At 69.2% G+C, this 57671-nt stretch carries 44 protein-coding genes, 1 tRNA gene and 1 pseudogene (1 of these 46 only partly in view); 22 read left to right on the top strand and 24 right to left on the bottom strand.

Annotated features, from left to right (window positions below; translation table 11 throughout):
* Positions 1-144: the end of an EAL domain-containing protein gene (locus tag AAD027_RS13965; RefSeq protein ID WP_341726628.1), read on the top strand. The gene continues 1758 nt to the left of window position 1, outside the view; 144 of the gene's 1902 nt are visible here — the last part of the coding sequence; the start codon falls outside the window, past its left edge; the stop codon is at positions 142-144.
* Positions 145-153: 9 nt separating this feature from the next.
* Positions 154-2643, top strand: a complete 2490-nt coding sequence (locus AAD027_RS13960; protein ID WP_341726627.1) for an ATP-binding protein — start codon at positions 154-156, stop codon at positions 2641-2643.
* Here AAD027_RS13960 and bfr read toward each other — a convergent pair.
* From bfr to AAD027_RS13945, 3 genes and pseudogenes are all read right to left on the bottom strand, one after another.
* Positions 2610-3086, bottom strand: a complete 477-nt coding sequence (gene bfr, locus AAD027_RS13955; protein WP_341726626.1) for a bacterioferritin — start codon at positions 3084-3086, stop codon at positions 2610-2612. The genes AAD027_RS13960 and bfr overlap by 34 nt on opposite strands.
* A 113-nt stretch (positions 3087-3199) precedes the next feature.
* On the bottom strand, positions 3200-3409 hold the full coding sequence (locus AAD027_RS13950) for a (2Fe-2S)-binding protein (RefSeq protein ID WP_341726625.1): 210 nt from the start codon (positions 3407-3409) through the stop codon (positions 3200-3202).
* 183 nt (positions 3410-3592) lie between these two features.
* A pseudogene (locus AAD027_RS13945) lies at positions 3593-4072 on the bottom strand (RNA pyrophosphohydrolase); the annotation flags it as partial.
* 116 nt (positions 4073-4188) lie between these two features.
* Between AAD027_RS13945 and AAD027_RS13940 the strand changes: the two are divergent.
* Positions 4189-4265, top strand: a tRNA-Met gene (locus AAD027_RS13940).
* 221 nt (positions 4266-4486) lie between these two features.
* On the opposite strand, the gene AAD027_RS13935 is transcribed toward AAD027_RS13940, so the two are convergent.
* The 4 genes from AAD027_RS13935 to AAD027_RS13920 form a co-directional block, all read right to left on the bottom strand.
* Positions 4487-5674, bottom strand: coding sequence for an acetyl-CoA C-acyltransferase (locus AAD027_RS13935; RefSeq protein WP_341726624.1), 1188 nt, complete (start codon positions 5672-5674; stop codon positions 4487-4489).
* A 31-nt stretch (positions 5675-5705) separates the two neighbouring features.
* Complete coding sequence (locus AAD027_RS13930; RefSeq protein WP_341726623.1) at positions 5706-6968, bottom strand: multidrug effflux MFS transporter; 1263 nt, start codon at positions 6966-6968, stop codon at positions 5706-5708.
* Between the two features lie 11 nt (positions 6969-6979).
* Entirely contained in the window at positions 6980-7684 is a 705-nt protein-coding gene (locus tag AAD027_RS13925; RefSeq protein WP_341726622.1) for an SDR family oxidoreductase, read from the bottom strand.
* 100 nt (positions 7685-7784) lie between these two features.
* Entirely contained in the window at positions 7785-8369 is a 585-nt protein-coding gene (locus AAD027_RS13920; protein WP_341726621.1) for a TetR/AcrR family transcriptional regulator, read from the bottom strand.
* 366 nt (positions 8370-8735) lie between these two features.
* Here AAD027_RS13920 and AAD027_RS13915 point away from each other — a divergent pair, with 366 nt between their 5' ends.
* Entirely contained in the window at positions 8736-9359 is a 624-nt protein-coding gene (locus AAD027_RS13915) for a glutathione S-transferase family protein (RefSeq protein WP_341726620.1), read from the top strand.
* A gap of 72 nt (positions 9360-9431) precedes the next feature.
* Here the strand turns inward: AAD027_RS13915 and AAD027_RS13910 are convergent, their stop codons facing one another.
* From AAD027_RS13910 to AAD027_RS13895, 4 genes are all read right to left on the bottom strand, one after another.
* Positions 9432-10220 carry an aldose epimerase family protein gene (locus AAD027_RS13910; protein ID WP_341726619.1) on the bottom strand — a complete coding sequence of 263 codons (789 nt, stop codon included), beginning with the start codon at positions 10218-10220 and terminating at the stop codon, positions 9432-9434.
* 40 nt (positions 10221-10260) lie between these two features.
* Positions 10261-11277: a glycoside hydrolase family 43 protein gene (locus tag AAD027_RS13905; protein ID WP_341726618.1), complete on the bottom strand. Its 1017-nt coding sequence runs from the start codon at positions 11275-11277 to the stop codon at positions 10261-10263.
* Positions 11278-11309: 32 nt separating this feature from the next.
* The gene (locus AAD027_RS13900; protein ID WP_341726617.1) at positions 11310-12794 is read right to left on the bottom strand and encodes an MFS transporter; all 1485 of its coding nucleotides are present in this window, start codon (positions 12792-12794) and stop codon (positions 11310-11312) included.
* Between the two features lie 189 nt (positions 12795-12983).
* Complete coding sequence (locus AAD027_RS13895; protein WP_341726616.1) at positions 12984-15887, bottom strand: TonB-dependent receptor; 2904 nt, start codon at positions 15885-15887, stop codon at positions 12984-12986.
* A gap of 422 nt (positions 15888-16309) precedes the next feature.
* On the opposite strand from AAD027_RS13895, the gene AAD027_RS13890 reads away from it, so the two are divergent.
* The 4 genes from AAD027_RS13890 to AAD027_RS13875 all read left to right on the top strand — a co-directional run bounded on the left by AAD027_RS13890 (position 16310) and on the right by AAD027_RS13875 (position 21553).
* Complete coding sequence (locus AAD027_RS13890; RefSeq protein WP_341726615.1) at positions 16310-17602, top strand: MFS transporter; 1293 nt, start codon at positions 16310-16312, stop codon at positions 17600-17602.
* Positions 17603-17753: 151 nt separating this feature from the next.
* Positions 17754-18728, top strand: a complete 975-nt coding sequence (locus AAD027_RS13885) for an endo-1,4-beta-xylanase (RefSeq protein ID WP_425605467.1) — start codon at positions 17754-17756, stop codon at positions 18726-18728.
* 41 nt (positions 18729-18769) lie between these two features.
* On the top strand, positions 18770-20194 hold the full coding sequence (gene uxaC / locus AAD027_RS13880) for a glucuronate isomerase (RefSeq protein WP_341726613.1): 1425 nt from the start codon (positions 18770-18772) through the stop codon (positions 20192-20194).
* 222 nt (positions 20195-20416) lie between these two features.
* Positions 20417-21553, top strand: coding sequence for an endo-1,4-beta-xylanase (locus AAD027_RS13875; RefSeq protein ID WP_341726692.1), 1137 nt, complete (start codon positions 20417-20419; stop codon positions 21551-21553).
* Between the two features lie 102 nt (positions 21554-21655).
* On the opposite strand, the gene AAD027_RS13870 is transcribed toward AAD027_RS13875, so the two are convergent.
* The 6 genes from AAD027_RS13870 to AAD027_RS13845 form a co-directional block, all read right to left on the bottom strand.
* Positions 21656-23164 carry a mannitol dehydrogenase family protein gene (locus AAD027_RS13870; protein ID WP_341726612.1) on the bottom strand — a complete coding sequence of 503 codons (1509 nt, stop codon included), beginning with the start codon at positions 23162-23164 and terminating at the stop codon, positions 21656-21658.
* 164 nt (positions 23165-23328) lie between these two features.
* Positions 23329-25968: a glycoside hydrolase family 3 protein gene (locus AAD027_RS13865; protein ID WP_341726691.1), complete on the bottom strand. Its 2640-nt coding sequence runs from the start codon at positions 25966-25968 to the stop codon at positions 23329-23331.
* 214 nt (positions 25969-26182) lie between these two features.
* Positions 26183-27850, bottom strand: coding sequence for a glycoside hydrolase family 43 protein (locus AAD027_RS13860; protein WP_341726611.1), 1668 nt, complete (start codon positions 27848-27850; stop codon positions 26183-26185).
* Positions 27851-27934: 84 nt separating this feature from the next.
* Entirely contained in the window at positions 27935-29194 is a 1260-nt protein-coding gene (manD, locus tag AAD027_RS13855; protein WP_341726610.1) for a D-mannonate dehydratase ManD, read from the bottom strand.
* Positions 29191-31167 (bottom strand): sialate O-acetylesterase, encoded by a 1977-nt coding sequence (locus tag AAD027_RS13850; protein ID WP_341726690.1) that lies wholly within the window; start codon positions 31165-31167, stop codon positions 29191-29193. The genes manD and AAD027_RS13850 overlap by 4 nt, the downstream gene beginning before the upstream one ends.
* A 32-nt stretch (positions 31168-31199) precedes the next feature.
* Positions 31200-33338, bottom strand: coding sequence for an alpha-glucuronidase family glycosyl hydrolase (locus AAD027_RS13845; RefSeq protein ID WP_341726609.1), 2139 nt, complete (start codon positions 33336-33338; stop codon positions 31200-31202).
* A 200-nt stretch (positions 33339-33538) separates the two neighbouring features.
* On the opposite strand from AAD027_RS13845, the gene AAD027_RS13840 reads away from it, so the two are divergent.
* Positions 33539-34600, top strand: a complete 1062-nt coding sequence (locus AAD027_RS13840) for a LacI family DNA-binding transcriptional regulator (RefSeq protein ID WP_341726608.1) — start codon at positions 33539-33541, stop codon at positions 34598-34600.
* Positions 34601-34680: 80 nt separating this feature from the next.
* On the opposite strand, the gene AAD027_RS13835 is transcribed toward AAD027_RS13840, so the two are convergent.
* From AAD027_RS13835 to AAD027_RS13810, 6 genes are all read right to left on the bottom strand, one after another.
* Positions 34681-36114: a sugar porter family MFS transporter gene (locus AAD027_RS13835; protein WP_341726607.1), complete on the bottom strand. Its 1434-nt coding sequence runs from the start codon at positions 36112-36114 to the stop codon at positions 34681-34683.
* Positions 36115-36209: 95 nt separating this feature from the next.
* Entirely contained in the window at positions 36210-37544 is a 1335-nt protein-coding gene (xylA, locus tag AAD027_RS13830) for a xylose isomerase (RefSeq protein WP_341726606.1), read from the bottom strand.
* A gap of 48 nt (positions 37545-37592) precedes the next feature.
* Positions 37593-39086, bottom strand: coding sequence for a xylulokinase (gene xylB, locus AAD027_RS13825; RefSeq protein ID WP_341726605.1), 1494 nt, complete (start codon positions 39084-39086; stop codon positions 37593-37595).
* A gap of 269 nt (positions 39087-39355) precedes the next feature.
* A complete protein-coding gene (gene cydX / locus AAD027_RS13820; RefSeq protein WP_341726604.1) occupies positions 39356-39472 on the bottom strand; it encodes a cytochrome bd-I oxidase subunit CydX in 117 nt (38 codons plus the stop codon).
* 12 nt (positions 39473-39484) lie between these two features.
* The gene (gene cydB, locus AAD027_RS13815; protein ID WP_341726603.1) at positions 39485-40633 is read right to left on the bottom strand and encodes a cytochrome d ubiquinol oxidase subunit II; all 1149 of its coding nucleotides are present in this window, start codon (positions 40631-40633) and stop codon (positions 39485-39487) included.
* Positions 40634-40645: 12 nt separating this feature from the next.
* On the bottom strand, positions 40646-42232 hold the full coding sequence (locus AAD027_RS13810) for a cytochrome ubiquinol oxidase subunit I (protein ID WP_341726602.1): 1587 nt from the start codon (positions 42230-42232) through the stop codon (positions 40646-40648).
* A 203-nt stretch (positions 42233-42435) separates the two neighbouring features.
* Here AAD027_RS13810 and ccoN point away from each other — a divergent pair, with 203 nt between their 5' ends.
* From ccoN to cydC, 12 genes are all read left to right on the top strand, one after another.
* Complete coding sequence (gene ccoN, locus AAD027_RS13805) at positions 42436-43875, top strand: cytochrome-c oxidase, cbb3-type subunit I (protein WP_341726601.1); 1440 nt, start codon at positions 42436-42438, stop codon at positions 43873-43875.
* 10 nt (positions 43876-43885) lie between these two features.
* Entirely contained in the window at positions 43886-44506 is a 621-nt protein-coding gene (gene ccoO / locus AAD027_RS13800; protein ID WP_341726600.1) for a cytochrome-c oxidase, cbb3-type subunit II, read from the top strand.
* 1 nt (position 44507) lies between these two features.
* Positions 44508-44651, top strand: coding sequence for a cbb3-type cytochrome oxidase subunit 3 (locus AAD027_RS13795; RefSeq protein WP_341726599.1), 144 nt, complete (start codon positions 44508-44510; stop codon positions 44649-44651).
* On the top strand, positions 44648-45586 hold the full coding sequence (gene ccoP / locus AAD027_RS13790) for a cytochrome-c oxidase, cbb3-type subunit III (RefSeq protein ID WP_341726598.1): 939 nt from the start codon (positions 44648-44650) through the stop codon (positions 45584-45586). Before AAD027_RS13795 ends, ccoP begins: the two co-directional genes overlap by 4 nt.
* Complete coding sequence (locus AAD027_RS13785) at positions 45583-45879, top strand: hypothetical protein (protein WP_341726597.1); 297 nt, start codon at positions 45583-45585, stop codon at positions 45877-45879. The genes ccoP and AAD027_RS13785 overlap by 4 nt, the downstream gene beginning before the upstream one ends.
* 105 nt (positions 45880-45984) lie before the next feature.
* Entirely contained in the window at positions 45985-47577 is a 1593-nt protein-coding gene (locus AAD027_RS13780) for a 4Fe-4S dicluster domain-containing protein (protein ID WP_341726596.1), read from the top strand.
* Positions 47574-48083 (top strand): FixH family protein, encoded by a 510-nt coding sequence (locus AAD027_RS13775; protein ID WP_341726595.1) that lies wholly within the window; start codon positions 47574-47576, stop codon positions 48081-48083. Before AAD027_RS13780 ends, AAD027_RS13775 begins: the two co-directional genes overlap by 4 nt.
* A 12-nt stretch (positions 48084-48095) precedes the next feature.
* Entirely contained in the window at positions 48096-50477 is a 2382-nt protein-coding gene (locus AAD027_RS13770; protein WP_341726594.1) for a heavy metal translocating P-type ATPase, read from the top strand.
* A complete protein-coding gene (gene ccoS, locus AAD027_RS13765; protein WP_341726593.1) occupies positions 50474-50659 on the top strand; it encodes a cbb3-type cytochrome oxidase assembly protein CcoS in 186 nt (61 codons plus the stop codon). The genes AAD027_RS13770 and ccoS overlap by 4 nt, the downstream gene beginning before the upstream one ends.
* Positions 50649-51374, top strand: a complete 726-nt coding sequence (locus tag AAD027_RS13760) for a sulfite exporter TauE/SafE family protein (RefSeq protein ID WP_341726592.1) — start codon at positions 50649-50651, stop codon at positions 51372-51374. The genes ccoS and AAD027_RS13760 overlap by 11 nt, the downstream gene beginning before the upstream one ends.
* Positions 51375-51399: 25 nt before the next feature.
* Positions 51400-53103 (top strand): thiol reductant ABC exporter subunit CydD, encoded by a 1704-nt coding sequence (gene cydD / locus AAD027_RS13755; protein ID WP_425605464.1) that lies wholly within the window; start codon positions 51400-51402, stop codon positions 53101-53103.
* Positions 53100-54770: a thiol reductant ABC exporter subunit CydC gene (cydC, locus tag AAD027_RS13750; protein ID WP_341726591.1), complete on the top strand. Its 1671-nt coding sequence runs from the start codon at positions 53100-53102 to the stop codon at positions 54768-54770. Before cydD ends, cydC begins: the two co-directional genes overlap by 4 nt.
* 90 nt (positions 54771-54860) lie before the next feature.
* On the opposite strand, the gene AAD027_RS13745 is transcribed toward cydC, so the two are convergent.
* A complete protein-coding gene (locus AAD027_RS13745) occupies positions 54861-55628 on the bottom strand; it encodes a Crp/Fnr family transcriptional regulator (protein WP_341726590.1) in 768 nt (255 codons plus the stop codon).
* A 405-nt stretch (positions 55629-56033) separates the two neighbouring features.
* Here AAD027_RS13745 and AAD027_RS13740 point away from each other — a divergent pair, with 405 nt between their 5' ends.
* Positions 56034-57392 carry a DEAD/DEAH box helicase gene (locus AAD027_RS13740; RefSeq protein WP_425605463.1) on the top strand — a complete coding sequence of 453 codons (1359 nt, stop codon included), beginning with the start codon at positions 56034-56036 and terminating at the stop codon, positions 57390-57392.
* Positions 57393-57671: the final 279 nt, after the last annotated feature.

Raw genomic sequence — 57671 nt, 5'->3', positions numbered from 1 at the left:
GGCCTGCAGGTGATCGGCCAGCAGATCGAGGACCCGCAGGCCGCCGCCGCCATGTGGATGGGCGGGGTCGATTTCATCCAGGGCAACCTGGTGCAGGCGGTCGGCAGCGAACTGGGCTTCGACTTCCACAATGCGGTGCTCTAGGGCTTGCCGATGCCCATTGCCGAACGCGCACCGATAGCGCCCTGGGTCGCCACGGCCCTGGCGCTGGCAACCCTCGCCGCCATCGGCGTGGCGCTGGCCGGCCTGGCCGGTCCCTGGCACCTGGTCGCGGCGGGCACGGGCGTGGCCACCGCCATCGCCACCCTCGTCGTCGCTCTGCGCGCGCGCGAACAGGCCCGCCTGCACGCGGGCGTGCAGGCGCGCGCGGCGATGGCCGAATCCGAGCGCGACAGTCTCCAGCGCGAGCTGCAGCACCACGACCGCCTGGAACAGGACCTGGTGCGGGCCAAGCAGGCCGCCGAGTCCGCCGCGATGGCCAAGGGCGAATTCCTCGCCACCATGAGCCACGAGATCCGCACGCCGCTCAACGGCATCGTGCCGATGCTGGAAATGCTGTCGCGCGCCTCGCTGGCGCCGGACCAGCGCGAGATGTTGAACACCGCCAGCGCTTCGTCGCACCAGTTGCTGCGCATCGTCGATGACATCCTCGACTACTCCAAGCTGGAGGCGAACAAACTGGAACTGGAGATCACCGGCTTCAACCTGCGCGAACTGCTGGATGGCGTGCTGCAGCTGATGTACCGGCCCGCCGAGAACAAGGGCCTGCGCCTGAGCCTGCAACTGGACCCCTCGGTGCGCCTGCCGGTGCGCGGCGATCCGGTGCGCCTGCGCCAGGTGCTGACCAATCTGATCGGCAACGCCATCAAGTTCACCGACCGCGGCTCGATCACCGTGGTCGTGCGCCGGCTGGGCGAGACCGCCGCGCAACACCTGCTGCGCTTCGAAGTGCGCGACACCGGCATCGGCATCGAGGAGGAAGCGCGCAACCGGCTGTTCCATTCCTTCAGCCAGGCCGACGCCTCCACCACGCGCCTGTACGGCGGCACCGGGCTGGGGCTGGCCATCTGCCGGCGCATCGTGGACCTGATGGGCGGCCGCATCGACGTGGTGTCGGAAATCGGCCGCGGTTCGACGTTCTGGTTCGAGGTGCCGCTGATGAAGGTCATCGGCGACCTGCGCCAGCGCGACAACGGCGCGCTCGACCACGGCCGCGTGCTGATCGTTTCGCCCGATGCGCGCCTGCGCCAGCGCCTGGCGCTGCTGTCCACCAACTGGGGCATGCAGCCGGTGGCGGTGGAAACCACCCAGGAAGCGCTGGACCGCCTGCGCCTGGTCGCCGAACAGGGGCAGCAGGACTACATCGCCGTGCTGGCCGATGCCGGCGGCATCCGCAGCACCGCGCTGGCGTTGCACCGCGCCATCGATCGCCGGCCGCTTCCCGACACGCTGCGGCTGATCTGGCTGTACGGCGACGATGCCGTGCCCGCGGAACTGCATCCGCGCAGCACGCTGCTGTCGCGGCAGGCGCCGGACGCCGACCTGCGCGCCGCGTTGACCGGCGCCACGCCGGAACCGGATACGGACGCGGATACGCCGGCGATGGAGGAGATCTTCCCGTCCGCGCCGCCAGCCGCCCCGGCGCCCCCGGCCGCGCAACCCGCGCTCGAGACCATGATCGAAGCCGTATCCCTTCCCGCCGCCGCGCTTACCGTGGACCTCGACGCCATTCCCGAATCCCCCGTGGTCAGCGCTATGCGCACACGCCCCCGCCTGCTGCTGGTGGAAGACAACCCCGTCAACCTGCTGGTGGCGCAGAAACTGCTGTCCGCCCTGGGGTTCCAGTGCGAAACCGCGGCCAACGGCGACATCGCGCTGAAGCGGATGCAGGTGGAGAACTTCGACCTGATCCTGATGGATTGCCAGATGCCGGTGCTGGACGGCTACGCCGCCACCCGTCGTTGGCGCGAGCATGAGCTGCAGCATTCGCCGGCGCAGCGGTTGCCCATCATCGCGATGACCGCCAATGCCATGGCCGGCGACCGCCAGCGTTGCCTGGACGCCGGCATGGACGACTACCTGGCCAAGCCGGTCTCGCGCGACCAACTGGAAAGCTGCCTGCACCGCTGGCTGCCGGACCGCATGACCTTCGTGCTGCGCAACGCCGCGCTGGCGCCGGCCGCGGAACCCGCCACCCCCGCCCCGCCCGTGGCGACCGCGCGGGCGCCGGCGCCCAGCTTCCCGGTACTGGACCAGACCATGCTGGAGGAACTGCGCGAGATCGCCGGCGACGAAACCGCGCGCATCATCGCGGTGTTCCTGGAGGATGCGCCGCGCCTGATCGGTACGCTGGAGAAGGCCGCCGCCGTGCCGGACCTGGATGCGATGCGCGATGCGGCGCATACGTTGAAATCGTCCAGCGCGAACGTCGGCGCGATGGCGTTGTCGGCCGCGGCCAAGCGCGTGGAACTGGGCGCGCGCGCGCGCAAGCTTGAGCGCCCCGCCGTGGCGGTGGCGCTGGTGATCGCCGAGTACGCGCGCGCGCGCATGGCGTTGCAGGGCTACGCCGCGCAGCAACTGGGCCGCCCGCTGGCGGCCCAGGTCGCGGCTCAGTCGTCGCCTTCCAGCTTCGTCAGCAGGTAGTTCGGCTCGCCGATGCGGTCGATCACCGACAGCTGGGTCTCCAGCCAGTCGATGTGTTCCTCTTCCGAATCCAGGATGTCGACGAACAGCTTGCGGCTGACGAAGTCGGCCACCGTCTCGCAGTACGCGATGGCCTCGCGCAGCAACGGCAGCGCCTCGTGTTCCAGCGCCAGGTCGCATTCCAGGATCTCGCGCGGGTTCTCGCCGATGCGCAGCTTGCCCAGCGCCTGGAAGTTCGGCAGTCCATCGAGGAACAGGATGCGCTCGGACAGCTTGTCCGCATGCTTCATCTCGTCGATGGATTCCTCGTACTCGTGCTTGGCGAGCTCGTTGAAGCCCCAGTTCTTCAGCATCTTGGCATGCAGGAAGTACTGGTTGATCGCGGTGAGTTCGTTGTAGAGCGCCTTGTTGAGGTACTCGATGACCTTGGCGTCACCCTTCATGGCCATGCTCCTGCGGGGGAAGATGGCGGAAGGTTAGCGAGTTCGCGCCGCCGACGGCGGAACGCGAATCGTGTTCATCTCGACAGTGCGACCGACGAGCGGCCGCGGTGCGCTCAGGCCGCGTGCGAAAGATTGAGGATGGGGAACAGCGGCTCACGCCCGCCATGCACGCTGTCCAGCAGATCCACGGCGGTATCCAGGCAGGTGCCGCAGGTGGCGCCGCAACCGGTGCGCATCGTCAGTTCGGCGACGGTACGGCATCCATGGGCGGCGGCTTCGCGGATCTGGCGTTCGGTCACGCCGTTGCAGATGCAGACGTACACAGTGGCGGCAGGGTGCGGCGGGCGCGGAACGGCCCGCGACCATTCAAGCGCGAATGAGAATGATTGTCAATTCTTAACGGGCTCGCTGCCCGAGCCCCGTTTACGCGCCGGCCGGCACCGTCCACGCCAGCGCGCGCCCTCCTGCGGGCGCGGATCGGGCAGTTGCGGCGGCACCGCCTGGGGCCCCGCCACGCCGCGCGCGAACGGGGCCAGATGCCCGAGTGCGCTGGCGTACACCCGTCGCTTGAACATGACCACGTGCTCGACCGGATACCAGAAATCCACCCAGCGCCAGTGGTCGAACTCGGGCGTGTCGGTCACGTCCAGCCGCAGGTGGGCTTCGTCGCCGACCAGGCGCAGCAGGAACCAGACCTGCTTCTGGCCGATGCAGACCTGGCGTTCGTTGCGACGGATCGCCCGCGGCGGCAGGCGATAGCGCAGCCAGCCCGGGGTAACGCCCAGAACTTCCACATGTTCGGGCAACAGGCCGGTTTCTTCGCGCAACTCGCGGTACATGGCCTCGACCGGCGTCTCGTCCGTGTTCATGCCGCCCTGCGGGAACTGCCAGCCGTCCCGGCGCACGCGCCGCGCCCAGAAGACCCGGCCATCCGGGCGCATCAACACGATCCCGACGTTGGGTCGGTAGCCGTCCGGATCGATCACGATGCGGACTCCTTAAATCTACTGGCTCCGACTCTGCCACGGCCCGCCCCGGGCCACAAGCGCGGCCGCTCCGGTTGACAGGCAGGGGCCGGAAATGAAGAATACGCGGTTCGCGCGGCTATGTAGCTCAGCCGGTTAGAGCACAGCACTCATAATGCTGGGGTCGGTGGTTCGAGTCCACCCATAGCCACCAGATTCCCGTTGGGAATCAACGCGTTGAACGAACCCGCCGTCAGGCGGGTTTTTTGTGGGCGCGTGCCGGGGTTGGCTGGCTGGGTGGGCCGGTTTAGGGGTGGCTTACGGCACCACACGGTTCCAGCTTCTCTGGCAGCGCCCGGCCCGCATCGCCCCCACTACTCAGCGGGCTGTTGAACCATCAGATAGCCGGAGATCCAATCGGTCCCGGCGCGCGGATCAGTGCGGGATTTCGATGGCGATGGCGGTCGCTTCGCCGCCCCCGATGCACAGCGATGCCACGCCGCGGCGCAGGCCGCGCCGCTGCAGGGCGTGCAGCAGGGTCACGATCAAGCGGGCGCCAGTCGCGCCGATGGGGTGGCCGAGCGCGCAGGCGCCGCCGTTGACGTTGAGCCGCTCGCGATCGATGCCGAGATCCTTGGCGGCGGCCATCGCAACCACGGCGAAAGCTTCGTTGATCTCGAACAGGTCGACGTCGCCCACCGACCAGCCCGTCTTGTCGAGCAGCTTCCGGATCGCCGGGATCGGCGCCGTCGTGTACCAGGCTGGTGCCTGGCTGTGGGTGGCGTGCGCCTTGATCTCGGCCAGGATCGGCAGGGATTCCCGCTCGGCCAGCGAGCGGCGGGTAAGAACCAGCGCGGCGGCGCCGTCGGCGTTCGCCGATGCGCTCGCGGCCGTGATCGTGCCGTCGGCGCGGAAGGCGGGCTTCAGCGTCGGGATCTTGTCGGGCGACACCTTCAGCGGGTGCTCGTCGTGGGCCACGATGTGCTCGCCACCCTTGCCGGCAATCGAGATCGGGCTGATCTCGTCGGCGAAGGCGCCGCTCTCGATGGCCGTCCGGGCCCGCATCAGCGTCTGCGCGGCGTAGGCATCCTGGTCGGCGCGGGTGAATCCGTAGGTTTGTGCGGCAGCCTCGCCGAAGTCGCCCATGGCCCGGCCGGGCTCGTAGGCGTCTTCGAGACCGTCGAGCATCATGTGGTCGAGCACGCGATCGTGCCCCACGCGGTAGCCGCTTCGGGCGCGCGCAAGCAGGTACGGTGCGTTCGACATCGATTCCATGCCGCCGGAGACGACGATGTCCGCGGCACTCGCCAGGATCAGGTCGTGTCCGAGCATGGTGGCCTTCATGCCCGAGCCGCAGACCTTGTTGATGGTGGTCGCACCGGTTGCATCGGGAAGCCCCGCGCCGCGTGCCGCCTGGCGGGCCGGCGCCTGTCCCTGGCCGGCGGGCAGGACGCAGCCGATCAGCACTTCGTCCACGCGGTCGGCCGGCAGGCCGGATCGCTGGAGGGCGGCGCGGATGACGTGTGCGCCGAGTTGCGTGGCCGGCGCGGGCGCCAGGTCGCCGAGGAAGCGGCCGAGCGGCGTGCGTGTTGCGGCGACGATGACGATGGGATCGAAGGACATGGCGGATTCCCTGGAATGGCTGTGCGCCCATCTACGGCGAGGTCGAAGACCGCTGGCGCATGCCGATTGCGAAGACGATGAGGGACAGGCCCGTGCAACCCGCCAGCACGATGCCCAGGGATGAGTAGGCGGCCAGGTCGAGCGAGCTGGCGATGCTGATGGCGAGCGCGGCGCTGCCCATCTGCAGGAAGCCGAGCAAGGCCGAGGCAGTGCCCGCCTGCATGCCGAACGGCTGCAGTGCGATCGCAGTGCCGAGTGGATTCACCATCCCCATGCCGAGCAGGAAGACCGCCAGCGACAGGCTGAACATCGTGGTGGTCTGCGCGCCCAGCAGCAGCAGAATGCCGCCGCCGAGTGCGATCGCGATGCCGGCCAATGCCACCGGCCGCTGCCCCCGGCGATGGGCCAGGCGCGGCGCGAGCAGGCCGGCACCGAACACCACGAACACGGTCGTGGCGAAAAACAGACCAAGTCCCAGCGACGAGAAGCCGAAACCATCCATCAGGATGGCAGGAGCCGTCGCGAAGAACGCATAGAGCGCACCGAGCACCAGGCTGACCGACGCGGCCGGCACGATGAACCGGCCATCGATGAGCAGATGGGCGTAACCCTTCACGATGGCCCCGGCCGATACCGATGCGCGGCGATCGGCAGGGTGCGTTTCCCCGGTGCTGACGACGTAGTGCGCCGCGAGCACGAGCCCGAGCACCCCCACCAGCACGAAGGCGCCGCGCCAACCGACCAGGCTGTTCAGCGCGCCGCCGAGCAGTGGAGAGAAGCCCGGCGCCGCGGCCATCGCCACCATGATGAGCGCCAGCGTGCGTGCGAGCGCCTCGCCCTCGAAGAGGTCGCGCGCGATGGCGCGCGACAGCACCGAGGCCGCGCAGACGCCCAGCGCCTGCACGACACGGCCCGCCACGAGCCAGGGCAGGCTCGTGGCCACTGCGCACAGCGCGCTGCCGGCCAGGAACACGGCCAGCCCGCCCAGCACCAGCCACCGCCTGCCGAAGCGATCGGACAGCGGCCCCACCAGCAGCTGGCCCGCCGCGAACGCAACGAAGAAGCTGCTGAGCGTGACGCCGAGATCCTTGGTCGAAACGCCCAGGGCGCTACCCATGTCCGGGAAGGCCGGCAAGATGATGTTGGTCGACAACGCCCCGAGCGCGGCCAGGCCGGCCAGCAGGAAGAGCAGCGAACCCGTCAGGCGGCGCGCCACCGGCACGAGATTCGTGTCGAGCACCGCGCTGCCCGGCACTGCCTGCAGGTCGGGGCGTTCCGTGGCCGGGCTGGTCATGGGTGCCCCCGTCAGCCGACAGCGATTTCGGTGAGGTAGACGCCGTGCGACAGCCCTTGCTTGACCTCGCGGGACGGTTCATCGACGACGACTTCTTCCTCTCCGGCTTCCAGCGCGTCAAGCGTGAGGCGAACGACCTCTTCGGGCGTGGTCTTGGGCACGTCTAAATCCCGCACGAGGTCGGTGTCGATGAAGCCGGCATGGAAGCCCAGGACCTGGGTGCCCTGGGCCCGCAGCTCGTGGCGCAGGCCATTGGTCAACGACCAGGCCGCCGCCTTGGAGACGCTATAGGCGGCGATGGCCGGCGTGTTGATCCAGCTCACGATGGACAGGATGTTCACCAGCGCACCGCCGCCGTTGCGGCCCAGGGTGCCGGCGAAGGCCCGGCTCGTGTTCAGCACGCCGAAGAGGTTGGTTTCCAGTTGTTCGCGCAGCAGCGCGTCGGCATCTTCGCCGAGGAATCCACCCAGCCGGCCGATGCCTGCGTTGTTGATCAGCACGGTGACATCGCCACAGGCGCGCGCAGCTTCCGCGACCTCTTCGGGCTTGGTCACATCCAGCCGGATCGGCACCACGCCAGGCAGCGTGACCGAGGCCGGATTGCGCGCCGCGGCGTAGACCTTCGCGGCGCCGCGCGCCAGCAGTTGCTTGGAGAACTCAAGACCGAGACCGCGATTGGCCCCGGTGACCAGGACAACAGAACCTTCGAGTTTCATGGGACATCCTCTGCGCTATGCGCGTTGCGCTTATATGATGATCATAATATTTGAGATCGAAGAAATGCCCGCCGGCCATTGCTGCGCCGACGGCCCCGATTCAACCGTCGTATCGGTCGAGCAGGTCGTGCTTGGCAGCCGCCAGGACCGCGCGACCATCCGGGTTGTCGCCCAGCGCCCTCGCCAGTTGCACCGCTCCAACCAACTGGCTGGTCACTGCCCACGCGGCGCCGGCGGAGCGGTCGGCAGGCAATATCTTGTGGACCAGGCGGTGCAGGTTGCGCACGAGTTGCTGCGAGGCATCCACCACGTCGGGGGCCTGACCGGGGATCTCGGAGCACAGTGCCGCGACCGGACAGCCTTTTTCCCGGTTGCCGATCTCGCTTTCATAGAGGTAGCTCTCCACCAGGGCGCGGAACGGGCTCAGGCCTGCGCGCGTCAAGCGGTTCATGTTCTCTTCCAGAATGCTCGCCACGTCGGAGCCTGCCCGAGCGACGGCGGCGGACAGCAAGGCATCCCTGGAGTCGAAATGCGCGTAGAAGCCGCCATGCGTGAGGCCGGCTTCGCGCATCACGTCGGCCACCCCGACACCGTGGAAGCCGACCCGGCGCACAGCACGAGAGGCCGCATCGAGGATCCGCTCGCGGGAAGCTTCTTTCTGGCTGCTGCGTGCCGTTGTATTCATATTACGATCATCATGCAACATAATCCGATGGGGTGCAAGCCGACCAAGATCATCCACCGCGCGGCACCCGGAAGACCCTGCAGCGATGCGGGGCCTCTTGCGTTCAAAGGCCTCCGTTGGCACGTCGTTCCGATGCGGATGGTCCTCCCCCGGACACCGATGTACGACTCCCTGAATTCGGTTCATCAGCCCCTTACGGAAGCCATCCACGTCCCGGCCGGCTGACCGGGATAGGCGGGAACACCGGGTCATGCAGATCTGACCATGGCCCTTGTGCATTTGGCACCCGCCATCGGGCCGGCATGTCGATTCCCGGCGCCCCCGACCGTCGACCTGAGGACCGACCCGAACCCGAGGGACAAATCGATGCAGACCAAGGCCATAGGCACCCTTTATTACTCGCACAACCTCAATCCACGGGTGGCGGTAGCCGCGGCGCGCCATCTGGGGGCACCCGTCAAGTTCGTCCGCGCGGACCCGATGGGCAAGGACCAGCAGGCCTTCCGCGCCATCAACCCCAACACCCTCGTCCCGGTGCTGGTCGAGGAGACGCGGACGCTCTGGGAAACCGATGCCATCGTCATGCGGCTCTCGGCCCTGATGGACGATGCGTTCTGGCCGCCCGACCGCACGGAAGAAGTGATGCAATGGGTCAGCTGGAGCGCGCACCATTTCACCAAGGCCGGCGGGACGTTCTACTTCGAGAACATCATCGTCCCGCGGTACTTCGACAGGCCGGCCGACTGGAAAGCGCTGGAAGAGGCGCACGAGGACCTTCAAAGATTCGGTGCGGTCCTGGACGATCATCTCGCCGGCCGGACCTGGCTGGTGGGAGAAGCCCTGACCTATGCCGACTTCCGCGTGGCATCGGCCCTGCCGTTCGCCGCCGAAGCCCGCCTGCCGCTGGACGGATTCCGGAACATCCAGGCCTGGTACGCGCGTATCGACGCGATCGATGCATGGCGCGACCCGTTCAACGGGCTGGGCTGAGCCGCAAGGATTCCATCCGTTGGGAACGCTCCGCCAGCAAATCGAACCCACGTGTGGGGCGCTACGGCGGAATCACTGCCACTCGATCAGGAACCACGCCTCCAGCGTCTCGCCCGGCAGCAGCAGGGTGGGCTCGAGATTGAACGCATCGGGCGGACCGCTTTGCGGTTCGATGCAGGTGGCGTGCGCGGCCTCGTCGAAGACGACCCAGTGGACACAGTTCGATGTCAGCCGCAGGCGTTGTCCGGCGCGATGCACGACGACGTCGGCCTCGTTGATGAAGCAGTCGTCCCAGGGCCCCGGCGGCGGCACCGTGAGCGGCAGCGTCGCGATGCCGTGCGGGTCGCGCGGGTAAAAGCGTGTCGGAGAGAATTCGATGCGGTCCGGCTTGCGGAACCACGGGTGCCATCCGATCACCGCGGGCATGGCCTGCGTCCCGGCCTGCAGCGACAGCCTCATCTCCAGGCGCTGCGCCTGCACATGGATGGCTTGCCGCGCCACGCCGCCGAACGGCCAGCGCCGGTCCTGCGGCAACGGCAGCGATAGTTCGGCGCGGTCCTGCGCGTGCGCATCGACCTGCCAGGGCAGGCCGAACGCCACCCCATGGATGGCGTGTTCCCCGTGATTCAGGGGAAGCCGGTAATCGCGCCCCCCGAACGAAAAGCGGCCATGCCGCAGGCGGCCCGCCCACGGCACCATGGGATAGCTGCCCCACGCGATCATCGCGGGCGTGCCGTCGTGCGGACCGATCAGCTGTTCGACGCCGCGATGCCTGATCTGTGCTATCCGCCCACCCGCCTGCGGCGCGATGTCGACGGACAGGTCGCCATGCGCGATGGTCGTCAGGGGCCCTGGCGCCATCGGGGCCATGGCGCCGGTCGATGGCGCACGGGAATGGAGGTCAGGCTCCATACGGGTCGATGGTCCGGATCCTGCCCCGCTCGTCATGGTGAAGTTCGGTGAACTTGACCGAGCGCAGATGGGTCACGCCGCCGGACAACAGGGCATCGTGGTAGAACAGGTACCACCTGCCCTCGAACGCGCAGATGGAATGGTGCGTGGTCCATCCGACCACGGGCTTGAGGATCTGGCCCTGGTAGGTGAAGGGGCCGTAGGGGCTGTCGCCGGTGGCGTAGCACAGCAGGTGCGTGTTGCCGGTAGAGTACGAGAAATAGTACTTGCCCTGATGCTTGTGGAGCCACGGCCCCTCGAAGTAGCGCCGTGCGTGGTCGCCGGCCCGCAGCGGCCGTCCGTTCTCGTCGAGGATGACGATTTCCCGCGGCGCTTCCGCGAACTCCTTCATGTCCGGCCCCAGGCGCGCCACGCGCGGGCCGAGCGCAGGCTCGTCGTCCGCCGGCTCGCCGTGGCCGGCGTCGTAGACGTTGTCGCGGTACTTCTGCAACTGGCCGCCCCAGATGCCGCCGAAGTACAGGTAGTGCTCGCCATCGTCATCGGCGAAGACCGCCGGGTCGATCGAATAGCTGCCGCGGATGGGCTCCGGCTCGGCGACGAAGGGACCCGCGGGACGCTCGCCCACCGCGACGCCCAACTGGAAGATGCCGTCGGCGCGCTTGGCCGGGAAGTACAGGTAGTAGCGCCCGTCCCTGCACGCCGCGTCGGGCGCCCACATCTGCCGGTCCGCCCAGGGCACGTCGCGCACGTGCAGCGCCATGCCGCAGTCCTCGGCCGGACCCTCGGGCGAATCCATGCGCAGGACGTGGTAGTCCTCCATGCCGAAATGGCCGCCTTCGTCGTCGAACGGCGCACCGGCATCGATGTCGTGCGAGGGATAGACGTAGATCCGTCCCTCGAACACGTGCGCCGACGGGTCGGCGGTGTAGATGTGCGTCACCAGCGGCTGCGAGATGGCCCTGGAGGCCAGGGCCTCCAGATCGACGTTCGCCGGCTCATCGCTCATGGGAGTATCCGCCATTCGAAAGCATCCGGAAGTCAAGGCGCGTTTCCCGCCAGCAGCCTGCGCTCGCCCAGTTCGCGCTCGATGCGCGACTCCAGGGGCTTGTTGATCTCGTACAGGAACAACAGGCCGACGGCCAGCAGGAAGGGCAGCGAGCAGAACACGCTCACGGTCAGGCGGATGCCGTCCACCGTCTGCGGCGACTGCGTCGCCGAACCCGCCTCGTAGCCGTAGCGGGCCAGCAGCGCCGCCACCAGCGCGCCGCCCACGCTCAGGCCGATCTTCAGGCCGCAGATCATGGCCGAGAAGATGATGGCGGTGGCGCGGCGGTTGTTCTTCCATTCCGAATAATCGGCCACGTCCGCGATCATCGCCCACAGCAACGGGATGGTGATGCCGTAGCAGAAACCGTGCAGCATGAAGGAAACGAACACCAGCGCGATCGCGGTGGGGGAGTACAGGTAGAAGGCGAGCAGGAACAGCGTGGAGGCGAACAACGCGCCGCCGAACACGTCGCGCTTGCCGAACCGGTCAGCGAGCGGCCGGGACAATCCGATCCCCAGGATCATGCAGATGATGCCGCTGGCATTGAACAGGCTGAAGGCCGAGGTGGCGGCGTCCTTCGGCCACTGGAACTCGGCCAGCCCCGCGCCGGTCAGCGCGGCGTTGATCGCGCCGATGAAACCGTTGAAGCCGATGCCTTCCAGGAAGCCGGCCAACGCGGTCTCGCTGAGGTAGTACTGGAAGTAGTAGATGTACGTCCCGCCCTTCAGCGCCAGGTTGACGAACACCAGGATGGTGAGCGCCAGCATCACCTGCCATGGCCGGTTGCGGACCAGATCGGACAGGTCCTGCAGCACGCCGGATGACTGCTCCGCGGTCGGCACGACGCGTTCGCGGGTGGTGAAGAAGGTGATCAGGAAGAACAGCGTGCCGACCATCGCGAAGAGGGTCATCACGCTCTCGAAGCCCTTGACCTTGTCGCCGTCGCCCAGGATCAGCACCAGCGGAAGCAGCAGCACCTGGATGATGAACTGCGCGATCATCACCGCCACGAAGCGGTAGGCGGACAGGCTGTTGCGCTGGCCCATGTTGCCCGTCAGCACGCCGCTGAGCGCGGAATAGGGCAGGTTGTTGGCGCCATACACCAGCACCAGCAAGGTGTAGGTGGTCAACGCATAGATGACCTTGCCGCGCTCGCCCAGGTCCGGCGTGCTGAAAGCCAGCAGCGCCAGCACGCCGAAGGGAACGGCCGTCCACAGGATCCACGGCCGGAACTTGCCCCAGCGCGTGCGGGTGCGGTCGGCGATGATGCCGATGACGGGCGTGAACACGAACGCGCCCAACAGGCCGACGAAGAAGATGACCTTCGCCGCCGTGGCGGCCGGCAGCCGGTACACGTCGGTATAGAAGAACGCCAGGTACGTCACCAGCGTCTGGAAGATCAGGTTGGCCGCCAGGTCGCCGAGGCTGTAGCCCACCTTTTCCGTGACGGACAGCTTTTCCGAAGTGCTATGCATGGCGACCCTGGGGTAGTGGCGGAAGGAACGTGGGCGGATGGTCGCAGATGGCATGCCCTTCCTGTCCACCGCCAGGCACCGCGCGTTCGCGCCCTGCGATGCGCATGCCGCGCCCAAAAAACGCGACCCACCCGGCGCCGGAGCGCCGGAGAGGGCCGCGGAGGGAAAACCACGCTGAAGCAGGCGCGATCAGAACGAACCCCGGATGCCCAGCAGGATCGTACGACCCGGATCGTAGAAATCGTTCACGGCGTTCGGCCAATGGAAGTTGGAACGCCGCTCCTCGCCGGTGATGTTGATCACGTTCAGGGTGATCTGCGGCGCGGACTTCAGCCACGACAGCGTGTAGCTGGCCGACAGGTCCAGCTGGCCCCGGTCCTCGCCCTTGAGCTGCGCGTACGGGATGCCCTGCTGGTTGGGACCGCTGGCGATCACCTCGTCGCTCCAGGTGTAGGACAGGCGCACCGACGCCACCTTGTTCTCCCAGTAGGCGGTGGCGTTCCACAGCTTCGGCGCGATGCCGAAGACGTTGCCGGCCAGCCTGTCGGCGTCCTGGCCCTTGGGGTCCAGCTTGATGTCGGTGTAGTTGGCCATGAAGCCCAGGCCCTCGAACACGAAGTTCAGCGGCCGCACCCAGATGACCTCCCAGCCGCGGATGTCGAGCGAGCCGTCGGCGTTGACCTGCTGCTGCACGTTCACCGTGGCCGAGTTGGGGCCGCCGCGTTGGTTGATCGCCAACTGCTGGCTCTCGGTCAGGTCCTCGAACGGGATGCCCAGTTGCAGGAACGGGATGGTGTTGACGCCCTGGTAGGTATAGCCCTCCACGCGCTTGTTGAACAGGGTCAGGCCGACGAAACCCTCGTCGCCGGTGTACCACTCGCCGCCGATGTCGAAGTTGGTGGACGTGTACGGCGTCAGGTTCGGATTGCCCTGGCTGGCGTTCTGCGCCGACTGGTCGGTGAAGGTGGTATTGGGCAGCATCGAGCTGGGATTGGGCCGGGTCATCGTGCGCGAGGCGGACATGCGCAGCACCACGTCGTCGGCCACGTCCCACGCGGCGCTGAACGACGGCAGGAACTCGTCGTAGTCGCCCTCCAGCGTCTGCCACTGGCGCACCCCGCCGATCGTGACCGGGCCGCTGATCTCCTGGTCGGTGGTCACGTAGCGCACGCCAGCGTTGAAGCGCAGCGGACGGTTCCACACGTCGGCCTCGCCGTTGATCTCGACGTAGGCGCCCAGGGTCTTCTCGCTGATGCCGCCGGTGGAGCCGCCGGTGACCGGGCCGCCGGATTCCGGCGCCTCGTCGCGGTAGCGGTTGTAGTTGGTGGCGTTCATGAAACGGCTGAAGTCGGCGGTGATGAAACCGTACGGGCCGGGCCGCAGGTAGGACGCCAGTTCCGAATCCGGGATGGTCGCGAAGACTTCCGTCTGCCATGCGGCACTGTTGTCGAAGCCCTGGATGCGGCGCTCGGCGTCGTCCCAGGCGAAACCGACCCTGAGGTTGCGCTTGTCGTCGCCGAACTGCAGGTCGGCACGGGCGCCGCTGGTCTCGGTGACGCGCTTCTCGTTCTGCACGTTGACCCGACCGCCGGCCCAGGTCCAGCCCAGGTTGGGGTCGTTGAGGTCCAGAGCGGTGTCCCAGGTCGGCAGGCCGCCGTTGTTGCGATAGTCGATGGTGGTGAACGGCGAGTTGACCAGGATGGTCGGGGTCTCGCGGAACATCCAGCTGCGGCTGGCGTTGGCCTGCACGTTCAGCTTGATGTCGCCGTCGTCGCCGAACCAGAACGTGGCGCCGGGATTGATGTTCCAGTACTTCACGTCCTCCACGTAGGGACGCGCCTCGAGGAAGAACTGCGCGTTGGTGAAGGTCGCCTCGGTCACCACGCCGTTGCCATCCACCTGCATGCCGATCGGGATCATGTTGCCGTTGCGGCCGACCAGGTTGATGTCCAGGCGGTTGTTGGAGCGATGCGCTTCCGAGTACAGCATGTCCAGGTAGAAGTGCGCGTTGTCGCTGGGCCGCCATTCGAAGGACGCCACCAGCGCGTCGCGATCGCGGTCGCCGGACATGTGCACCGGGCGGCCCAGGCGCGGGATCAGCGCCTCGCTGATCTGGTCGATGGTCAGGCCGGGATTGAGGCCCAGCAGGAAGTCGCGATCGATGATGGTGCCGGGGGTCAGGCCGGCGCCGATAACGGTCGGGCGGTCGGGCACCGTGTCCGGGATTCGCCAGCCGTTGCCGCCGCCGACGTTGCACTCGGCCGGCTGGTTGGTCGCCGGGGTGCCGTCCGGCGGGGTCAGGCCGCACTGCGTGTAGGTCAGGCCGGGATTGGTCCAGCCGATGGTCTCGTAGCCTTCCACGCCGATCCGGCCGCGCACCGAGGACACGCCGACCAGGGCCCCGAAGGTGCCTTCCTGGTTGGTCCAGCTGCCGATCAGCGAACCGCGCGGGCTGATCTTCTCGCTGATGTCGTTGTATTCGCCCTGCAGTTGGTAGGTCAGGTGCGTGCCGGGGTTGTCGAACGGGCGCGCGCTGCGCATGTCGACCACGCCGGACACGCCGCCCTCCAGCAGGCTGGCCGTCGGCGTCTTGTGGACCGTCAGCTGGTTGAAGAATTCGGTCGGGAACAGGTTCAGGTCGACTTCGCGGTTCTGGTTGGTGCCGTCCAGGCCGATCGACGCGGTGGCGACCTGGCCCCCGTTGATCACGGTCTTGGTGAAGCTGTTGGGCAAACCGCGAATCGCGATGTTCAGGCCTTCGCCGTTGACGTCGCGCGACAACTGGATGCCCGGGATGCGGTTCAGCGACTCGGCGATGTTCAGGTCCGGGAACTTGCCGATGTCCTCGGCGAAGATCGAATCGGTGAAGCCGGTCGAATCGCGCTTGGCCTCGGTCGCGTATTGCAGGCTCTGGCGGAAGCCGGTGACGGCGACGCGGTCCAGTTCGGTGACCTCGGTCGACTCGGGGGCGGCGGCCTCCGGCTCTGCCTGCGCCTGGTTCTGTTCCTGCGCGAATGCCGGACTGGCGGCCATGCCCAACAGGGCCATGCCCAACGCTCGCGACAACGCTGTTCTTGCGATAAGGACTTGCACCGTACTCCCCTCCCGTTTCTGGTGACGGGCCGTCCGCGACATGCGTCGGCCGCATTGATTTGGTGTTCTGGACGACTCTTTACGTGGCTGGCCCGAAGCGGCCTTCGACGACGCTGCCGGATGGTAGCGCTACCACCAATAGCCCGCACGCTGCGCAGCAACATGACGCCGGAAGGCCGATTCGCGGGCCGCGTTTTCGCCGCACCGCAACATGATTTTCCGCGTGTTTCTTGCCGTTTTACCCGGACTGTTGCGCCGCGGTGGGCGTGTTCGCCGTGCGTATGATAATGATAGCGCTATCACCAAATCGGCCTTGCGCCGCACCCGGAGGGAGGGATGACGCAGACCCGCAGGCAGGCGTCCGACGCACTGCACCGCAGCCACCGGCACCGCGCGCGCGCCGCCGCACCGGCGGGCCCGGCATGAGCCGTGCGGAACAGGCCCTGGAGGCGGCCGCGCCGGGGGGCAGGATCGGCATGTACCGCTGGCGCGTCTGCGCCATGCTGCTGGCGGCCACCACCATCAACTACATCGACCGGCAGGTGCTGGGCGTGCTGGCGCCGTTCCTGCAGGACGAGATCGGCTGGAACGAGATCCAGTACGGCTACATCGTCACCGCCTTCCAGGCGGCCTACGCCATCGGCCTGCTGTGCACCGGCGCGATCATCGACAAGCTCGGCACGCGCGTGGGCTATGCGATCGCGATCAGCGTGTGGAGCCTGGCCGCGATGAGCCATTCGCTGGCGGCCAGCGTGGTCGGCTTCATGCTGGCGCGTTTCATGCTGGGGCTGGGCGAGGCCGGCAACTTCCCCGCCGCCATCAAGACCGTCGCCGAGTGGTTCCCGCGCCGCGAGCGCGCGCTGGCCACCGGCATCTTCAACTCCGGCTCCAACATCGGCGCCATCGTCGCGCCGTTGATGGTCCCGGTCATCGCGGTGACCTGGGGCTGGCAGGCGGCGTTCCTGTTCACCGGCGCGCTCAGCGCCATCTGGCTGGTCGTCTGGCTGTTGTGGTACCGCGCCCCCGAGCGGCAGCCGAAACTCGCTGCCGCCGAACTGGCGCACATCCGCAGCGATCCGCCGGAACCGTCGGTGAAGGTGCCGTGGTCGCGCATCCTGCGCCATCGCCAGGCCTGGGCCTTCGTCGCCGCCAAGTTCATCACCGACCCCATCTGGTGGTTCTTCCTGTTCTGGCTGCCGAAGTTTTTGCACGCCGAGTACGGCCTCACCCTGCTGGGGCTGGGCCTGCCGCTGATCGTCATCTTCGTACTGGCCGACGTGGGCAGCATCGCCGGCGGTTGGCTGGCCGGCCGCTTCATCAAGCTGGGCTGGAGCGTGAACCGCGCGCGCAAGGGCGCGATGCTGGTGTGCGCGCTGTGCGTGGTGCCGATCGTGTTCGCCGTGCAGGCCGACAACCTGTGGCTAGCGGTGGCGCTGATCGGGCTGGCGACGGCCGGACACCAGGGCTGGTCGGCCAACGTGTTCACGCTGACCTCGGATATGTTCCCGCGCCGCGCGGTCGCCTCGGTGGTGGGCATCGGCGGTTTCGCCGGCGCGGTCGGCGGCATGATGATCGCCACCTTCACCGGCTTCCTGCTGGAGACCACCGGCAGCTACGTGCCGGTGTTCATGATGGCCGGCTCGGCCTACCTGCTGGCATTGCTGGTGGTGCACCTGCTGGCACCGCGGCTGGAACCGGCGAGGCTGGAGGGCTGACTGCCATGGCATGGTTCCGGACGAGAAGCGTATCCGCCACGGATCTGCGCGGATGCACGCGGATCAAGAGCGCGTTGGATACGCCTTATCCGCGGCCAAAGAATCGACACGAGAGGAAATATCGATGAAGAAGCTCTCCGCTTTCCTGTGCATGGCGCTGTCCGCGGCGCCACTCGCGCTGCACGCGCAAGGCACGCCGCTGGCGCAGGACCAGCCCAAGTTCCTCGGCAGCGCCTACGCTGATGCGCAGGCGCCCGGTTTCGCCGGGTACTGGAACAAGGTCACGCCCGAGAACGCCGGCAAGTGGGGCGAGGTGGAGGCCGAGCGCGACAGGATGGACTGGACCGGGCTGGACGAGGCCTACCGCTTCGCCAAGGAGCACGGTTTCCCCTTCCACATGCACGTGCTGGTGTGGGGCAACCAGCAGCCGGAATGGATCAAGACGCTGCCGCCGGCCGAACAGCGCGAGGAAATCGAGGAGTGGTTCGCCGCGGTGGCGCAGCGCTACCCGGACCTGGACTACGTGGAAGTGGTCAACGAACCGCTGAACGATCCGCCCGGCAAGGACGACGAAGGCGGCGGCAACTACATCGCCGCGCTGGGCGGCGACGGCGCCAGCGGCTGGGACTGGATACTGGAATCGTTCCGCCTGGCGCGCCAGCACTTCCCCGGGTCGAAACTGCTGATCAACGACTACAACATCACCAACAAGCCCGAGAACACGCGGCGCTACCTCGAGATCGTCGAACTGCTGCGGAAGGAGAACCTGGTCGACGGCATCGGCGTGCAGGCGCATTCCTTCGCCACCACCACCGAATGGCCGATGGAGGTGCACCGCGCGAACCTCGATGCGCTCGCCGCGACCGGCCTGCCGATCTACGTCACCGAGATGGACATCGACGGCCCGACCGATGCCCAACAACTGGCCAGCTACCAGCGCGTGTTCCCGGTGTTCTGGGAGCACCCCGCGGTCAGGGGCATCACGATGTGGGGATTCCGCCCCGGCCTGTGGCGCGAGAAGGAAGGCGCGTTCCTGGTGCGTGAGGATGGCAGCGAGCGTCCCGCGCTGGCGTGGCTGCGCGACTATGTCCACGGCACCCGTGACGCCCGCGACGCGGGCCCGTGATCTCCGCGCGCCATGCCCTGCCTTCCCGTGAAGCCGCCCCGATGAACGTTGCCAAGTCCCTCACCCTGCACGAAGACCGGCTGTTTTCCTCCGATGCCACCCAGCGCGCGATCGCGCGGCGGTTGTATTCGCAGGTCGCGCAGTTGCCGATCATCAGCCCCCACGGCCATACCGACCCGGCCTGGTTCGCCGGTAACGAAGCGTTCGCCAACGCCACCGAACTGCTGCTGGTGCCCGATCACTACGTGTTCCGCATGCTCTACAGCCAGGGCGTCGCACTGGATGCGCTGGGCATCCCTCGCGCCGACGGCTCGCGCGCCGATGTCGATCCGCGCGAAGCGTGGCGTCTGTTCGCCGCGAACTTCCACCTGTTCCGCGGCACGCCGTCGTCGATGTGGCTGAACCATGTCTTCTTCGAGGTGTTCGGCCTGCGCGTGAAGCTGGACGCGGCCACGTCGGACCACTACTACGACACGATCACCGAAGCGCTGGCCACGCCGGCCTTCCGCCCGCGCGCGCTGTTCGAGCGCTTCGGCATCGAGGTGATCGCCACCACCGAGTCGCCGCTGGACCCGCTCTTGCACCATGCCGCCATCCGCGACAGCGGCTGGGGCGGCCGCGTCATCACCGCCTATCGTCCCGATCCGGTGGTCGATCCCGAGCACGGGCAGTTCCCGGACGCGCTGCGGCAGTTCGGCCAGATCACCGGCGAGGACGTGCATACCTGGGACGGCTACCTGCGCGCGCACCGCCAGCGCCGCGCCTTCTTCGCCGCGGCCGGCGCCACCTCGACCGACCACGGGCATCCGAGCGCCGCCACCGCCGATCTCTCCCCGGCGGAAGCGCGCCTGCTGTTCGACAAGGTCGTGCGTGGCGCGGCCACGGCGGAGGACGCCGAACTGTTCCGCGCGCAGGTGCTGACCGAGATGGCGGCGATGAGCCTGGACGACGGGCTGGTGATGCAGATCCATCCGGGTTGCTTCCGCAACCACAATCACGGCCTGTTCCAGCGCCATGGCCGCGACAAGGGCGCCGACATTCCGTTGCGCACGGAGTACGTGCATGCGCTGAAGCCGTTGCTTGACCGATTCGGCAACGAACCGGACTTCAGGCTGATCCTGTTCACGCTGGACGAAAGCACGTATTCGCGCGAACTCGGCCCGCTGGCCGGCCACTATCCTTGCCTGTTCCTGGGGCCGGCGTGGTGGTTCCACGACGCGCCCGAAGGCATGTGGCGCTTCCGCGAACAGACGCTGAGCACCGCCGGCTTCCACAACACCGTCGGCTTCAACGACGACACCCGCGCCTTCCTGTCGATCCCGGCGCGCCATGACGTGGCGCGTCGCGTCGACTGCGCGTTCCTGGCCAAGCTGGTGGCCGAGCATCGTATGGACGAAGACGAAGCGGCCGTAGTCGCCGTGGACCTGGCCTACCGCCTGCCGAAGCGAGCATATCGGCTCGATTGAAGCCATTCCTGTTGTGGGAGGGACTTCAGTCCCGACGGGCTTTCCCGGCGAAGCGTCGGGACTGAAGTCCCTCCCACAGAACATCGCCGAACGGCACGACATGCGTCCGGCGCCATCGTCCGCGTGGAGGCTTCATTCATGACCATAAGGATTCGCAGGGTGATACCACTGACCCTGATGCTGTTGGCCGGCCTCGCGCTTGCCGGCGGCAGGGAGCCGCGCATGCCGGACACTGCCTCCTACAAGAGCGGACCTGCGAATGATGCCTCGCCCATCCCGATCGGCCTCAAGGACGCCTACGCCGACGCCTTCATGATCGGCGTAGCCGTCAACGACGACATCGTCTCGGGCCGGGACGCGCTTTCGCAGGCGCTGGTGCCGGTGCATTTCAACGCCATCACGGCCGAGAACGTGATGAAGGCCGAGGTCCTCAACCCCGAGCCCGGCAAGTACGATTTCAGCGCCGCGGATGCATTCGTGGCGTTTGGCGAACGACACGGCATGTTCGTCATCGGCCACACGCTGGTCTGGCACAACCAGACGCCGGAGTGGTTCTTCCAGGATGGCGGCGGCAAGCCGAACACGCGCGAAGCGCAGACCGAACGCATGCGCGCCTACATCGAGAAAGTGGCCGGGCGCTACGTCGGCCGGGTCCATGCCTGGGACGTGGTCAACGAGGTGATCGACGAGGACGGTTCGTACCGCCCCACCATCTGGGTCGACAGTATCGGCGACGGCGACGAACTGGTGCGTCTCGCCTTCAGGTTCGCCAGCCGGTACGCGCCGGACGCCGAGTTGTACTACAACGACTTCAACGCCTGGCGGCCGGAGAAGCGCGACGGCATCGTGCGCATGGCGAAGATGCTGCAGGACGCCGGCATCCGCATCGACGGCATCGGCATGCAGGGGCACTGGGGCCTGAACTATCCGTCCACCGAGCATATCGAGGCCGCCATCGACGCCTACGCCGCGCTCGGCCTGAAGGTCATGATCACCGAACTTGACGTGGACGTGCTGCCTCTGACCAGGGAAGGACAGATCATCGGCACGGGCATGGCGCACAAGCAATTCCAGCTACCGGAGTTCAAGCGCTTCCTGGACCCCTACCCCGACGGCCTGCCGACCGAGGTGCAACGACAACTGGCCGACCGCTACGCGGAGCTGTTCCGCATCTTCCACCGCAAGCGCGATGTCATCGCCCGCGTCAGCCTGTGGGGCGTGCACGACGGCATGTCGTGGAAGAACGATTACCCGGTGCCCAACCGGACCAACTACCCGCTGCTGTTCGACCGCGAACGACAGCCGAAGCCCGCGCTGAAAGCGTTGTTGAAGGTGCCGAAGGCGCGACAGCGTCCATGAAGTGGCGCCATGCCGACGCTCCGGCCTTTTCCATTGTGGGAGCGACTTTCATTGTGGGAGCGCGTAAGTCGCGACGGCTTCCCGGTAAAGCTCCATCGCGACTTACGTCGCTCCCACAACAGGGCGGCTGGCCGTCGCCTGCGCCAATGCGCGCGAGACGGCCGCCGGAGTCGCATCGCCAAGCGCGGCATAGGCCGTGCGCAGCGCTTCGGCGAAGCGCGGATCGCCGGAAAGCGGAGCGAACACCGCATCGAGTCCCAGGAAGGCATCGGCATCGTGCCATGCGTCTCCGGTCGCGGCACGGCCGATGCCGGACAACACGTCGGCGAGCGGATCGACCAGCGCCACGCCGTTGCGCGCCTGTCGGCGGACGAAGTGCATCCAACCCGCCACCGGCAGGCACAGCGCATCGATCGGCCGGCCTGCGGCCAGCGCGTCGGCGAGGGTACCGAGCAGGCGCACCGGCAGCTTCTGCGAACCGTCCCAGGCGATCTGCGAGAGGCGATGCTGGATGGCCGGGTTGCGGAAGCGGGCCAGGATGGCGTCCACGTAGGCCGGCGCGTCGAAGCCTTCCGGCGCGGCCAGGCTGGGCACGATGTGCCGCCGCATCAGCCGCTCGACGAAAGCGGACAGCACCGGGTCGCGCATCGCCTCGGCGACCGTCTCGATCCCCATCAGCGAGCCGAGATAGGCCAGCGCCGAATGCGGGGCATTGAGCAAACGCAGCTTGGCGCGGTCGTATCCGTCGATGTCGCCGCTCATCGTCACGCCGACGCGTTCGAGCGCGGGGCGGCCGTTGCAGAACAAATCCTCCACCACCCATTGCGCGTAGGGCTCGCGCTGCACCGGCCAGGCATCCTCGACGCCGAGTTGTGCGGCGACGCGCGAACGCAGGTTGTCGTCGGTCGCGGGCGTGATGCTGTCCACCATCGAACGCGGGAACGCGACCTCGCTTGCGATCCAGCGCGCCAGGTCCGCATCGATCCGCTCCGCGTACTGCAGCACCGCGCGGCGCAGGCGTCCGCCGTTGTCGGCCAGGTTGTCGCAGCTCAGCACGGTGTACGGCGCGATGCCGGCAGCACGGCGCAGCCGCAGGCCGGCGACCAGATAGCCGATGGCGCCCTTCGGCGCTTCGGGCGAGGCCAGGTCGTGGACGATCTCCGGATGTGCGAAGTCCAGGCCGTCGCCGGCCAGGCAGTAGCCCTTCTCGGTGATGGTCAGCGTCGCCAGCCGCACCGCCGGATCGGCCAGTCGCGCCAGCACCGTTTCCGGCTCGTCCGGCGCGCAGAGTAGCTCGCGGATCGAACCGATCACGCGCAGAGACGGCTGTTCGTCCAGCAGCGCCAGCGTGTACAACCCATCCTGCGGCCGCAGCGCGTCGCGCACGCCCGCGCTGTGCAGCGATACGCCGCAGATCGCCCAGTCCGGTTCGTCGGCGAGCAGGTCGTCGATGTAGGCGGCCTGGTGCGCACGGTGGAACGCGCCGGGGCCGAAGTGGACGATGCCAATGCGAATGCGGTCGCGGTCGTAGGGCGGGCGCGCGATGTCTGTGGGCAGCGAGACCAGTGCGGTCCGATCGAGGCGTGTGGTGGGAAAAGCGGAACGCGACATCAATCTCTCGTCTCCAGGGGGCTGTAGGAGAGGCTTCAGCCCCGACCGTTCGTTTGAAAGCAGGCGCACCTACCCGTTCGTCATACGGGCGCGCTGCGGCGCGTTTGTCATCGTGCAGGCGGGAAGGTCATTGGGGCGCGGGCTGAAGCCCCTCCTACATGGGTTCATTTCTCCACCTCGAAGCGCTCGCTGGCGCGGATGTCGGCGCTGGAGGCGCCCACCTGCACTTCGTATTGGCCCGGGTCCACGGCGTAGCGTTTGGCCTGCTCGTCGTAATGCCGCAGGTCGCGCTCCGGCCGGAGCGTGAACTCCACCGTGCGCGTTTCGCCCGGTTGCAGGTGAATCCGCTGGAAGCCGCGCAGTTCCTTGAGCGCGCGCTCGCGCGCCGGTGCGACCGGACGGAGGTACAGCTGCACCACTTCGTCGCCGGCGCGCGAACCGCTGTTCCCGACCGACAGCGACACCTTCACCTCGCCATCCGTTCCGACGCGACCACGGTCGAGGCGCAGATCCGTGTAGTCGAAGCGCGTGTAGGACAGGCCATGGCCGAACGGATACAGCGGTTCGCCGTCGAAATAGCGATAGGTGCGCCCCCGCATCGCATAGTCGTCGAACGCGGGCAGCGGCTCCTCGGCCTTGTAGAACGTCACCGGCAGGCGTCCGGCCGGGTTCGCATCGCCGAACAGCACGTCGGCGACGGCGCTGCCGCCGCGCTGGCCGGGATACCACGCGACCAGGATCGCGGGCAGGTGGTCCTTCGCCCAGTCCACCGCCAGCGCCGAGCCGGTGGTCAGCACCAGCACGACCGGTTTGCCCGTCGCATGCACGGCTTCCAGCAGTTGCTGCTGCGTGGCCGGCAGGCGGGTGTCGGTGCGGTCGCCGCCGGCGAAGCCGGGATAGTCGACCGTCATCTCCTCGCCTTCCACGTCGCCGGTGAGGCCGCCGACGAACACCACCACGTCGGCGCCGCGCGCCGCGTCCAGCGCTTCCTCGAACGGCGGCTTGGCCCCGGGCAGGCGCCAGGCCAGGCGCACGCCGGCGTCACGCTCGCCCTCGTAGTACTCCAGGACCAGGTCGTAGGCGCGCCCGGCTTCCAGTTCCACGGCGGCATGCGCGGCGCGCAGGCGATCGCTGTCCTTCCATTCGTCGAGCAGCAGCTTGCCGTCGAGATAAACGCGCACGCCGTCGTTGGCGGCCGCCTCGATCTCGTAGCGGCCCGACACCGGCGGCAGCAACTGGCCGCTCCAGCGGATGCTGAAGTTATCGTTGGGCACGCCCTGCCCCGGCCCGGCCTCGCCGCGCGCCATCAGGTTGTCGGTGGGCGAGCCCCGGTCCCAGCGGAAGCCGATCTGCGGATCGACGCGGACCAGCGCCGGCGTGCCGGACAGTTCGCGATTGCGGAAGTATTCGCCGCGCAGGCCGCGTTCGTTCGAATCTGCGGACGGACGCAGGTAGCGCGCCTCGATCAGCGGCGCGGCGGCCGGATCGTCGCGGCCTTCGACCAGGTCCGCGCCACGCGCGTACACGACTTCCGCGTTCGGCACCGCCTCGCGGATGCCCTGCAGGAGGGTCACCGGCGCGGCCGGCGTGCCGTAGTAGTTGCCCAGCAGCGACATCGGATCGTCGGCGGTCGGGCCGACCACGGCGATGCGCCGCACATCGCGCGACAGCGGCAGCACGCCGTCGTTCTTTAGCAGCACCAGCGATGCCTGCGCCGCCTTGCGCGCCAGCGCGTCGTGTTCCGGCGACTGGTTGGCCGAGGCCGGGATGCGCGCCCAGCGCACCCTTTCGGGCGGGTCGAACATGCCCAGCCGCATGCGCGCGGCGAACAGCCGCGTCAGCGCATCGTCGATCTCGGCCTCGCTGATCAGGCCCTGGCGCACGGCGGCCGGCAAGGTGGAGTACTCCTCGCCGCATTCCAGTTCGGTGCCGTTCTTCACGGCCAGTGCGGCAGCCTCTTCGCGCGTGGCGACGATCCTGTGGTTCTTCCAGATGTCCACGATCGCCCAGCAGTCGGACACCACATAGCCGGTGAAGCCCCAATCGCGGCGCAGGATGTCGCGCAGCAGGAAGCGGCTGGCGCTGGCCGACTCGCCGTAGACGCGGTTGTACGCACCCATCACCGAGGCCACCTGCCCTTCCTTCACCAGCGCTTCGAACGCCGGCAGGTAGGTCTCGTACAGGTCGCGCGTGCTCGGGCGCGCATCGAAGTGGTGGCGGTCCGCTTCCGGCCCGCTGTGCACGGCGAAATGCTTGGCGGTCGCGTCCAGCTTGCGGTACGTGGAGTCGTCGCCTTGCAGTCCGCGCACGAAACTCACGCCCATGCGGGCGGTCAGGTAGGGGTCTTCGCCATAGGTTTCCTGGCCGCGGCCCCAGCGCGGATCGCGGAAGATGTTGATGTTCGGCGACCAGAAGGTCAGGCCCTGGTAGCGGCCACGCTCGCCGCGCGCGGCGAAGGCATGGTGCTTGGCGCGGGCTTCGTCGCTGATCGCGTTCGCGATCCGGTCCATCAGCGGAACGTCGAAGGTCGCGGCCATGCCGATGGCCTGCGGGAACACCGTCGCCCCGCCGGCGCGCGCCACGCCGTGCAGCGCCTCGTTCCACCAGTCGTACGCCGGCACGCCCAGGCGCTCGATCGCCGGCGCGCCGTTCTGCATCTGCGCCGCCTTTTCCTCCAGCGTCATCCGCGAAACGAGGTCGGCCGCGCGTTCCTCGAAGCCGCGGTCGGCATCGAGATAAACAGGCGTCGAACCGGACGTGGCGCCGCTGTCCGCGGCGTGTACCTGGAACGCGGCGACGCACATCGCCAGCAGGAGGGCAGCGGCGATACCCCGCTTGCCCGCCCATTCCGATGCCCCCGCACCGTCATCCCGGCGCAAGCCGGGACCCAGCGCCTTTCCCCGTACTGCCCGGCCGTGGCGGCGCGCGTCGGCCTCGCACGGGAACAACGAGGAGAAACCCCCAAACGACTTCATCGAACTGGACATGGTTGCGGTCTCCCTATGGCGTGTTTCGTGTTCATCGGTCCTGCAAGGTCCGCGCATAAGGCCCCACCACCGCGCCGACGAAGCCGCCCGCCACATCGGTGCTGAGCAGCGTGCCGTCCTCGCCCTGGCGCAGCCACGTCCAGCCATCGCCGGCGTCGTAGCCGAACGCGTAGGCGCCGCCGTCGGCCGCGATCTTCAGCTGCAGGTGGGTGGTGCTGGCCGGCAGCGGTGTCGACGCCACCGTGGCGTGCTCGCCGCCCTTGCGCCGCTGTAACGACAGTTCCACGCCATCGCGCGTTCGCCGCGCGGCGAACGCGAACCAGTGGCGCTCGTTCTGGAACGCGGCCATGCCCGCTTCCGTGCGCGTCTCGCGCGGCACGGCGAACGACGTGCTGGCCTCGAAGGCGGTGTGCTGCTGGCGCCGACCCAGGAACGAGGGATTGCGCAGCGTGTCCAGGCCTTCGGCCAGCGGCGTGATCGCAAGCCGGCCAGGATGGCCGCGCAAGTCGGCCCAGGCCTGCCTGGGCACGCGCACGAACATCCACGCGCGATCCAGGGTCGGCGCGTCGAACTCGTCGCGCCAGGTGAAGTTGCCCGTCGATGGCGCCTGCGTCGCCGTGCGCGGCATGTAGCCCGGTCCCGGCGCGACGTAGGAAATCCCGCGGCCCGGCTCGAGGATCACCGGCCAGCCGTCCTTCCATTCCACCGGCAGCAGGAAGGTCTCGCGGCCGGTGTTGTAATGCACCTGCCCGTAGTTGCGGCTGGCCAGGAACGTGGCCCACCAGCGCCCGTCCGGTCCTTCCACCAGGTCGGCATGACCCGCGTTGGTGATGGGATGCGCGCGATCGGCCGGCAGGTCGCGCTGGGTCAGGATGGGATTCTTCTCGTACGGCGTGTACGGCCCCCACACCTCGCGGCTGCGCAGGATCACCTGCGAATGCTGCGGCCCGGTGCCGCCTTCGGCACAATTGAGGTAATACCAACCATCGCGCTTGTAGATATGCGGACCTTCGATCCAGATCGGATTCGTCGAAGGATCCACGCCGCCATCGACCAGCACCTTGCGCGGGCCGAACGGCTGCAGCTTCGCGGTGTCGAATTCCTGCAACCAGATCGCGCGATGGCCGTCGTAGCGCGGCGTGCCCGCCGGCGCGTCGTTGTTGAGGATGTACGCGCGGCCATCGTCGTCGAAGAACAGCGACGGATCGATGCCGCCGATGGTCGGCAGCCAGACCGGATCGGACCAGGGACCCGCCGGGTCGGTCGCCGTGGCGACGAAGTTGCCGCCGCTGTCCACCGCGGTATTGACCACGTAGAAGGTGCCGTCGTGGTATTCGATGGCCGGGGCGAACACGCCGCGCGACATGCCCAGCCCGTCGAAATCCAGTTGCGTCGGCCGGTCGATGACGTTGCCGATCTGCGCCCAGTGCACCAGGTCCGCGCTCTCGAACACAGGGATGCCCGGGAAGAACGCGAAGCTGGACGTCACCAGGTAGAAGCGGTCGCCGGCGCGCGCGATGCTGGGGTCCGGGTGGAAGCCGGCCAGCACCGGGTTGCGATAGTGGCCTTCGGGCACCGGCGCCTCGAACACGGCGTCGCGCCCGGTGTATTCGAACCAGTCGAACAGCACCGGCTCGGCAGCGTGCGCGGCGACACTGGACAGCAACAGCGAAAACGCAATGGACCGGACCCGTTTCATGGCCCATCCTCGTGCTTCACTTCGTCGTCCCCGCGCAGGCGGGGACGACGGCCGGATGTTGGCGTCTTCTTCGGACGATCCACGTCACCAGTCCCACATCGCGCCGTCCTCCAGCCGCGCGACCGGCAACTGCTTCGGTGCGTACGGGAACTTCGCCGCCAGCGTCTCGTCGATGTCCACGCCATGGCCGGGCGTGTCGCCGACGTGCAGGCGACCGTCGCGGAACGCGTAGTCGTGCGGGAACACCTCGTTGGTCCGGTCGGAATGGAACATGTATTCCTGGATGCCGAAATTCGGCACCCAGGTGTCGAAGTGCAGCGCCGCGCCCATGCACACCGGCGACAGGTCGGTGGCGCCGTGGAAACCGGTGCGCACCTGGTGCAGCGCGGCGAAATCGGCCAGCCGGCGCAGATGGGTGATGCCGCCACCGTGGACGATGGTCGTGCGGATGTAGTCGATCAGCTGATTCTCGATCAGGTGCTTGCAGTCCCAGATCGAGTTGAACACTTCGCCCACCGCCAGCGCCGTGACCGAGTGCCGGCGGATCAGTTCGAACGACTTCTGGTTCTCCGCCGGCGTGGCGTCCTCCAGCCAGAACAGGCGGTACGGCTCCACGTCGCGCGCCAGCCGCGCCGCCTCGATGGGCGTCAGGCGATGGTGCACGTCGTGCAGCAGTTCGACGTTGTTGCCGTGGTCGGCGCGCAGCTGTTCGAACAGCTTCGGCACGGTCTCCAGGTAGCGTGGCGTGTTCCAGACCGTTTCGGCCGGCAATTCGCTTTCGGCCGGTTCGTAGGGTTTGCCGCCGCTGGAAATGCCGTAGGCCTTCTTCACGCCCGGCACGCCGCATTGCGCGCGCACCGCCAGGAAGCCCTTCTCGATGTACCTGCCGACTTCGTCGCTGGCCTCGGCGATGTCGCGGCCGTTGGCGTGCGCGTAGACCAGCGCGCCCTCGCGCGAGCGGCCGCCGAGCAACCGGTAGAGCGGCAGGCCGGCCATCTTGCCCAGGATGTCCCACAGCGCCACGTCCACCGCGGCGATGGCGGTCATCGTCACCGGGCCGCGCCGCCAGTACGCGCCGCGGTAGAGGAACTGCCAGAGGTCCTCGATGCGACCGGCGTCGCGGCCGATCAGGTTGGGCACCACGTGGTCGGACAGATAGGACGCCACCGACAGTTCGCGGCCGTTGAGGGTGGCGTCGCCCAGGCCGTGCACGCCCGAGCGCGTGATGATCTTCAGGGTGACGAAGTTGCGTCCCGGGCAGGTGACGATGACTTTCGCATCGACGATCTCGCGGTCGCGCGAGGAACCGTGGCGGGTGGTTTCGGTGGCGGTGGGCGTGTTCATCGTGCGTGGTCGTCGGGGGAGATCGGGGGAAGGGCCATCTCGAAGGGACCGGCCGGCAGGCCGGCGCCGTCGAACAGCGTGCACACCGGGCCGTCGGCCCAGCAGTAGCGGACGTGCGTGGCCGCGCGCGCCACGGGACCGCGCAGGGTCACGGTGTCGCCCCGGGCCTTCGCGTCGGCATAGCGGCAGGTGCCGGGTTGCGTGCCGCACAGCTCGAAACCGATGGGACCGTCGGCGCCCTGCGCGCCGAGTTCGCCGGTGACGTCGCCGAAGCTCAGCACGACCGCGTCGTCCGCGCGCCTGGCCGACAGCGGCACCGGCCCGGACGGCGGCAGCTTCTCGCCATAGACCACGTGCCGTGCCGCGCGCGCGAGGCGGCGGCCGAGCTCCTGCTTGTTCGGCGGATGGATGTCGTAGCGGTCGCCGATGTCGATGGCGACGGCCAGCCCGGTGCCGCGGTCCTCGGCGGCGACCTGGCGCTGCGACTCGCGCAGCGCGGCCCAGCCGCTCTCCTGAGGTGCCTGCCCGGGCATGCCGTAGCCGGCCAGTTGCACCACCAGCAGCGGCAGGCCCTCGCCGAAGCGCGCGCGCCAGTCGCCGCGCAGCGTGCGCAGCAGGTCCGCATAGAGCGCGGCCTCCGAGGTGTTGGATTCGCCCTGGTACCAGAGCATGCCGCGCAGGCCGTAGCGGCCGACCGGCGCGATCATGCCGTTGTACAGCGTCGACAGGCCGGCCGCGCTCTGCCACGGCGCGTTGGGCGGCCAGTCGAAGCCCGGCACGGCCCGGTACTTCCATGCGCTGCCGAGCGCCACGCTGGAACCGTCGGCGAAGCGCAACCGGTGTGCGGACGCGGGTCCGGCCAGGCCGCCGTCGCGGTAGGTGTCGAGCACGGCGACCGCGACGGTGTTGTCGCCCTCGCGCAGCAGGCCCGACGGCAACGGGTATTCGCGTCCCGTGCCGGCGCCGTAGGTGCTGCCGACCGCGCGGCCGTTGACCCAGGTCATGTCCATCTCGTCGGCCGGGCCCAGCACCAGCACCGCGTCCTGCGCCGCCTGCTGCGCGGTCAACTTCACCCCCGTGCGGTACCAGACCAGGCCGTCGAACTCGGCCAGTTCCGGCACGCCCCAGCGCTCCCAGGCGCCGAGCGCGGGCGGCGCGGTGCGCCAATCCCCGCCGGTCGCACGGGCGCCGCTCCACGGCTCGTCGCCGGCCGCCACGCCGTCGCGCCTCTTCCACCAGCGCCCCCATACTTCGCCCCAGCGGCCCACGGCGGCCACCGGATCGTCCGCGTACAGCGACAGCACATCGAGTTCGTCGTCGTACAGGCCTGTCGCGCGCAAGGCTTCGCCGCTGGTCCAGGCCTGGATGCGCGAACCGCCCCAGGCAGCGGCGATCAGCCCCATCGGCACATCGACGGTCTTCTGCAGTTCGCGGGCGAAGTAGAAGCACGCGGCGGAGAAATCGCGCACCGACTCCGGCGTGGTGGGGCGCCACTGCACGGGGTCCTGGAACGTTTCCTGCGGCGTCGCCGCGCCGTTCTGCGGCACGCTCAGCAGGCGGATCGTGTCGCTGGCCGCGCCGGCGATCTCCGCGCGCGCGTCGAGCGAACGCCATACCTGCAGTTCCATGTTCGACTGGCCGGAACACAACCAGACGTCGCCGACCAGCACGTCGGCGACGGTCTGCGTCGCGCCGCCCGCACTGGCCGTCAGCGTATAGGGGCCGCCCGCCTTCAGCGCCGGCAGCACGGCGTCCCAGCGGCCATCGGCACCGGCGCGCGCACGTACGCGCTTGCCGGCGAAAGCGACCCGGACGTCCTCGCCCGGCTTCGCCCGGCCCCAGACGCGGATCGGCGCATTCCGTTGCAGCACGGCGTGGTCCTGGAACATCGCATGCAGCAACGGCGTCGGCGACGCCTCCTGCGCGCCCGCGCCCGGTGCGGCACAGCCGAGCGACGACACCAGCAACGCCATGGCGGCCAGGCGCGACGAGAGGGTGCGGGCGGTCACTTGCCGTCCCCCGGCGCGTACGGGAACTGCAGCGATTCGTAATATTCCAGCGAATGCGCCGGCGGCGCCTCGCCTTCCGGCAGCGGCCGGCCGGAGAAGGTCTGGAAATAGGCGATGCTGGCGTCGCGCCACCACTGCGCCTCCTTCTCCTGGATGCCCAGGAACGACGCCACCTGCGCATGGCGCTCCGCATCGACCCGGCTTTCCAGGCCCTGCCAGGTGCCGCGCATCTTCTTCACGTAGTCCACGCCGCGCGTGTAGCGGTGCACCAGTTCGTCCCACAGCGGACGGCCCGACGCGGTGCGGTGATCCCACGGCACGTGGTGGAACCAGAGCAGGAATTCCTCCGGCACGCGCTCCACGTCGCCGAATTCGTCCGCCACGGCCGGCGCGTACTGCGCCACCGCATTGCTGCCGGTGGCGCTGCGGTCGAAACCAATGCCGTCCCGGCTGGCGCGGTGGTAGTACACCGAGGTCCAGTCGGCGCGCGGACCGCCTTCGACCCACGGGCCGGGGCCGTAGTGGTGGCCACGCCCCATCAGGTGGTGCAGGCCCAGCGGCGTCATGTAGTCCACCGCCGCCTCGCGCGAGCCCATCATCATCTCGACGACGGGTCCGACGAACGCGGCATCGTTGGAGAACGTCATCCGCACCCATTCGTCGGCGATCGCCCGCGCCGACGACTCCGGGTTCCACGCCATCCGGCCGAACACGTACCAGTTGGCCTGGTCGAAATGCGAACCGCTCCAGTTGCGGTCGGCGCCGATGTTGGCGACGCCGGCCATGCCGGTGGTCCGGCTCTTGGGAAGCGTGTCGCCGTGCAGCGAACCGTCGATCACCTTCGCCACGGTGGAACCGGGGCCGCGCACCCGCGTGTCCGCCTTCAGCGCCTCCTCGTACAGCGGACCCAGGTAGACCAGGTGGGTGGCGAAGCCCAGGTACTCCTTGGTGATCTGGAACTCCATCATCAACGGCGTCTTCGGCATCGCGCCGAACAGCGGATGGAACGGCTCGCGCGGCTGGAAGTCGATGGCGCCGTTCTTCACCTGCACCAGCACGTTGCCGCGGAACCGGCCGTCGTGCGGCACGAACTCGGTGTAGGCCTGCTTGGCGCGGTCGTCCGGCTCCTCGTGCGAGTAGACGAACGCGCGCCACATCACCGTGCCGCCGTGCGGCGCCAGCGCGTCGGCCAGCATGTTGGCGCCGTCGGCGTGCGTGCGGCCGTAGTCCTGCGGGCCGGGCTGTCCTTCCGAGTTGGCCTTGACCAGGAAACCGCCGAAGTCCGGGATGGTGCGGTAGATCTCGTCGGCCTTGTCCTTCCACCAGCGCCGCACCGCGGGATCCAGCGGATCGGCCGTCTCCAGTCCGCCGATCTCGATGGGCGCGCTGAAGCGCGCGCTCAGGTACACGCGGATGCCGTAGGGCCGGAACACGTCGGCCAGCGCCGCCGTCTTCTCCAGGTACATCGGGGTCAGGCTCAACGCGTTGGAGTTGACGTTGTTGAGCACGGTACCGTTGATGCCCAGCGACGCGTTGGCGCGCGCGTAGTCGGTGTAGCGCGGGTCGCGCCAGTCCGGCAGCTTGTGCCAGTCCCAGATCGAAGCGCCGGCGTAGCCGCGTTCCACGTGCCCATCCAGGTTGTCCCAGTGGTTGAGCACGCGCAGCTTCACCCGCGGCGCTTCGCGCAGGTCGAGGTTTTCGAGCGATTGCCCGGTCTGCAGCAGGCGCAGGAAATGGAACGCGCCGTACAACGCGCCGATGTCCTCGTTGGCGGCGATCACCGTGGCGGCGTGGCCATCCACCCGCACGCTGCGGATCAGGTAGCCCTCCGCCCCCAGCTGGCGGGTATCCAGGCGCAAGCGCGCGATGACGCGGGAGGAGGCTCGCGTTCCGACGACCACGGCGCCATCCCGCGTGACGGTGTCCGACATCGCCGGTGCGACGCCGAGCAGGCCGCCCAATCCCCTGGCGAGTTCGGCCCGCGCCGCCGACTGCACGGGCGTGGCATCGGCCGCCACCAGTTCGGTGGCGTGCGAACGCGATGCCGCGGCATTCGCGGCATCGATCGGCACGTAGCGCATCCACAGGTCGTGGCCATCCTCGGCCTGCACCGCGAACGCAAGCAGGCCCAGCATCAGGACCGCCAGCCACCGCCCGCACGCACGCCCCGCGAGCCTGGAGGAAGGGCCGTCGCGGCGCGTGGAGGTTGGCGGTAACATCCTTGGCGGCTGGATAACCCGCCCTGGATCGAGTTTCATGAGCTTCCCCTGTGGCATCTGCATCGAAGCGGCCGGAACGCGTCGCCCGCGTCCCTCCGCCGATTGAAGGAACGAGTTTGGAAAGACCGAGGAAATCCGTGCGCCGCAAGAGCAGCGGCGTCACCATCGACGAAGTGGCGGCACTGGCCGGCGTCTCGCCGATGACCGTCTCGCGCGTCGTCAACGGCCAGGGCAAGGTGCGCGACGCCACCCGCGAGCGGGTCATGCGCGCGGTGCGCGAACTGGACTACACGCCGAACATGGCCGCCAGCTCGCTGGCCGCGGCGCAGCACACGCGCATCGCGCTGATCTACACCAACCCCAGCGGCGCCTACCTGCGCGAACTGCTGGTCGGCCTGCTGCGCGTGGCCTCGCGCACCGCCATACAGTTGGTCATCGACTACTGGGACGACCTGGACGCCGAGTCCGAGCGCAAGGCCGCCCGCGCGCTGGCCAAGCGGGTGGACGGCGTGATCCTGCCGCCGCCGCTGTGCGAATCCCGTGCGGCGGTGACCGAGCTGGTGCGCGCCCACATCCCGGTGGTCGCCATCGCCTCGGGCCGTTTCAGCGACGACATCTCCTGCGTGCGCATCGACGACTTCCGCGCCGGCAAGGAACTCGCCGAACACCTGATCGAACAGGGCCACACGCGGATCGGCTTCATCAAGGGCCGCCCCGACCTGAGCGCCAGTGCGCGCCGCTTCCAGGGGTTCCAGGCCGCGCTGGACGAGGCCGGCATCGCGCTGGACAGCACGCTGGTGCAGCAGGGCGACTACACCTACCGCTCCGGCCTGAAGGCGGCGGAAAGACTGCTGGCGCACCGCCGCCCGCCCAGCGCGATCTTCGCCAGCAACGACGACATGGCCGCCGCCGCGATCTCGGTGGCGCACCGCCGCGGCCTGGACGTGCCGCGCGACCTGTCGGTGGTGGGATTCGACGACACCTCCGCGGCGACCACGGTGTGGCCCGAGCTGACCACCATCCACCAGCCCATCGCCTCGATGGCCAACGCGGCCATCGATGTCCTGCTGCGCAACATCCGCCGCAAGGACCGCAGCACGCGCGTGTTGATGGACCATGTGGTCCCGCACCGGCTGATCGCGCGCGACTCGGTGGCCGCCCCGCCCAGGCGGAAGTAAACGGCCCGGCGCGCCGGCCTTCAAGCCGGCGCCCTCCGCCACGACCATGGAAACAGCGATGCGGGGAGACATCGGCCGCCTCAACCCACCATCTGTTCCAGTTCCTTGCCCTTGGTCTCGTAGACGTACCTGAGCACGAAGAACACGGAGACGATCGCGGCCACCGTATAGATGCCGTACGCGCCCGCCAGGCCGATCCCGGCCAGCAGGATGGGGAAGGTCACGGTGATGGCGAAGTTGGAAGTCCACTGCGCCGCGCCGGCCACCGCCAGCCCGGAGCCGCGGATCTGGTTGGGGAACATCTCGCCCAGCATCACCCACATCACCGGACCCCAGGACATGTTGAAGAAGACCACGTAGATGTTGGCGGCCACCAGCGCCAGCAGGCCCATCGCATCGGACAGCGCCAGCTTGCCGGCCGCGTCCAGCGACGCGCTGGCGAAGGCCGTGGTGACCAGCGCCAGCGACACCGCCATGCCCACCGAGCCGATCCACAGCAGCGGCTTGCGGCCGATCCGGTCGATCAGCACCAGCGCGACCAGGCAGGCGCCGATGCTCAGCGCGCCGGACAGCACGTTGATCAGCAGCGCGTCGTTCTCGGAGAAGCCCACCGCCTGCCACAGCACCGCGCCGTAGTAGAACACCACGTTGATGCCGACCAGTTGCTGGAACGTCGCCAGGCCGACGCCGATCCACACGATCGGGCGGATCCTGCCCGTCGCCCTGTTGATCAGGTCCGACAGCCGCGGGCGATGCTGGTCCTGCGACAGCGAGGCCTCGATCTCGCCCAGCTTGGCCTGCGCCTCGTCGTTGCCGTACAGCCTGGTCAGCACCGCCAGCGCGTCGGCCGTGCGGCCCTTCACCACCAGGTAGCGCGGACTCTCCGGAATGGCCAGCAGCAGCACGAAAAACAGCAGCGAGGGAGCGGCCTGCATCCAGAACATCCAGCGCCACGCCGCCTGTCCCAGCCACAGCGCTTCGGTGGACGCGCCCGCCATCCTGGCCAGCAGGTAATTGCTGAGGAAGGCGCAGAACAGGCCGCTGATGATGGCGATCTGCTGCACGGTGGCCAGCCGGCCGCGGTAGCGCGCCGATGCGACCTCCGCGATGTAGGCCGGCGACATCACGCTGGCCGCGCCCACCGCGAAACCGCCCAGCACGCGCGCGGCGATGAACACCAGCGAGCTGTGCGCCGCGCCGGCGCCGATCGCCGACACCAGGAACAGCGCCGCCGAGATGATCAGCACCGCGCGCCGTCCCCAGCGGTCGGCCAGGCGGCCGGCGAAGAACGCGCCCACCGCGCAACCCAGCAGCATCGACGCCACTTCGAAGCCGATCCCCGCCGAACTGGACTGGAAGGTCTGCTTCAGGCCATCGACGGTGCCGTTGATCACGCCGCTGTCGAAGCCGAACAGGAAGCCGCCGATCGTCGCCACGCAACTGATCAGGATGATGAAGCGGGTGTTCTCGCCGCTGTTCGCCGCATTGGCGCCGTTGAGTGTGGTGCTGCTCATTCCGCTGACCGCTCCCCTCGTGGATCCGGACTGGAAAACGCACTGCCTTCTGGCCCTCCGCGCGGCCATGCGCGCGGAGGGACGGGATCGACCGCTCAGCGCAGCAGGTACTGGTTGAGCAGGTTCTCGTAGCGCTCCTGCTTGCCGCTGAGCTGCTTCGGCTCGCCGTTCCCGAGCGCCAGCGCGTGCAGATCGAGCAAGCCGAGCTTGCCGGCCTCGAAGTCCTTGCCGGCGCCGCCGTCGAAGCTGGCATAGCGCTCCTTGCGCCACTGTTCCCAAGGCGAATCGGTCAGCAGCGCGTGCGCCACTTCCAGCCCGCGCGCGAACGCGTCCATGCCGCCGATGTGGGCGATGAACAGGTCTTCCATGTCGGTCGATTCGCGGCGCACCTTGGCGTCGAAGTTCAGCCCGCCCTCCAGGCCGCCCTGGCGCAGCACCACCAGCATCGCGCCGACGGTGTCGTACAGGTCGGTCGGGAACTGGTCGGTGTCCCAGCCGTTCTGCGCGTTGCCGCGGTTGGCGTCGATGCTGCCCAGCAGGCCGTGGTCGGAGGCCACCTGCAGGTCGTGCTCGAAGGTGTGGCCGGACAGCGTGGCGTGGTTGGCCTCGATGTTGAGCTTGAAGTCCTTCTCCAGCCCGTGATCCTTCAGGAAGCCGGCGACGGTGGCGCTGTCGAAGTCGTACTGGTGCTTCATCGGCTCCATCGGCTTGGGTTCGATCAGGAAGTTGCCCTTCAGGCCGATGCTGCGGCCGTAGTCGCGCGCCGCGGCCAGGAAGCGGGCGAAGTGCTCGACCTCGCGCTTCATGTCCGTATTGACCAGCGAGGCGTAGCCTTCGCGGCCGCCCCAGAACACGTAATGCTCGCCGCCCAGCTCGACGGTGGCGTCCAGCGCGTTCTTCACCTGCACGGCCGCGCGCGCGACCACAGCGAAGTCCGGGTTGGTGGACGCGCCGTTCATGTAGCGCGGGTGCGAGAACAGGTTGGCCGTGCCCCACAGCAGCTTGATGCCGGTGGCGTCCTGGCGCGCCTTGGCCAGCGCGACCATGTGCCTGAGGTTCTTCTCGTATTGGCCGATGTCGTCGGCGTCGGGCGCCAGGTCGATGTCGTGGAAGCACCAGTACGGCACGCCCAGCTTGGTGAAGAACTCGAACGCGGCATCGACCTTGGCCTCGGCGGTGGCCATCGGCGTGCCGGCTTCCCACGGGAAGCGGCGCGTGCCCGGGCCGAACGGATCGTGGCCGGCGTTGCAGAAGGTGTGCCAGTAGCACACCGCGAAGCGCAGGTGCTCGGCCATCGTCTTGCCGCCGATCTTCTTGCCGGCGTCGTAGACCTTGAAGGCCAGCGGGTTGTCCGAGCCGCGCCCCTCGAACGGGATGCGGCCGATGCCGGGGAAATATTCCTTGGCGCCGATGAAGGGCTGCGTGCTCATGGTGCGGGGGTCCTGTGGTTGTGCGTCGGTGCGGTGAAGGGAGCGTCGTCAGCCGGCATAGAGCGGCGTGACGGCATCGAGGTGGTGGAGGAAGCGCTGGTACGGCGCGCGGTAGGCCGTCGCGCGCGCCGGATCCGGCACGGCGGCCAATGCGGGATCGGTGGCGATGTGGTGTTCGACCAGCTGCGACAGCGGCGTGGCGTCGCCCTGCGCGCGGCGCAGCGACCACAGCGCCTGCAGCGCCGCGCCGAAGGCCGCGCCCTCGGCCTGGCGCGGCACGTCCACCGGCAGGTCGAACACGTCGGCCACCATCTGCCGCCAGGCCGCGCTGTTGGCCCCGCCGCCGGTCAGCACGATGCGCTCGAAGCGCAGGCCGGCGCGGACGAAGGCGTCGTAGCCGTACTTCAGGCTGTAGGTGGCCCCTTCCATCGCCGCGCGGTAGACGTGCGCCGGGCTCATGTTGTGCGGGTCCAGGCCGGCCAGCACGCCCTTGCCGTGCGGCAGGTCCGGCGTGCGCTCGCCGTTGAGGAACGGCAGCAGCGTCAGCCCGTCCGCGCCCGGCGGCGTGGCATGGATGTAGGCATCGCCCTCGCGCGTGCTGAAGCCGAACAGCCTGGCCACCTGCTCGGTGGCCGCGGTGCAGTTCATCGTGCAGATCAGCGGCAGCCAGCCGCCGGTGGAGGAGCAGAACGCGGCCCACGCGCCCTGCGGATCGACCACCGGGGTGTCCGAGTAGGCGAACAGCGTGCCCGAGGTGCCCAGGCTCATCGCCAGCCGGCCTTCGGCCACGCAACCGGTGCCGATGGCGGCCATCATGTTGTCGCCGCCGCCCACGGCCACCTTCGCCGTGGCCGGCAGGCCGAGTTGCGCCGCAATGGCCGGGGCCACGTCGAACAGCGCATCGGGCGGCGCCAGCGGCGGCAGGCAGGCGGACAGGTCGCGCTGCGGATCGGTGGCGCGCAGCAGGTCCTTCGACCATTGCCGCGTGCGCACGTCCAGCCAGCCGGTGCCGGACGCGTCGCCGTACTCGCAGAAGGTCCGGCCGGTCAGCACGAAGTTCAGGTAGTCGTGCGGCAACAGGATGGTCGCCAACCGCGCGTAGACATCGGGGCGATGCTTGCGCGTCCATGGAAGCTTCGGGGCCGTGTAGCCGGCCAGGATCGGATTGCCGGCCAGTTCGATGCAGCGCTGTGCGCCGCCCACCGCGTCCATGATCTGCCCGCACTCGGCGGCGCTGCTGGTGTCGTTCCACAACTTGGCCGGGGCCAGCACCTGGCCGTCGGCATCCAGCGGCACGAAGCCGTGCTGCTGGCCGGAAACCGCCAGCGCGGCGATGCGCCCGCGCACTTCGGCGTCGAAACGGCCGAAGCACGCCTGCACCGCGGCCACCCAGTCGGACGGATGCTGTTCGCGGCTGCCGTCATCGCCGCTGATCAGTTCCAGCGGCGCGCTGGCGCTGGCCACGACCAGGCGCGCGGCCGGGTCGTACACCACCACCTTCACGCTCTGCGTGCCTGCGTCGATGCCGGCGACCAGGGTCATGGCCGGGCTCCGCGGACAGGAAAGTTAGCGCTACCATTTTTGCCGCAAAAAAAAGCGGCACGGGTTGGAACGGCCAGCAGCATGGAGAAATGGTTTGGGTCAGCCGGAGATGGGCGCACTGTACCAGCAGTCCCGGAAACTGCTTGCTGCGGTGCGGAATGCGCGGCGGAACAGGGACTTGCGAGGACCGGCGCCGCGAACGAAAAGACCCCGCCTGCAGCGGGGTCTTCGCTCCGACGCCTGTCCGGTGGCGACCGCTGGCCGGATCGCTACGGCTCGCGCTTCGTCGCCTCGCGGTCGTTCTCGCGCATCTCGTACCACATGCCGTTGAGCACGGCGAAGCTCGCGGCCAGGCCCACGCCCAGTATCCAGCTGAAATACCACATGGTCGTCGCTCCTCAGTAGGCGTTGTGGTTCTGTTCCATGCTTTCCGGGCTCACCTTGCCGCGCAGCACACGGTACACCCAACCGGTGTACAGGAGCACCAGGGGCAGGAACACACAGGTGGCCACCAGCATCACGAACAGGGTCAGATGGCTGGAAGAAGCATCCCACAGCGTGAGGCTGGAGGCGGGATGGCTCGAGGAAGGCAGCAGGAACGGAAACACCGCCAGCCCTTCGGTCAGGATGATGCCGATGATGGCCAGCGCGGAGGCCAGGAACGCCGCCATCCCGCGACCGCCGCGCAGCAGCAGCGCGGCGGCCAGCGACGCCGCCACGCCCACCACCGGGAAGATCCAGGTCCACGGCATGGCCTGGTAGTTGGCCATCCAGCCGCCGCGCGCGCTCGCCACCTGCTTGAACAGTGGATTGGACGCGGCGTCGGTGACCGCGGCGCCGACCAGCGAGTAGCCGTCCACGCCCAGCGCCATCCACACGCCGGCCAGCACGAACAGCACCGCCGTCGCCAGCGCCGACAGCGTGCCGAAGCGGCGCGCACGCGCCGCCACCGGGCCGTCCGTCTTGATCACCAGCATGCTGGCGCCATGCGTCACCAGCATGGCGACGCTGACCAGGCCGCACAGCACCGCGAACGGCGACAGCAGGCCGAAGAATCCGCCGGTGTAGTGGATCCGCAGCGTGTCGTCGAAATGGAACGGCACGCCCAGCAGCACGTTGCCCATCGCCACGCCGAACACCAATGCCGGCACGAACCCGCCGACGAACAGCGACCAGTCCCACACCGCGCGCCAGCGTTTGTCTTCCACCTTGCTGCGGAACTTGAAGCCGACCGGCCGCAGGATCAGCGCGAACAGGATCAGGAACATCGCCAGGTAGAAGCCCGAGAAGCTGACCGCGTACAGCGCCGGGAATGCGGCGAAGATCGCGCCGCCGCCCAGGATCAGCCAGACCTGGTTGCCTTCCCACACCGGACCCACCACGTTCAGCACCAGCCTGCGCTCGGCGTCGGTGCGCGCCACCGCCGGCAGCAGCGTGCCGATGCCCAGGTCGAAGCCATCCATCACGGCGAAGCCGATCAGCAGGATGCCCAGCAACAGCCACCAGATCAGGCGCAGGGTCGAATAGTCGAGCGGAATCGTGTCCATGTCGTCCTCCTGTCAGGCCGCGGTCGTGGGGGCAGGCGCCAGCGGCGTGCCCGGCTGATCGGTTCGCCGTTCTCCGTCCGGCACGTCGTCCGGACCCTTCAGGATCACCTTGCGCAACAGGTACACGTCCACGACCGCCAATGTCGTGTAGATCAGCACGAAACCGGTGAGCGAGATGACGACCTGGTGCAGTTTCAGCCCCGACGCGGCCAGGAAGGTCGGCAGCACGCCGTCGATGGCCCATGGTTGCCGCCCGTACTCGGCGATCAGCCAGCCGGCTTCGATCGCCAGCCACGGCAACGGCAGGCTGTAGAGGGCGAGTTTCAGGAACCAGCGGTACCGGTCCAGTTTCTGCACCGTCGCCAGCCAGAACGCCAGCGCGAAGAACGCGATGAAGTAGAAGCCGATGCCGGCCATCAGCCGGAAGCTCCAGAACAGCGGCGCCACGCGCGGGACGGTATCGGCCGCGGCGCGCGCGATCTCCTGTCCGGTGGCGTTGCCGATGTCCTCGCGATAGCGCTTCAGCAGCAGCGCGTAGCCCATGTCGCGCCAATGCAGGTCGAAGATCTCCTTCGCCTGCGCGTCCCCGCGGTCGGCGCGGAGCCGCTGCAGCGCCGCGTAAGCCAGTTGCCCGTTGCGGATGCGGCCCTCGGCGCGATCCACCAGTTCGCCGATGCCGGGGATCTCGGTGTTGAACGAACGCGTGCCGATCAGGCCCATCACCCACGGGATGTGCACCGCGTAGTGGTTGGCGCGCGCTTCCTGGTTGGGGATGGCGAAGGCGGTGAAGCCCGCCGGCGCCGGCTCGGTCTCCCACATCGCCTCGATGGCGGCCAGCTTCATCTTCTGGTTCTCGCCGGTCACGTAGCCGCTCTCGTCGCCCAGCACCACCACCGACAGCGACGCGGCCAGGCCGAAGCTGGCCGCCACCGCCATCGAGCGCTTGGCCAGGTCCGCGTGCCGTCCGCGCAGCAGGTAGAACGCGCTGATCGCCATCACGAACACCGCGCCCAGCACGTAGCCGGCGCTGACGGTGTGCACGAACTTGGCCTGCGCCACCGGATTGAACAGCACGGCCGCGAAGTCGGTGACCTCCATGCGCATGGTGACGGGATTGAATTCGGCGCCCACCGGATACTGCATCCAGCCGTTGGCGATCAGGATCCACAGCGCCGAGAAGTTGGTGCCCAGCGCGACCAGCCAGGTCACCATCAGGTGCTGCACGCGGGACAGCTTGTCCCAGCCGAAGAAGAACAGGCCGATGAAGGTGGCCTCCAGGAAGAACGCCATCAGGCCTTCGATGGCCAGCGGCGCGCCGAAGATGTCGCCGACGTAATGGCTGTAGTAGGACCAGTTCATGCCGAACTGGAACTCCATGACGATGCCGGTGGCCACGCCCATGGCGAAGTTGATGCCGAACAGCGTGCCCCAGAACAGCGTCATGCGGCGCCAGATGTCGCGCCCGGTCATCACGTAGACGCTCTCCATGATGGCGATCATGAAGGACAGTCCCAGGGTCAGCGGCACGAAGAGGAAGTGGTACATCGCCGTCAGCGCGAACTGCAGACGGGAAAGCTCGACTACGGTCATATCCGGCATGGCGGCGGCTACCGAGTGGATTGACGGCGATTCTAGACCCATCGACGCGACGGTGGGCGCGACCATCGGTCGCACCCGTCCCGGCGCCCATCCCCCGCCCGGCCCGCCCCGCGCTCCCGCCCGCCGCGGCCGCGTTGATCTGGATCAATGCGCCCGCGTGAGCGGCGGCCGAGAATCCGTCGCGATCAGGAAGGAGAGGCCGCATGCAAGGCGTCCAGGGGACATACAACGACAAGGTGGTGCGCCAGTTCGCGGTGATGACCGTGGTCTGGGGCATCGTGGGGATGGCGGTGGGCGTGCTGATCGCGGCGCAGCTGTACTGGCCGGCGCTCAACTTCGACGTGCCGTGGCTGGGCTACGGCCGGCTGCGGCCGCTGCACACCAACGCGGTGATCTTCGCGTTCGGCGGCTGCGCGCTGTTCGCCACCAGCCTGCACGTAGTCCAGCGCACCTGCCACGTGCGGCTGATCTCGGACCGGCTGGCCGCGTTCGTGTTCTGGGGATGGCAGGCGGTGATCGTCGCGGCGGCGATCACCCTGCCGCTCGGCTACACGCAGGGCAAGGAATACGCCGAGCTGGAGTGGCCCATCGACATCCTGATCGCCGTGGTCTGGGTGTCCTACGCGGTGCTGTTCTTCGGCACCATCGCCAGGCGCGCGGTCAAGCACATCTACGTGGCCAACTGGTTCTACGGCGCCTTCATCATCGCCGTCGCCCTGCTGCACATCGTCAACAACATCGCCATCCCGGTCGGCTTCGGCAAGTCCTACCCGGTCTACAGCGGCGCGGTCGACGCGATGGTGCAGTGGTGGTACGGCCACAACGCGGTGGGCTTCTTCCTGACCGCCGGCTTCCTGGGGATGATGTACTACTTCGTGCCCAAGCAGGCCGGGCGGCCGGTGTACTCGTACCGGCTGTCGATCGTGCACTTCTGGGCGCTGATCGCGGTGTACATGTGGGCCGGTCCGCACCACCTGCACTACACCGCCCTGCCGGACTGGGCGCAGTCGCTGGGCATGGTGTTCTCGCTGATCCTGCTGGCGCCGTCCTGGGGCGGCGCGCTGAACGGCATCCTGACCCTGTCGGGCGTGTGGCACAAACTGCGCACCGACCCGATCCTGAAGTTCCTGATCGTCGCCATCTCGTTCTACATGATCGCCACCTTCGAGGGACCGATGATGTCGATCAAGACGGTCAACTCGCTGAGCCACTACACCGACTGGACGGTGGGCCACGTGCACGCCGGCGCGCTGGGCTGGGTGGCGATGATCTCGGTGGGTTCCATCTACGCGCTGCTGCCGCGCCTGCTGGGACGCGAGCGGATGTTCTCGGTGAAGGCCATCGACCTGCACTTCTGGCTGCACACGCTGGGCGTGGTGTTCTACATCGCCTCGATGTGGATCGCCGGCGTCATGCAGGGCCTGATGTGGCGCGCCACCAACGACGACGGCACGCTGACCTACAGCTTCGTCGAGGCGCTCAACGCCACCTATCCCTACTACCTGATCCGCCTGGGCGGCGGCCTGCTGGTGCTGGGCGGCATGGGCGTGATGGCGTGGAACACCTGGAAGACCTTCCAGGCCGCCAAGTCCGTCGCCGCGCAACCGATCCTGCCGGTCGACCTGTCCGAAGCGCGCGCCTGAGGCCCCGACGATGAGCAACAGCAACTCCCACGAGAAGATCGAGAAGAACGTCGGCCTGATGGCCGTGCTGATCGCGGTGGCGGTGTCCTTCGGCGGACTGGCCGAGATCGTGCCGCTGATGTTCCAGGCCGAGGCGATCCAGCCGCTGGAGGGCGTGAAGCCCTACCCCGCGCTGCAACTGGCCGGGCGCGACGTGTACGTGCGCGAGGGCTGCTACAACTGCCACTCGCAGATGGTCCGCACGCTGCGCTTCGAGAGCGAGCGCTACGGCCACTACTCGCTGGCCGGCGAATCGGTCTACGACCGCCCGTTCCAGTGGGGCAGCAAGCGCACCGGGCCGGACCTGGCCCGCGTCGGCGGCCGCTATTCCGACGACTGGCACCGCGTGCACCTGATCAATCCGCGCGACGTGGTGCCGGAATCGAACATGCCCGGCTTCCCCTGGCTGCAGAAGAACACGGTGGACGGCGCGCAGGTGGCCGCGCGCATGAAGGCGCTGCGGAAGCTGGGCGACCCGTACACCGACGAGGAGATCGCCAGCGCCGCCGCCGACGTGGCCGGCAGGAGCGAGCTGGACGCCGTGGTCGAGTATCTGCAGGCGCTGGGCAAGCACGCGCCGCGAGGAGGTTGAGATGGTTTCCGGAATAGTCACCGCGGTGCTGCTGGTGTTGTTCGTGGCCGGCTGGATCTGGGCGTGGAGCCCGCGCCGCAAGGCCGAATTCGATGACGCCGCGGCGTTGCCGCTGGACGAGGACGACGGGGAGAGCAAGGCATGAACAGCGGCTGGTCGTGGTACATCGTCGGCCTGGTGGCGCTGAACATCGTCGGCTGCGTCTGGCTGCTGTGGTGGACGGCGCGCCGCCGACCCGGCGACCCGGCGCCGGAGGACACCAGCCACGTCTGGGACGGCGACCTGACCGAATACAACAAGCCGCTGCCGCGCTGGTGGATCAACCTGTTCTACCTGACCATCGTCTTCGGCCTGGGCTACCTGGCCTGGTACGGCGGCCTGGGCGGCTTCTCCGGCGCGGGCAAGTGGTCCTCCGGCGGCGAGCACGCGGCCAGGAAGGCGGTGGAGGACGCCAAGCTGGAAGAGACCTTCCGCCCCTATGCGCAGCGGCCGATCGACCAGCTGGCCGGCGATCCGAAGGCGCTGGCGCTGGGCCGTTCCATCTTCAGCAACACCTGCGCCACCTGCCACGGTTCGTCCGGCCAGGGCGCGATCGGCTATCCCGACCTGACCGACGACATCTGGCACTGGGGCGGTTCGCCGGAACGGATCCTGGAAACGGTGCTGGACGGCCGCCAGGGCGTGATGCCCGAGTGGGGCACCGCGCTGACCAGCATGGGCGGCCCGGACGCGGTGGACTACACCATCGCCTACGTGCGCACGCTGTCGCGGCCGGAAACCATCCGCAACGACTACCTGGCCGTGCAGGGCAAGGCGCTGTACAACGGCCTGTGCGTGGCCTGCCACGGCGCCGAAGGCAAGGGCAATCCGGAGCTGGGCGCGCCCGACCTGACCGACGCCTACTGGATGTACGGCGACAGCAAGGAAAGCCTGCGGCAGACCATCGCCGGCGGCCGCCACGGCGTGATGCCCGCCCATCGCGAATTGCTGGGCGAGACCCGCGCACGGCTGGTGGCGGCCTACGTATGGTCGCTGTCCAACCGCCCCCCGCCCGGAAGCGGCACCGGCGCCGCGCGATGAGCGACTTCCGCCAGCCCGTGTTCGACCACCCGCCCCGGCCGCTCGCGCAGCGCGTCGGGGCGGTCCTTTGGCCGAGCTTCTTCGCCGCGGGCGTGGCGACGATGGTGTTCTTCGCCTTCGTCGATCCGCTGACGCTGCGCGACATGACCTTCCCCGAGCTGCCGGTCGGCCGCGAACTGGGCTACACGCTGGGTTTCTTCATGTTCTGGCTCGCCACCGCCGGCAGCAGCCTGTTCACCTGGATCCTGCTGCGCCCGTCCAGCCGCTTCAACCGCGCGCTGCCGCCGGACTGACGCGGCGAGCCGGCCCATGCCCACCGCACCGCCCCTGCGACAAACCGTCGCTGCCGCGCTTGGCGCGCCGGCGCGAGCATGAACCCCGCCACACGCCCATCGCTCATGTCGCCCGCCAGCCCCACGCCCGCCCGCGAATCCGACCGCCGCCGCAGCATCCCGCTGGACGTGGTGGACGCGCAGGGCAATTCCTTCTACGTCAGCGAACGCAAGGTCTATCCGCGCGACGTCTCCGGCACGCTCAACCGCCTGCGCGTGACGGCGGTGTTCTGGCTGCTGGGCATGTTCTACCTGTTCCCGTGGCTGCGCTGGGACGGCCGCCAGGCGGTGCTGTTCGACCTCCCGGCGCGCAAGTTCTACGTGTTCGGGCTGTCGTTCTGGCCGCAGGATTTCCTGTTCCTGGCGCTGCTGCTGATCATCGCGGCGATGGCGCTGTTCTTCTTCACCGCACTGGCCGGCCGGCTGTTCTGCAGCTATGCCTGCCCGCAGACGGTGTGGACGGAGGTGTTCCTGTGGATGGAGCGCTGGACCGAAGGCGACCGCGGCGCGCGCATGAAGCTGGACGCCGCGCCGTGGAGCGCGCGCAAGCTGCTGCGCAAGGGCGGCAAGCACGCGCTGTGGCTGCTGTTCGCGCTGTGGACCGGCTTCACCTTCGTCGGCTTCTTCACCCCGATCGCCGACCTGGCCGCGCGCGCCTGGCCGTTCGCCTGGGGAGGATGGGAAACCTTCTGGGTGCTGTTCTACGCACTGGCCACCTGGGGCAACGCCGGCTTCCTGCGCGAGCAGGTCTGCAAGTACATGTGCCCGTACGCGCGCTTCCAGAGCGCGATGTTCGACCGCAACACCCTGATCATCGCCTACGACCCGATGCGCGGCGAACCGCGCGGGCCGCGCAGGCGCGGCCTGGGCAGCGTGCTGGAACGCGCGCGCGGCCTGCTGGACAAGGCCACCGCCTACGACTACGTGTTCCGCGCCAACGCGCACCCCACCGCGGCCGACAACCGCCTGCAGGCGCGCGGCACCATCACCTTCGCCGGCGCGGGCGTGGCCGCCGAACCGTTGCCGAAGTTCGCGCCCGAGCAACTGGGCGACTGCATCGACTGCACGATCTGCGTGCAGGTCTGCCCCACCGGCATCGACATCCGCAACGGCCTGCAATACGAATGCATCGCCTGCGGCGCGTGCATCGACGCCTGCGGCGAAGTGATGGGCAAGATGGGCTACCCGCGCGGGCTGATCCGCTACGCCACCCAGAACGCCATCGACGGCAAGCCCACCCGGGTGCTGCGGCCGCGCGTGTTCGTCTACGGCGCGATCCTGCTGGCGCTGGCCGGCGGCTGGGCCTGGGGCGTGGGCCACCGCAGCGAACTGATCGCCGAGGTATTGCGCGACCGCAACGCGCTGTACCGCGACGTCGGCGGCGGCGCCATCGAGAACGGCTACACGCTCAAGCTGGTCAACAAGGACCGGCAGCCGCACCGTTACCGCATCACCCTCACTTCCACCACGCCCGGCATCCGGTTGCGCGGCGACAGCCTGACGGTGGAGGCCGGCCCCGAGCAGGTGCTCTCGCTGCCGGTGGTCGCCACCGCGCCGGCCAGCGTGCAGGGGCGCCATGCGGTCACCCTGCATGTGCAGGGCGAGGATGGCGGTGAAGCCAGGACGGTGGAGAGCAGTTACTTCGGACCCTTGCCATGACCACACTCACGACCTCCCCTTCGCGCCCCCTCTGGAAAGAACCCATGCTGTGGCTGGTGTTCGGCCTGCCGCTGGCCTCCATCGTCGCCGGCGTGGGGCTGGTGGTGACGGCAGTGCGGGCCGGCGGCGCCGACAGCGTGACCGACCACGTGCAGCGCGTGGCGCAGATCCAGACCACCGACCTGGGCCCGGACCAGTTGGCGCGGGCGATGGACCTCAGCGCCATCGTGCAGTCGCACGAACACCATGTGGCGGTGGTCCCGGTCACCGGCGACTTCGGCACCGGCGACCTGCGGCTGACCCTGGCGCATCCGTCGCAGGCGGCCGAGGACCGGCACCTGACCCTGGCGCGCACGGCGAACGGCTGGACCGCGGAGGGCGATATCGAGGCCGATCACAACTGGAACCTGCAGCTCGCCGCGCACGATGGCAGCTGGCGCCTGCGCGGTCGCTTGGAGAAGGACACCCGGGCCGCCCGCGTCGCCCCTTCGCAGCGAAGCGACTAACAGGCCCTAGCCATGGACATGGCCGCGGCCCGTTGCCACCACTGCGGCGAACCCGTTCCCGCTTCGGCCCCGATGGCATGGGACGGCAGCGCATCGCACCGGTTCTGCTGCGATGGTTGTGCGGCGGCGGCGGCCTGGATCGAGCAATCCGACCTGGGCAGCTACTACCGGCTGCGCAGTGCGGCGTCCAACCGCGTGCAGGGCGACCGGCTGGACCTGGAGAGCTGGGATCGCGCCGAACTGCTGGACGGACACAGCCGCGCCATCGACGGCGGCCGCGAGATCGTGCTGCTCACCGACGGCATGCGCTGCGCCGCCTGCGCCTGGCTGATCGACCGCGCGCTGGCGCGCGAAGCCGGCGTGCTGGACACCACCGCCAACGCGGTCACCGGCCGCATCCGCATCGCCTGGGACCCGGCGCGCACGCGGCTTTCCACCTTGCTGCAACGGCTGTCGATGCTCGGTTACCGGCCCTACCTGGCCACCGGCGAGGCGCGCGAGCAGGCGCGGCTTTCCGAACGGCGCCGCTGGCTGTTGCGGCTGGGCGTGGCCGGGCTGGGATCGTTGCAGGCGATGATGCTGGCGGAGGCCCTGTACCTCGACGTGCATTCGACGATGCCGCTGCCCACGCGCGACCTGTTCCGCTGGCTGACCTTTTTGGTCAGCACGCCGGTGGTGTTCTACAGCGGCTGGCCTTTCCTGGCCGGCATGGCGCGCGAATTGCGCGCGCGCCAGCTGGGCATGGACACGCTGATCGCCGGCTCCACCCTGCTGGCCTACTTCGCCAGCCTGGTGGAAACGATCCGCGGCGGCGTGCACGTCTGGTACGACGCGGCGGTGATGTTCGTGTTCCTGCTGCTGGCCGCGCGCATGCTGGAGCAGCGCGCGCGCAACGTGGCCACCGCGCAGGTCGATGCGCTGGCGCGCGCGCAGCCGGTGTTCGCCATCCGCGAGCGGGAGGACGGCGGCCGGGAATCGGTGCCGCCTTCGGCATTGCGCGTGGGCGACGTCGTCCGCGTCGCCGCCGGCGACGCGGTGCCCGCCGACGGCGCCCTGCTCGACGGCGAAGCGGATTTCGAGGAAGCCCTGCTGACCGGCGAATCGCATCCCGTCCGCCGCACGCCCGGCGACACCGTCTACGCGGGCGCCACCTGCCGCGAGCGGCCCGCGCGCCTGCGCGTGACCGCCACCGGCGAGGCCACCCGGTTGTCGCAACTGGCCGGGCTGGTGGATCGCGCGCAGAACCATCGCCCGCCGCTGGCGCGCATGGCCGACCGTGCCGGCCGCCATTTCGTGCTCGCGCTGCTGGTGTTGGCGGCATGCGTCTACTTCGGCTGGCGCATCCACATGCCCGAACGCGCGTTCGAGGTGACGCTGGCGCTGCTGGTGATCAGCTGCCCGTGCGCGCTGTCGCTGTCGGTGCCGGCGGTGCTGGCGGCCGCGCATGGCGCACTGGCGCGCTGCGGCGTGCTGGCGACCAGGCCGGAAGCGCTCGACACGCTGGCGCGCGCCACCGACATCGTGTTCGACAAGACCGGCACGCTCAGCGACGGCCGCCCCGCGCGCGTGGCGGTGGAGGTGTTCGACGGACTCGATGCCGAAGGCGCGACGCGCGTCGCCGCCGCGCTCGAGAACGACAGCGGGCATCCGATCGCGGCCGCGTTCGCCGACATCGCGGTGCGCTCGCCCGCGCGACAGGTCGCCACGCATGCCGGACGCGGCGTGGAAGGCGAGGTCGATGGCCGCCACTGGCGGCTGGGCCGCGCCGACTGGGCGGCCGGGCGCGAGGACGACGGCGGCCTGTGGCTGGGCGATGGCGCGTGCGGCGCCGCCCGCTTCACGTTGCACGAGCGGCCGCGCGAGGATGCGCCCGCCGCGCTCGCCGCGTTGCGCGCGCAGGGCCTGCGCATCCACCTGGCCAGTGGCGACGGCGACGGCGCGGTGCAGCGGTTCGCGCACGCGCTGGGCATCGACTCCCCGCACGCGCGCCAGTCGCCCGAGGACAAGCTGGCGCTGGTACGGCGGTTGCAGCGCGAAGGCCGCATCGTCGCGATGGTCGGCGACGGCCTCAACGATGCGCCGGTGCTCGCCGGCGCCGACGTGTCGGTGGCGATGGGCGAAGGCGCGCCGCTGGCGCAGCACGCCGCCGATCTCGTCACCACCGGTCCTTCGCTGCTGCGCATCGCCGACGCGGTGGGCGTGGCCAGGTTGTCGCGCCGGCTGGTCAAACAGAACCTGGCCTGGTCGGCCGGCTACAACCTGCTGGCCGTGCCGCTGGCCGCGGCCGGGCTGGTGACGCCGTGGATCGCCGCGCTGGGCATGGCGGTATCCTCGCTGGTGGTGACCCTCAATGCGCTGCGGTTGGCGCGCCCCTCATCGAGAATGGCCGCATGAACATCCTGCTGATGCTGTTGCCGATCAGCCTGCTCCTGCTGGGCGTGGCGGTCGCCGCCTTCGCCTGGGCGGTGCGCAAGGGCCAGTTCGACGACCTGGACACGCCCGCGCTGGACATCCTGGACGATGCATCGGAACAGAAGCCGCCGCCGGCGCAGCCCGGGCAAGGCGATGCCGGCTGACACCCCCGTGCTGCTGGCGGCCCTGCTGGCCGGCCTGGTGGGCAGCACGCATTGCGCCGTGATGTGCGGCGGCATCGCCACCGGCTTCTCTGCCGCCGCCGCGCGCAGCGGCTGGGGCCCGGCGTTGCAGCTCAACCTGGGGCGCGTGGGCGGCTATGCGCTGGCCGGCGCGCTGGTGGGCGCCTTCGGCGGCGGCCTGCTGGCGCTGGCCCGCCACGAGACGGCCGCGCTGGCGATGCGGGTGGGCGTGGGGTTGGCACTGGTGGCGCTGGCCTTCCGCCTGCTGGACCGGCACGGCCACCTGGACTTCCTGGCCAGGCCCGGCGCGAAAGTGTGGAAGGCGCTGCGCCCGCTGCATGCCCGCGTGCTGCCGGCCGATACCCTGCCGCGCCGCCTGCTGGCCGGCGCGCTGTGGGGCTGGCTGCCCTGCGGCCTGAGCATCAGCCTGCTCACCGTGGCGTGGTTGCAGGCCAATCCCCGCGATGCGGCGCTGACCATGGCCGCATTCGGACTGGGCACGCTGCCGATGATGGTGCCGCTGACCTGGTCGGGCGCGCGCCTGGGCCGGTTGTGGCAGCGACCGTCGCTGCGCGTGTTCGCCGCGGCGCTGGTGATGCTGGCCGGCATGCTGACGCTGGCGTCGCCGTGGCTGATGCGGCAACCGGCCCTGCATGGCATCTTGACCGCCCTGGGATGCCGCACGCTGCCTGCATGACGAAGAATCGACGCGCGGCCCCGCGATGCCTGGAGGCCACTTGAGTTCCGCTCCCCCCGGCACGAACCCGCGCACGCCCGCGTCGCGGCTGACCGAATTGGGGCACAACGCGCGCGGACGGCTGCGCGCGGCGAGCGCGCTGGCGGTGCTGTCGGGCTGGCTGCTGCTGCCGCAGGCGGCGCTGATCGCGCATGCCGTGCAGCGGGTCTTCGTGGAGAACGCACCGGCCGCGCAGGTATCCGCCGCGTTGTGGGCCTTGCTGGCCACGTTGCTGCTGCGCGCCGCGCTGGGTTGGGCCGGCCGGCGGCTGGCCGACCAGTCGGTGGAACGCATCCGCATGGACCTGCGCGCGCGCATCGCGCGCCGGCTGCTCGAACGCGGGCCGCACTGGGTGCGCTCGCAGCAGAGCGGCGCGCTGGCCGAACGCATGGGCACGCACGTCGATGCGCTGGAAAGCTATTTCGGCGGCTTCGTGCCGGTGCGCGCGGAAGTGGTGTGGGTGCCGCTGGCGATCCTGGTCGCGGCGTTCTCCGTCGACCGCGTGGTCGGCATGATCCTGCTGCTGACGCTGCCGCTGGCGCCGGTGTTCATGATGCTGGTCGGCTGGGGCGCGGAGGCGGCCAGCCGCCGGCAGTTGCAGGCATTGGCGCGGATGGGCGGGCATTTCGCCGATCGCCTGCGCGGGCTGGGGCTGATCCGGCTGTACGGCCGCGGCGACAGCGAGTTGCGAGGCATCGAGGAAGCGGCCGAAGGACTGCGCGCGCGCAGCCTGAAGGTGCTGCGGATCGCCTTCCTGTCCTCGGCGGTGCTGGAATTCTTCGCCTCGCTGAGCGTGGCGATGATCGCGCTGTACCTGGGCCTGACCTACCTGGGCATGCTGAACCTGCGGGCGGCGCCGCTGTCGCTGGAAACCGGCGTGTTCTGCCTGCTGCTGGCGCCGGAGTTCTACGCGCCGCTGCGCCGGCTGGCCACGCACTACCACGACCGCGCCGCCGCGCTGGCCGCGGTGGACGAGATCGCCACCGCGCTCGGCCCGCTGGACGACGCGGCCGCCGGACCCATCGCGCGCGTCGCGCCCGTCGAAGACGATGCCCTGATCGCCGCGCGCGCATTGACCGTGCGCCATCATGCCGCCGCGCCCCTCGTCCTGCGCGACATGGACCTCACGCTCCGCCGCGGCCAGCACATCGCACTGGCGGGTCCCAGCGGAGGCGGCAAGAGCACGTTGCTGGAAGCGCTGGCCGGCTGGCTGCCGCTGGAGGGCGGCGAAGTGCGGCGCGCGGACGGCCTGCGCATCGGCTACGCGCCACAGCGGCCGTTCCTGTTCGCCGGCAGCATCGCCGACAACCTGCGGCTGGCCAAACCCGATGCGACGGAAGCGGAGCTGCGCCTGGCCGCGGAAGCCGCGCAGGTCGGCGCATTCGCCGACCGCCTGCCCGATGGCCTGGACACGCGGATCGGCGAACGCGGCTTCGGCCTGTCCGGCGGCGAGGCGCGTCGCATCGCGCTGGCGCGGGTCTTCCTGCGCGACCCGGACGTGCTGCTGCTGGACGAACCGACTTCCTTCCTCGACGCCGACACGGAAGCCGCGGTGCTGAGGGCGATCGCGCGGTTCGCGCAGGATCGCGCCGTGGTGATGGCCACGCACAGCGCCGCCGCGATGGCGGCGATGGCGCAGGTGTGGAACGTGGGCGACGGCCGCGTGCGGGCGATGGAGACCCGCGCATGACGCCGCGCGACGACCTGCGCGGCGTGTTCGCACCGCACCGGCGGCTGATCCTGCTGGCGCTGGGCCTGTTGCTGCTCACGCTGCTGGCCGGCACCGGCTTGCTGGGCCTGTCGGGCCACTTCCTCGCCGCTGCGTCGCTGGCGGGCACGGCGGTGGTGGGCTTCAATTTCTTCGGGCCGTCGGCCGGCATCCGCGCATTGACCTTCGCGCGGATCCTGTCGCGCTACGCCGAGAAGCTGGTGGGGCACGACGTGACGCTGCGGCTGGCGCGGGACCTGCGCGTGTGGTTCTTCCGCCGCGCCCTGCCGCTGGCGCCGCTCGGGCTGGGGCGCTTCCGCACCGGCGACCTGCTGGCGCGCCTGGTCGCCGACATCGAGGCGGTGGATGGCCTGCTGGTGCGCGCGATCGGGCCGCTGCTGGCCCTGCTGGCGCTGGCGCTGCTCGCGGTGGCGGTCGCGTTGTGCGTGCTGCCGGCGGCGGGGATGTTGCTGGCGGTGGTGCTGGCCGCACTGGGCGGCGCAATCCCGTGGATCACCGCGCGCGGCGTCGCCGCACTGGAGGACGGCCGCGCCGCTGCGCGCAGCGAACTGCGCGCGGCGGTACAGGAAGGCATCGAGGGCGCCACCGACCTGGCGGCGATGGACGCCGGCGCCGCGTGGCTGCGGGCGCTGGACCAGCGCAGTGCAACGGTGTCGCGGTGGGAAGCCCGGCGCCGGCGGCGCTTGGCGGCCGGCGCCTTCGCGCACGGCGTGGTCACGGCGCTGGCGCTGCCGGCGATGCTGTGGGTGCTGCTGTCGTCCACGCACGATGGACGGATCAGCGCGGCGGCCGCGGCGGGCCTGTTCTTCATGGCCCTGGCCGTGCTGGAGGCCGGCGCCGGCATCGCGCTGGCGTGGCAATCGTTGCGGGCGGCGGCGGCATCGGCGCAGCGTCTGCAGTCCGTCACCGGCCAGCCCGCGGCCGTCGCCGACGACGGCACCGACGCGCCACCGATGCAGGGCGAGCTGGAACTTCGCGACGTGGCGTTCCAGTGGTCCGATACCGATCGCCGCGTGCTCGATGGCGCGCAACTGCGCGTGGGCGTGGGCGAATGCGTGCTGGTGATGGGCGACAGCGGCGAGGGCAAATCGTCGCTGCTTGCGCTGGTGCTGCGGCTGCGCGACCCGCAGGCCGGCCACGTGTCGTTCGGCGGCATGGACCTGCGCGCGCTGGCGCTGGCGCAGTGGCACGCGCGCATCGCCTGGCTGCCGCAGGACGCGCCGGTGTTCTCCGGCAGCGTGGGCGACAACCTGCGCATGGGCGCCCCGGACGCCAACGATGCACGCCTGTGGCGGGCGCTGGCGCAGGTGAAGCTGGAAGCGCGCTTCCGCGAATCGCCGGATGGCCTGGACACCTGGATCGGCGAAAACGGCGCGACGCTCTCGGCCGGCCAGGCACGACGGCTGGCGCTGGCGCGCGCGTTGCTGCGCGATGCGCCATTGCTGCTGCTGGACGAGCCCACCGCGGGACTGGACCAGGACACCGCCGACGAACTGATGCGCGACCTGGCGGTGGCGCGCGCCGACCGCAGCGTGCTGATCATCAGCCACGACGAACTGCCCGCCGGCGTCGCGCACGCGCGCTACCGGCTCCGCGACGGGAAGCTGGTGCGGGAAGAAACCCGCTGATGTTCGTGGGAGCGACGTAAGTCGCGACGGATCGCCGGTAAAGCTTCATCGCGACTTACGTCGCTCCCACAAAAAGCGGGGGCGGGGGCTTCAGTCCAGCGCTTCGGCCAGCGCGTCCAGGCGCTTGCGGTCCAGCAGGCGCACGTGGTGCGGATCGCCGGTGGCGATGCTGCCTTCCTGGCGCAGGCGGGTGAAGCTGCGGCTGACGGTTTCCACGGTCAGGCCCAGGTAGTCGGCGATGTCGGTGCGGGTCATCGGCAGCACCACTTCGCTGTCGTCCTGGCCCTGCCGGCGGCGGCGCTGCGCCATGTCCACCAGGAAGCCGGCCAGCCGCTCCATCGGGTTCAGCCGCGCCAGCGCCATCAGGTTGCCGCGGGTGGCGTCCAGTTCGACGCAGGCGCGCTCCAGCAGTTCGCGCTCCAGCGCCGGATGGTCATTGCACAGCGTGCGCATGTCGGCCATCGAGAAGGCGCACAGCGCGCTGTCGGTGATCGCCTCGATGCTGTGGCGGTAATGCGAGGCGCCGCTGAACCCGATGAAGTCGCCGGGCATCAGGAAACCGGCCACCAGCCGGCGCCCGTCGGGCAGCAGGCGGATCCGGCGCAGCGCGCCCCGGGTGACGGTGAACACGCCGCGACGCGCCTCGCCCTCGCGCACCAGTTGCTCGCCGGCCGCCAGGCGCAGGTCGTCGGCCAGGGCTTCCAGCGTCCGCGCCTGCTCCAGCGGCAGCGCCGCGCAGATCGCCAGGTGCCGCACCAGGCACCCGCTGCACCCTTGCAGATCGGACGGGCACGGGACCGCCTCCCCCATCGGGGCGGGTATCGGTGCGCCGTTGTGGCGGAGGACGCGCAGGCTCATGGCGGGGGACGGTCCTGAGGATCCATTCAGGAACGATCATACGCCCGCCAGCGGGCCCCGGACGGCGCTGCGACGATCGGTCGCAGGCGGCCGACAGGACAGCGCATTCCCCGTTCAGGCGCGTAATCGGGTACAGTACGCGCCGCTTGCCCGCGGCCGCTCGTTTCCCCATGGTCCGCCGGCGCCGGGATGTCCACTCGACTTCCCGCGCCCGCCCCGCCCCGACTTCTTCCGTTGGGCAAGCCCGGATCCGCCGCTGTGGCGCCTCCGTACCCCCTCTCGCAGCGCGGTTTCACGGGAACGCTTCGAGTCACGGTCACTCCGCATCCTGCGCGTTGGACGTTGCCGCACAAGCCTGTGCGGACATGGCGTGCGTGTGCGGCAGGCCGACTTTGGAGCTTCACGATGACGTTCGAAAACCTTGGGCTGGCGCCCGCCCTGCTGCGCGCACTGGAAGAACAGGGCTACACCCAGCCCACCCCCGTGCAGGAACAGGCCATCCCGCTGGCGCTGGCCGGCCACGACCTGCTGGCCGGCGCACAGACCGGCACCGGCAAGACCGCCGCGTTCGGCCTGCCGCTGATCCAGTACCTGGCCACCACCCCGCAGGAAGTCGCCGCCCGCGGCCCGCGCAAGCCGCGCGCGCTGGTGCTGACCCCCACCCGCGAACTGGCCGTACAGGTGCACGACAGCCTGCGTGGCTACGGCAAGTACCTGCGCATCCCCAGCACCACCATCTACGGCGGCGTCGGCATGGGCAACCAGCTGGACGCGCTGCGCCGTGGCGTGGACCTGGTGATCGCCTGCCCCGGCCGCCTGATCGACCACCTCGAGCGCCGCAGCATCGACCTGTCGGGCATCGAGATCCTGGTGCTGGACGAGGCCGACCGCATGCTCGACATGGGCTTCCTGCCGTCGATCAAGCGCATCCTGGCCAAGCTGCCCAAGCAGAACCGGCAGACCATGCTGTTCTCCGCCACCTTCGCCGAGCCGATCCGCGAACTGGCCATGGAGTTCATGCGCGAGCCGAAGCAGATCCAGGTCACCCCGAAGAACACCGTGGCCGAGACCATCACCCACCGCGTCCACCCGGTGGACGGCAGCCGCAAGCGCGACCTGCTGCTGCACCTGCTGGCGAAGGACAGCCGCGTGCAGACGCTGGTGTTCGCCCGCACCAAGCACGGCAGCGACAAGCTGGCGATGTTCCTGGACAAGAGCGGCATCAAGACCGCCGCGATCCACGGCAACAAGTCGCAGGGTGCGCGCCAGCGCGCGCTCAGCGATTTCAAGGCCGGCCGCATCAACGTGCTGGTGGCCACCGACATCGCCGCCCGCGGCATCGACATCGACCAGTTGCCGCAGGTGATCAACTTCGACCTGCCGATGGTGGCCGAGGACTACGTGCACCGCATCGGCCGCACCGGCCGCAACGGTTCGACCGGCGAGGCGATCTCGCTGGTCGCGCAGGACGAGGCCAAGTACCTGCGCGCCATCGTGCGCATGCTGGGCCGCGACGTGGAACTCCGCGACGTGCCCGGCTTCGAGCCGATGACGCCGATCCGCTGGGGCAACAGCGCACCGGGCAAGGCCGAGCAGCCCGGCGGCGACCGCGCCCCGCGCCGCAACGGCCCGCAGAAGCATGCCCGCCGCCCGCACAGCGAGGCCCCGCGCCACGCGCACGCCGGCCCCAAGAAGCATGCCGGCGCCCCGCGCCGCGACGGCGGTCGCAGGCAGGGCGGCGGCCAGCCCAGCCCGCAGCGGTGAGCAAGACCGCCTGAGGCATCCGGACCTGCAACACCCGGAAACGAAGAAGCGGAGCCTTGGGCTCCGCTTCTTTTTTACGGGGATACAACGGAGCGCGGAGCTGTCGCCTCCACCCACGGACGGTCGGAAGTCGAACGACACGGTGACCCGGTAGTGGCCGATGCCGTCGTCGGTGGCGTAGCCGTACAGGCAGAAGTCGCGCGAAGCGCTGGTCGAACAGTTTGTCGGTGACACGTTCGCCCGCGTCGGCCAACGTGCCGCAGTCGTGGCCGAAGAATT

The sequence above is a fragment of the Pseudoxanthomonas putridarboris genome, from assembly GCF_038321125.1.
GTDB classification, from domain to species: domain Bacteria; phylum Pseudomonadota; class Gammaproteobacteria; order Xanthomonadales; family Xanthomonadaceae; genus Pseudoxanthomonas_A; species Pseudoxanthomonas_A putridarboris.
Note: the sequence above shows the minus strand (reverse complement) of the source record. Positions and strands in the feature narration are given on the sequence as shown.

Excerpts from the sequence above, each read along its gene's own strand:
- AAD027_RS13810 (WP_341726602.1), bottom strand. The coding sequence starts at position 42,232 with ATGCCGGATATGACCGTAGTCGAGCTTTCCCGTCTGCAGTTCGCGCTG.
- AAD027_RS13780 (WP_341726596.1), top strand. The coding sequence starts at position 45,985 with ATGTCGCCCGCCAGCCCCACGCCCGCCCGCGAATCCGACCGCCGCCGC.
- AAD027_RS13865 (WP_341726691.1), bottom strand. The coding sequence starts at position 25,968 with ATGTGCGTCGCCGCGTTCCAGGTACACGCCGCGGACAGCGGCGCCACG.
- AAD027_RS13890 (WP_341726615.1), top strand. The coding sequence starts at position 16,310 with ATGAGCCGTGCGGAACAGGCCCTGGAGGCGGCCGCGCCGGGGGGCAGG.
- AAD027_RS13925 (WP_341726622.1), bottom strand. The coding sequence starts at position 7,684 with ATGAAACTCGAAGGTTCTGTTGTCCTGGTCACCGGGGCCAATCGCGGT.
- ccoS (WP_341726593.1), top strand. The coding sequence starts at position 50,474 with ATGAACATCCTGCTGATGCTGTTGCCGATCAGCCTGCTCCTGCTGGGC.
- AAD027_RS13960 (WP_341726627.1), top strand. The coding sequence starts at position 154 with ATGCCCATTGCCGAACGCGCACCGATAGCGCCCTGGGTCGCCACGGCC.
- AAD027_RS13835 (WP_341726607.1), bottom strand. The coding sequence starts at position 36,114 with ATGAGCAGCACCACACTCAACGGCGCCAATGCGGCGAACAGCGGCGAG.
- AAD027_RS13845 (WP_341726609.1), bottom strand. The coding sequence starts at position 33,338 with ATGCTGGGCCTGCTTGCGTTCGCGGTGCAGGCCGAGGATGGCCACGAC.
- xylB (WP_341726605.1), bottom strand. The coding sequence starts at position 39,086 with ATGACCCTGGTCGCCGGCATCGACGCAGGCACGCAGAGCGTGAAGGTG.
- AAD027_RS13760 (WP_341726592.1), top strand. The coding sequence starts at position 50,649 with ATGCCGGCTGACACCCCCGTGCTGCTGGCGGCCCTGCTGGCCGGCCTG.
- AAD027_RS13870 (WP_341726612.1), bottom strand. The coding sequence starts at position 23,164 with ATGTCGCGTTCCGCTTTTCCCACCACACGCCTCGATCGGACCGCACTG.
- AAD027_RS13775 (WP_341726595.1), top strand. The coding sequence starts at position 47,574 with ATGACCACACTCACGACCTCCCCTTCGCGCCCCCTCTGGAAAGAACCC.
- AAD027_RS13740 (WP_425605463.1), top strand. The coding sequence starts at position 56,034 with ATGACGTTCGAAAACCTTGGGCTGGCGCCCGCCCTGCTGCGCGCACTG.
- AAD027_RS13920 (WP_341726621.1), bottom strand. The coding sequence starts at position 8,369 with ATGAATACAACGGCACGCAGCAGCCAGAAAGAAGCTTCCCGCGAGCGG.
- AAD027_RS13930 (WP_341726623.1), bottom strand. The coding sequence starts at position 6,968 with ATGACCAGCCCGGCCACGGAACGCCCCGACCTGCAGGCAGTGCCGGGC.
- cydX (WP_341726604.1), bottom strand. The coding sequence starts at position 39,472 with ATGTGGTATTTCAGCTGGATACTGGGCGTGGGCCTGGCCGCGAGCTTC.
- AAD027_RS13770 (WP_341726594.1), top strand. The coding sequence starts at position 48,096 with ATGGACATGGCCGCGGCCCGTTGCCACCACTGCGGCGAACCCGTTCCC.
- cydC (WP_341726591.1), top strand. The coding sequence starts at position 53,100 with ATGACGCCGCGCGACGACCTGCGCGGCGTGTTCGCACCGCACCGGCGG.
- AAD027_RS13905 (WP_341726618.1), bottom strand. The coding sequence starts at position 11,277 with ATGAGCGATGAGCCGGCGAACGTCGATCTGGAGGCCCTGGCCTCCAGG.
- cydD (WP_425605464.1), top strand. The coding sequence starts at position 51,400 with ATGCCTGGAGGCCACTTGAGTTCCGCTCCCCCCGGCACGAACCCGCGC.
- AAD027_RS13745 (WP_341726590.1), bottom strand. The coding sequence starts at position 55,628 with ATGAGCCTGCGCGTCCTCCGCCACAACGGCGCACCGATACCCGCCCCG.
- xylA (WP_341726606.1), bottom strand. The coding sequence starts at position 37,544 with ATGAGCACGCAGCCCTTCATCGGCGCCAAGGAATATTTCCCCGGCATC.
- ccoP (WP_341726598.1), top strand. The coding sequence starts at position 44,648 with ATGAACAGCGGCTGGTCGTGGTACATCGTCGGCCTGGTGGCGCTGAAC.
- bfr (WP_341726626.1), bottom strand. The coding sequence starts at position 3,086 with ATGAAGGGTGACGCCAAGGTCATCGAGTACCTCAACAAGGCGCTCTAC.
- cydB (WP_341726603.1), bottom strand. The coding sequence starts at position 40,633 with ATGGACACGATTCCGCTCGACTATTCGACCCTGCGCCTGATCTGGTGG.
- AAD027_RS13885 (WP_425605467.1), top strand. The coding sequence starts at position 17,754 with ATGGCGCTGTCCGCGGCGCCACTCGCGCTGCACGCGCAAGGCACGCCG.
- AAD027_RS13915 (WP_341726620.1), top strand. The coding sequence starts at position 8,736 with ATGCAGACCAAGGCCATAGGCACCCTTTATTACTCGCACAACCTCAAT.
- ccoN (WP_341726601.1), top strand. The coding sequence starts at position 42,436 with ATGCAAGGCGTCCAGGGGACATACAACGACAAGGTGGTGCGCCAGTTC.
- uxaC (WP_341726613.1), top strand. The coding sequence starts at position 18,770 with ATGAACGTTGCCAAGTCCCTCACCCTGCACGAAGACCGGCTGTTTTCC.
- manD (WP_341726610.1), bottom strand. The coding sequence starts at position 29,194 with ATGAACACGCCCACCGCCACCGAAACCACCCGCCACGGTTCCTCGCGC.
- ccoO (WP_341726600.1), top strand. The coding sequence starts at position 43,886 with ATGAGCAACAGCAACTCCCACGAGAAGATCGAGAAGAACGTCGGCCTG.
- AAD027_RS13850 (WP_341726690.1), bottom strand. The coding sequence starts at position 31,167 with ATGGCGTTGCTGGTGTCGTCGCTCGGCTGTGCCGCACCGGGCGCGGGC.
- AAD027_RS13860 (WP_341726611.1), bottom strand. The coding sequence starts at position 27,850 with ATGAAACGGGTCCGGTCCATTGCGTTTTCGCTGTTGCTGTCCAGTGTC.
- AAD027_RS13795 (WP_341726599.1), top strand. The coding sequence starts at position 44,508 with ATGGTTTCCGGAATAGTCACCGCGGTGCTGCTGGTGTTGTTCGTGGCC.
- AAD027_RS13910 (WP_341726619.1), bottom strand. The coding sequence starts at position 10,220 with ATGGCGCCAGGGCCCCTGACGACCATCGCGCATGGCGACCTGTCCGTC.
- AAD027_RS13935 (WP_341726624.1), bottom strand. The coding sequence starts at position 5,674 with ATGTCCTTCGATCCCATCGTCATCGTCGCCGCAACACGCACGCCGCTC.
- AAD027_RS13875 (WP_341726692.1), top strand. The coding sequence starts at position 20,417 with ATGCCGGACACTGCCTCCTACAAGAGCGGACCTGCGAATGATGCCTCG.
- AAD027_RS13785 (WP_341726597.1), top strand. The coding sequence starts at position 45,583 with ATGAGCGACTTCCGCCAGCCCGTGTTCGACCACCCGCCCCGGCCGCTC.
- AAD027_RS13900 (WP_341726617.1), bottom strand. The coding sequence starts at position 12,794 with ATGCATAGCACTTCGGAAAAGCTGTCCGTCACGGAAAAGGTGGGCTAC.